Source organism: Pseudomonas sp. PAMC25584 (genome assembly GCF_058135675.1).
The window spans coordinates 747501-804627 of sequence record NZ_CM176870.1; the positions used below are offsets into that span (position 1 = coordinate 747501).

A 57127-nucleotide genomic window follows, 5' to 3' on the forward strand; every position below is an offset into this window, starting at 1 on the left:
GAGCGTTCTGTAAGCCTGTGAAGGTGAGTTGAGAAGCTTGCTGGAGGTATCAGAAGTGCGAATGCTGACATGAGTAACGATAATGGGTGTGAAAAACACCCACGCCGAAAGACCAAGGTTTCCTGCGCAACGTTAATCGACGCAGGGTTAGTCGGTCCCTAAGGCGAGGCTGAAAAGCGTAGTCGATGGAAAACAGGTTAATATTCCTGTACTTCTGGTTATTGCGATGGAGGGACGGAGAAGGCTAGGCCAGCTTGGCGTTGGTTGTCCAAGTTTAAGGTGGTAGGCTGGAATCTTAGGTAAATCCGGGATTCTAAGGCCGAGAGCTGATGACGAGTTAACTTTTAGTTAACGAAGTGGTTGATGCCATGCTTCCAAGAAAAGCTTCTAAGCTTCAGGTAACCAGGAACCGTACCCCAAACCGACACAGGTGGTTGGGTAGAGAATACCAAGGCGCTTGAGAGAACTCGGGTGAAGGAACTAGGCAAAATGGCACCGTAACTTCGGGAGAAGGTGCGCCGGTGAGGGTGAAGGACTTGCTCCGTAAGCTCATGCCGGTCGAAGATACCAGGCCGCTGCGACTGTTTATTAAAAACACAGCACTCTGCAAACACGAAAGTGGACGTATAGGGTGTGACGCCTGCCCGGTGCCGGAAGGTTAATTGATGGGGTTAGCTAACGCGAAGCTCTTGATCGAAGCCCCGGTAAACGGCGGCCGTAACTATAACGGTCCTAAGGTAGCGAAATTCCTTGTCGGGTAAGTTCCGACCTGCACGAATGGCGTAACGATGGCGGCGCTGTCTCCACCCGAGACTCAGTGAAATTGAAATCGCTGTGAAGATGCAGTGTATCCGCGGCTAGACGGAAAGACCCCGTGAACCTTTACTATAGCTTTGCACTGGACTTTGAATTTGCTTGTGTAGGATAGGTGGGAGGCTTTGAAGCGTGGACGCTAGTTCGCGTGGAGCCAACCTTGAAATACCACCCTGGCAACTTTGAGGTTCTAACTCAGGTCCGTTATCCGGATCGAGGACAGTGTATGGTGGGTAGTTTGACTGGGGCGGTCTCCTCCTAAAGAGTAACGGAGGAGTACGAAGGTGCGCTCAGACCGGTCGGAAATCGGTCGTAGAGTATAAAGGCAAAAGCGCGCTTGACTGCGAGACAGACACGTCGAGCAGGTACGAAAGTAGGTCTTAGTGATCCGGTGGTTCTGTATGGAAGGGCCATCGCTCAACGGATAAAAGGTACTCCGGGGATAACAGGCTGATACCGCCCAAGAGTTCATATCGACGGCGGTGTTTGGCACCTCGATGTCGGCTCATCACATCCTGGGGCTGAAGCCGGTCCCAAGGGTATGGCTGTTCGCCATTTAAAGTGGTACGCGAGCTGGGTTTAGAACGTCGTGAGACAGTTCGGTCCCTATCTGCCGTGGACGTTTGAGATTTGAGAGGGGCTGCTCCTAGTACGAGAGGACCGGAGTGGACGAACCTCTGGTGTTCCGGTTGTCACGCCAGTGGCATTGCCGGGTAGCTATGTTCGGAATAGATAACCGCTGAAAGCATCTAAGCGGGAAACTAGCCTCAAGATGAGATCTCACTGGGACCTTGAGTCCCCTGAAGGGCCGTCGAAGACTACGACGTTGATAGGTTGGGTGTGTAAGCGCTGTGAGGCGTTGAGCTAACCAATACTAATTGCCCGTGAGGCTTGACCATATAACACCCAAGCAATTTGACTACTCGAAAGAGCATCAGATTGCGGTGTGTGAAGACGAAACGAACCGAAAGTTCGAATCTCACAAAACACCGAAAGCTATCACATACCCAATTTGCTGAAGCGAGGCCAGCTGGCCACGACTCAGTACCCGAATTTCTTGACGACCATAGAGCATTGGAACCACCTGATCCCATCCCGAACTCAGCAGTGAAACGATGCATCGCCGATGGTAGTGTGGGGTTTCCCCATGTGAGAGTAGGTCATCGTCAAGATTAAATTCCAGAACCCCTGTTTGCTTACGCAGACAGGGGTTTTGTTTGTCCGCTCGAAAAGTGCGAAGAGTCTTGCGACGATCCAGCATCCGACAAATTTGCACAGTTATTTCTGAACTAGACCACTAGAATAGGCACCTAACCTTTTTTAGCGTCCGAGCCCTATCTATGCCCGATCCGGATGATGCCCCCAAGGTGTCGGATTTACCCCTGGACGACCTGGTGGCATGCCATGAGTGCGATTTATTGATGCGCAAACCTGTGCTCGCGCTCGGCGAAAAAGCCCAGTGCACGCGTTGTGGTTACGAGCTGTACGCGCACCGCCACAACGTCGTCGAACGAAGCCTCGCCTTAGTGCTGGCAGCACTGTTGCTGTACATCCCCGCGAACTTTTTGCCCATCATGCAGCTTAATCTACTCGGGCAGTCCTCAGAGGACACCGTATGGACCGGCGTAGTCGGCCTGTTCGACACCGGCATGCGCGGCGTCGCCGCCGTTGTGTTCCTGTGCAGCATGGGCATTCCCCTGCTCAAGCTGCTCTGCCAATTGGCGGTGTTGCTCAGCATTCGCTGGAACATCGGCCGCAGTTACGGGCTGCTGCTGTACCGCATTTACCATCACCTGAAAGATTGGGGGATGTTGGAGGTGTACCTGATGGGCGTCCTGGTGGCGATCGTAAAACTCGCCGACATGGCCTCCATTACGATTGGCCTGGGCCTGGTCTGCTTCGTCAGCCTATTAATGGTTCAGGTTCTGCTTGAGGTGGTGATGTCGCCCCACCAGATCTGGCAATCACTGTCAGGGGAGGATGATCATGCGGGCGATTGATGCAGGCATTCTGATTTGTACCGAATGCCACGAATTGAACAAGCAAGAACCGGACACCGATGAGCAAACCTGCGCTCGTTGCGGTGCGCTGGTCCATGCCCGTCGCCCCAACAGCCTCACGCGAACCTGGGCGTTGCTGATCACCGCCGCGATTCTCTATATCCCCGCCAACTTGCTGCCGATCATGACCGTCAATTCTCTCGGCCAGGGCGACCCCAGCACCATCATGTCCGGTGTGATCCAACTGGTGCAGCACGGCATGTTCCCCATCGCTGCCGTGGTGTTCATCGCCAGCATCCTGGTGCCGACGTTCAAGCTGGTGGGCATTGGTCTGCTACTGTTCTCGGTGCAGCGTCACCAACCGCTGTCCGCGCAACAACGGATTATCATGTACCGCTTTATCGAATTCATCGGCCGCTGGTCCATGTTGGATATCTTCGTGATCGCCATCCTGGTGGCGGTTGTAAACTTTGGACGGCTTGCCAGTGTCGAGGCCAATCTCGGCGCGGCGGCGTTCGCCAGTGTGGTGATCTTGACGATGCTTGCCGCAGTAACTTTTGATCCCCGACTGATTTGGGATAACACGGAGTCGGACGACGACCATGAGTGATTTGCCTAAAGCTAAAACCCGCCCGGCCTCCAACTGGTCGGCCATTTGGGTACTGCCCCTGATCGCCCTGATCATCGGCGGCTGGTTGGGCTGGCGTGCCTACTCTCAGCAAGGTATCGAGATCCAGGTACGCTTCGAAAGCGGCGAAGGCATCCAGGTCAACAAGACCGAAGTGGTCTACAAAGGCATGCCCGTGGGCAAGGTCAAGACCCTGGCCCTGGACGACGAAGGTAACAATCGCGGGGTGATTGCCACCATCGAGATGAACAAGGATGTCGAGCCGTACCTCAAGACCAATACGCGTTTCTGGCTGGTCAAACCCAGCGTCAGCCTCGCCGGCATCACCGGCCTGGAGACGCTGGTGTCGGGTAACTACATTGCCGCCAGCCCTGGCGATGGTGAGTCCACGCGCAAATTCAAGGCGCTGTCTGAAGAGCCGCCCTTGTCCGACGCCAAGCCCGGCCTGCACTTGACCATCAAGGCCGACCGCCTTGGCTCGCTCAACCGCGGCAGCCCGGTGTTCTACAAGCAGATCCAGGTCGGCCAGGTCAAAAGCTACTTGTTGTCCGAGGACCAGAGCACCGTCGAGATCAAGGTCTACATCGAACCGACCTACGCCAGCCTGGTGCGCAAACACACGCGTTTCTGGAACGCCAGCGGCATCAGCATCGACGCGAACCTCTCCGGCTTGAAGATACGCAGCGAATCACTCTCCAGTATCGTCGCCGGCGGTATCGCCTTCGCCACCCCGGAGAATCGCAAGGACAGCCCGCCGACCGATCCGAGCCTGCCCTTCCGCCTATATGAAGACTTCGACGCCGCCGCCGCCGGCATCAAGGTCAAGGTCAAACTCAGCGACTTCGAAGGCCTGCAGGCCGGGCGTACCCCGGTGATGTACAAAGGTATCCAGGTCGGCAGCCTGAAAACCCTGAAGATCGACCCGGACCTGTCCAGTGCCAACGCCGAGCTGACCCTCGACCCATTGGCTGAAGACTACCTGGTACAGGACACCCAATTCTGGGTGGTCAAACCGTCGATTTCCCTGGCCGGTATCACTGGGCTCGAGGCGTTGGTCAAAGGTAACTACATCGCGGTTCGTCCCGGTGACAAAGGCACTGCCCCCCAACGCGAGTACGTGGCTCGGGCCAAGGCACCGCCCTTGGACCTGCGTTCTCCTGGCCTGCACATGGTGCTCTTCACTGACAACCTCGGCTCCCTGGATGTTGGCAGCCCGATCCTCTACAAACAGGTCAAGGTCGGCTCGGTGCAGAGCTACCAGTTCTCACGCAAAAACAAACAGTTGGTGATCGGTGTCCACATCGAGAAGGAATACGCCAACCTGGTCAATGGCTCGACGCGTTTCTGGAATGCCAGCGGTGTAACCTTGACCGGCGGCCTCACGGGCGGTATCCAGGTAAAAAGCGAATCCTTGGCCAGCCTGATATCTGGCGGTATCGCCTTCGAAACGCCGGAACCGAACGTGCCGCTGAGAAAGCGTATCCCACGTTTCCGCCTGTTCACCGATCGTGAAGCGGCGAATCAGAGTGGCACCCTGGTGACCATCAAAGTCGACCGCGCCGACGGCCTGCGCCCCGGCACCCCGGTGCGTTTCAAAGGCCTGGACGTCGGTAAGATCGAGAGCGTCGACCTCAGCGCCGATATGCAATCGGTGCTGCTCGGTGCGCGCATCACCCAGGTCGCGGATCGCATCGCGCGCGTCGGCAGCCAGTTCTGGGTGGTCAAGCCGGAACTGGGCTTGATGAAAACCTCGAACCTGGAAACCCTGGTCACCGGCCAATACATCGAGGTGCTGCCCGCAGTGAAAAACGCCGGGACACAAAAGAGCTTTGTCGCGCTGGACCAACCGCCCGAAGCCGTCCACCAGGAGGCCGGCCTGAGCCTGACACTCAGCGCCGCACGCCGTGGTTCGCTCAAAGAAGGCGTACCCGTCACTTACCGCGAAGTCACCGTGGGCAAAGTCACCGGCTACGAGTTGGGCCAGACCGCCGACCGCGTGTTGATCCATATCCTGATCGAACCCAAGTACGCGGCATTGGTGCGCAGCGGCAGCCGCTTCTGGAACACCAGCGGCTTTGGTCTCGACTTCGGCCTGTTCAAAGGCGCGACGGTGCGCACCGAGTCCCTGGAAACCCTGGTCGCCGGCGGCATCGCCTTTGCCACACCCGATGGCGAACGCATGGGCAGCGCCGCACGGCCGCAGCAAACCTTCCCGCTGTTCGACAAGTTTGAAGATGAGTGGCTGACCTGGGCACCTAAGATTCCGCTGGGTAAGTAGACCGAGGCGCGGCTATCGCGGGCAAGCCCCCTCCCACCTTCGAGCGCATTCCTACAGGATAAACTCGGTCAAATGTGGGAGGGGGCTTGCCCGCGACGAGGCCCTCAAAAACACCGCCAAACCCCAGCCCACAAAAAAGGCCGCGATCCATAAGATCGCGGCCTTTTTGCATTTCAACGCAAAACGTCAGACCTCATCCAACTCCGGCTCATCCGCCTGCACATTTACCGTCGCCTTCACCGCATCATGGCGACGGATGTACTTCCAGTCCGCCTCATCGATGTAGATGCCATTCGGCCCGCTGCCGCCTTCTAGGTCGATCGCCACCTGGGCGGACACCTGCGGCTTCACACTCGCCAGGATCGGCACGAAGCCCAACTGCAGGCTGGTTTCCAGCAGCGCCGCCTGGTTCTTCTCGTCGATGTCGGCCGCTTCATCGAGGTAGTACGGCAAGCGCACACGCCCGGCCTGGTCGCGGTCCATCAAGTGCAGCAACAAATACATGTTGGTCAGCGCCTTGATGGTCATGGTGGTGCCGTTGGACGCCGCACCGTCGATGTCGGTGTGAATCACTGGCTGGCCATTCACCTTGGTGATCTCGAACGCCAGCTCGAACAAGTCCTTGAGACCCAACTGGTTATGGTTGGCCGCGACCAGGCGCGCCAGGTATTCCTTGGCCTCTTCGTTCTTGTTGTCCTGATCGGCGCTCTGGCTCAAGTCGAACACCGACAGGGTTTCGCCTTCTTCGTACTGACCGGCGCTGTGGATGATCTGGTCGATATGCTTGAGCGCTTCCTTGTTTGGCGCCAGCACGATGCGGAAACTCTGCAGGTTCGACACCTGGCGCTTGTTGATCTCGCGGTTGAACAAGGCCAGTTGGTGTTCCAGGCTGTCGTAGTCGCTGCGGATATTGCGCAAGGTCCGCGCGATGTCGGTGACCGCCGCGCGCCGCGCCTTGCCCAGGGTCAGGGCTTCGTCGGTGCGGTGCGCATACGCGTTGATCAGCAGATGCAGGCGACGCTCCACGTCGTCCTCGCTGTCGAACTTGGCCACGCCCTTGAGGCGTACCTGGGCGTACAGCGCTTCGATCTGGCCATCGGCGCGCAGCAAGCCCTGCCAACTGTCCTGATAGTCGTTGAGCAGTGGCAGCAGGTTGTCCATGGAATCGTCGACCGGGTCCATGAACGGCGTGCCGAACGGCAAGTCCGCCGGCAGCAACTGGCGACGGCGCAACGCGTCATCCAGGGTGCGTTGCTTGGCTTCCATATCGCCGATCTGGCGACCGACCAGTTGCAGCTTGGCCGACAGTTGCTGCACGCGTTCGGTGAACGCATCGCTGGAACGCTTCAATTCATCCTGGGCCGCTTCCATCTGCGCCAGCTGTTCCAGCTTCTCGCCTTCTTCGGCGCTCAGGGTCTGCGCGCGGCGGAAATCTTCCAGCGCCTTTTGCGCGTCCAGCACTTGCTGGTACAGCGCTTCGGTCTGGGTTTTGCTCGCGGCGCGGTCAGAGGCAACCGCCTGTTGCGTCTTGAGCTGCTTGAGTTCTTTTTCCAGACGCTCTTTCTGGTCGCGCAAGGCTGCGCGATCCGCCAGGGCCTGCAAGGCGGGTGGCTCGATGTGGGAGATGTCGATGGACAGCCCCGGCACTTCAAAGCGCTCACCCTTGAACCCATCGAGGATCAGTTCCAGGGATTTGACCCACTGGCCGTCCTCATCCAGCGTGATGCCATGCTCGCCCAACGGCAGGCTGAACAACGAACTGTTGAACAGACGCATCAGACGCTCGACATCCTGCTGTGAGAATTCCTCGCGCAGTTTGGCGTAGCTGTTGTTGTCGGCGTGGTCGAGCTGCTGCTTGACCGACTTCAAGCGTTTTTCCAGGTCGCGCAGGCGCTCGTCCAAGTCCTCGGCGCTGAACTGCCGCGACTGCGCCAGGGCGCCGGCGAGTTCATCGTGGGCATCCTTGGCCGCCAGCAGTTGCTGTTCCAGCACCTTGACGTCATCGACCAGCGCAAAGCGATGCTTGAGCACCGACAGCTCGCCCAGCCAACGCTGGATGCCGCTGATTTCGCGCTCCAGGCGCATCAGCTCCTGGGTGCCGCCACGCTGGTTGTTCTGCAGCGCGTCCTGCTCGTTGCGGTAGTGCTCGGCCTGGAGGGTCAGCTCTTCCTTGCGCGCACCGGCGTAGTCCGACCAGGTGCCCAGCAGCGAATCCAGCAGCGGCGACAGGCGATGCAGTTTGCCGCGCAGGATGTCGCGTTGTTTCACGCCATTGGCCAGGGCCTCGACCAGCGGGCCGGCGGCGACCAGCGAGTTGTAGTCCTGCTCCATGCGTCGCACGTCGCGGAAGGCTTCTTCACACGCGGCGATGTAATCGACACTGCCGGAACGCAGGCTGTGCTCGAACGCATCGAGGAACAATTGCTTGAGCTTGGCGGCAGTGATTTCGCGCATGTGCAGCAGGTTGATAAACAGCGCGCGGAAGGTCTTCAGGCTCTGTTCGCTGGTGGAACGCAGCGGGATCAACGTCAGGTCCAGCGGGATCGACGTGTGGCCGCCGACCAGCAAACGGCGTAGTTCATCGGGCTTGAGTTCGTAGGCTTTCAGGCCCTCGCGCTCAAGGTTGGTGAACAGCTCTTTCTGGCGCAGGCAGGTGTCGTTTTTCTGGTAGTGGGCCAGGTCCAGCTTGCCGGCGTAGGCAAAGAACTGGTGACCGAAACCACCGCCCGGGCCGCGTCCGACCACGCCGATCACGTGCGGGCCGTGGGGCAGGGAGACTTCGACGAGGATGTAGCTGGTGTCGGTGGCAAAGTAGAAGCGCCGCGATTGTTCCAGGGTGTACTTGCCGAAACTCATGTCCGACATGCGCGCCAGGATCGGGAACTGCAAGGCGTTGATCGACGCCGATTTACCCAGGTTGTTCGCGCCATACACCGACAGCGGCTCTTCCAGCGGGAACAAACCCAGGCTGTAGCCGGCGGTATTCAATAGGGCGAAGCGGCGGATGCCGTAGCGTTCCTTGCTCATGCATCGGTCTCCTGTTCTTCGGCAATGGCGCGGGCCAGGGCGTCTTCTTCGCTGTCTTCGGCAAAGTCGCTCAAGTCCAGCGGGTCATCGGTTTTCAGCAGTTTTTCGTCGCTGTCTTCGTTGATGATCACCGGCGCCGGCAATGGCAGCACGCTGTGGATGCTGGCCGCGAGGTCGCGGTCCTGCTGCACCGACAGGCACACATCGAGGAAGCGGTGCATCGGCGGCAGGAAGCGATAGATGCCGTTGTCCTCGCTGGCAAAACCCAGCTGGGTCATGCGGCGCATGATTTTTTCTTCGAGCTCTTCCTGGGTCTGCACTTCGGCCTGGATAAACAGGTCGCGGTATTTCTCCAACAGCGACGGCAGTTCATCGCGGCCGAGGCTGCCGCCGTCGAGCACGGCAATCGGGTCGCGGCCCTGGTCGGCCAGGTGCTCGACGATGATGAAGGTGAACAACGCCAGGCGTTGCGCGGTCTTGTTCACCTGCGCGCTGGCGATGGCGGAGTCCGGCACGAAGTAGTAGAAACCGCGCGTATCGCAGACCAGCTCAAAGCCCAGGGCCTTGAACAGCGTGCGGTACTGGTCCTGGAAGTTCGACAGTTGCGCGTACAGCTCCGGGTCGCGGCGGCTGACGTGGTAACCCTTGAACAGCTCGCGAAAGATCGGCGCCAGTTGGGACAGTTCGGATAGATCAAGATGCATAAGGGGTGCTCGCAGAATGCTCGGCCGCGTCTGTGCTGGCCGGGAGCAGGGCGAATGAGCGCAGGCTGACCTGATGCTCGTGTGTGTGGTAATCGCGGCGCTCCAGGCGCTCGCGCTTGAAGCGTTTTTCGCGGGACAGGCGCGAGAACCAGTACAGCAATTCGTCGGTGGCGCCGTCCGGTTCCTGTTCCAGCAGCCAGGTCATCAGGTCCGGCATCGGCAGCGCGTCTTCGCAGCGTTCGAGCATTTCCTTGACCGTGCGCGGTGCGCGCTGGGCTTCGCCGGTAGGGGCCTTGTGCGCCTTGGGGAACCGCGCGGGTTTCGGCTCGAAGTTCGCCAGGGCATACACATAGGCTTCGACCTGACTGGCACTGCCGAGGAAGGTGCTTTGCGGCCGGGTAAACATCGGCATCGCGGCCTGCGGCACCGCGTCCAGGCCTTTACGGCGAATGGCCGACAAGGCAAGCGCTGCGCCACGGGTCACGGCGTTGTGCCGACGCGCTTCTTCACGCAACGGCAGCAGCAGCTCGCGGGCGTGACGCAGGGTCAGTTGGGCGCTGGTCTGCATTTCGAGGATGCGCGCGTGGGTGCGCAACAGCATGTCGTCGTCGACCAGATGGCCAAGACGCTGCTGCTCGGTGAGCATGCGCAGCAGCACGTTTTCGACCTTGCGCACGCCTTGTTCGAAGGCGCCGTCGGCGTTTACCAGTTGGATCATCGGTTCGACGTATTCGTCCCAGGTCGCCAGCACTTCGGCGTAACGCTGACGCAACGGGATCTGTCGGTCGCTGGTCTTGGCGCGGTCGGCCACGGCGACGAGGGCTTGCTCGTCGTTGGCGAGCTTTTTCAGCACGTCGCGCACGCGCATGTCCAGCAGGCGCAGTTGACGGGCCAGGTCGTGGCCGTCACGGATGTCGAAGGCGTCCTGGATATAACCGGCCAGGCGCTCGAGGTGGCGCAGGTAGGCTTCGATTTCCAGGCACAGGCCAAGCCGGTGCTCCTTGCGAAGATAGGCCAGGAAGTCGTGGATCTGCGCGTTGAGCTCGAAACGGTTCGGGCTCTTGGCGACAGGCACCAGGATATCCAGGCGAATCCACACGTCCAGCAAGCTGGTGATGTCCTGGGGCGTGCTGTCCAGTTGTTGGGCGGCCAGTTGTGCGCGCAGCTCGCCGAGGCTCAGGGTGCCTTGGTCGAAGTGTTCGCACAGTGGCTCAAGTAAGGCCCAGTGTTCGGCGAGGGCGCGCAGGACGCGCTTGGGTTCGATCATGGGAATGGCCGGCTGGTTGGCGATTAAAAGTCGCGATTGTACTGCATCAGGCGCGGGATTTATCCACAGCCGGTCAGTGCGCAGTGGGCGATTGTTACCGAACAGCGGTAGAATCCCCACTCTTTACTTATCCACAAGTGGCCGAGCTGTGCTTATCGAGTCCCGACGTCGCGCTTACTTGACCGCCATGCAGGTGGTCAACTGGCTGCCCCGCACCGAACTGCCGTTTGCCGCCCCGTCGCGGCCCGAGCTGCTGCAGGTGCTCGAGCCCGAAGAGGCCTTCGAGACCTCGGGGGAAGAGGCCGCAGCGCCGGTGGCGGTGGTCAAGCCTGAGCCGCCGGTGCGCCCGGTGGTAGAACGCGCCAAGGTCGAGGTGCCACGCCCGTCGCCGATGGCCAAACCGCTGGTGGCTGAAGAAGCGGCGCCGGTGGTCAAGGCGCCTGTCGTCCCACCCCCACGATTTGCCCTGCAACTGCTGCGGGCCGGGCGTTGCCTGTTGCTGGTGGAGCTGCCGACCGGCGAGCGCTTCCAGACCCGCGACCCGGCCTACATGTTGCTCAAGGACATGCTGCGCGCCGCCGGCTTGCCCGACAGCCCGCAAATCGTCGGCGACCCGGTGCGCTGGCCGTTGCTGGTGCGCGGCACGATGGACCAGGGCCCGGACGCTGCGCGAGATTTTGTGCAAGGTTTTGTGTCGGCGCGCCTGGAAGACGAACCCTGCGTGTGCCTGTGGCTGATCGGCCTGCCCGCCGTGCGTTTTGCCGGCGAAGCCGATGCCGAAGCCTGGTACCGCGAGCTGCAGGTCGAAGGCCTGGGCTCGGTATGGGCCCTGCCGGGCCTGGAATTATTAATGGAAGAGCCACAGCGTAAGGCTGATGTCTGGCAAGCCATGCGCCGGCTGATGGCGCGCTGGAAAACAACCGATGAGTGAGGCTTTATCCTTTCGCCCGATGACCGAGGCCGACCTCGACGCCGTGCTGAAAATCGAATACGCGGCGTATAGCCACCCCTGGACCCGCGGGATTTTTCTCGACGGGCTGGGCAAGTACCAGATTTGGTTGATGTTCGAAGGTGAGCAGCAAGTGGGTCACGGGGTGGTGCAGATCATCCTCGATGAGGCGCATTTGCTGAACATCACCGTCAAACCGGAAAACCAGGGCCGCGGCCTCGGCCTGGCGCTGCTGGAGCACCTGATGTCCCGCGCGTATGCCGCCACTGCACGAGAATGTTTCCTCGAAGTGCGTGACAGCAATACCGGCGCGTTCCGACTGTACGAGCGCTATGGCTTCAATGAAATCGGGCGTCGGCGCGATTACTACCCGGCCGTCGGTGGGCGCGAAGATGCGGTCGTGATGGCCTGCACCCTGGTCGATTAAACACGCAACCCATGTGGGAGGGGGCTTGCTCCCGATTGCGGTGTGTCAGGCACTTATCGGTTACTGGCACTCCGATATCGGGAGCAAGCCCCCTCCCACATTTGGATCTACGGTGTGTCAGCGGTTGCCGTCGACAGGGTCCAGATCAGCCAATTCGGCCTCATCCAGCCCGTTGCCGCCGCCGATATCATCTTCATCCACGATGCTCAGGTCCCAATCGGCCTGTTCGCCTTCGCCTGCTTCCTGTGCATCCCGCGCGCCGTCCTCACGGATCAGGTTTTCCGGGCTCATGTCGTCATCGGTCGACGCGCCGGCCATCCCGGCCTCACCCACCCGTTCGTCGGGCATCCGGCGTTTGCGTTCGCCACGCGGCAGTTCATCGCCGATTTGCGCCGTCGGCTCTTCCTCGTCAAAGTCCAACTCGCGCATCTGGCCCATGCGATCCTCGTTGTCATCAATCGGTTCCGGCTGGGTAGCGCCGTATGGACGTCGTGATTCAGTCATGGCCAATCCTCATACTGTGGGGCTTATAGTGTGTGGACAGGCTTGGCGCCCCAAGATTCAAGTAATTGCCCGCCGACTATCTTTATTCCCGGCGTGACCCGGACGGGCGGTCGTCTGTCAAAGCTGCGCATCATTCCTGAGGCTTTCCCTGATGAACGAACTACAAGACCTGCTTGATAACAACGAACGCTGGGCAGATGCGATCACACAGGAAGATCCCGAATTCTTCGCCAAGCTGGCCCGCCAGCAAACACCGGAGTACCTGTGGATCGGCTGCTCAGACGCCCGTGTACCGGCCAACGAGATCGTCGGCATGCTGCCGGGTGATCTGTTTGTACACCGTAATGTGGCCAACGTGGTGCTGCACACCGACCTTAACTGCCTGTCGGTGATTCAGTACGCCGTCGATGTGCTTAAGGTCAAACACATCCTGGTCACCGGCCACTATGGCTGCGGCGGCGTGCGGGCCTCGATGCAGGACCGCCAGTTCGGCCTGATCGACGGCTGGCTGCGCACCATTCGCGACCTGTACTACGAAAACCGCGAGATGTTGGCGCAGTTGCCGAGCGAAGAAGAACGCGTCGACCGCATGTGCGAGCTGAATGTGATTCAGCAGGTGGCCAATGTCGGTCACACCAGCATTGTGCAAAACGCCTGGCACCGCGGGCAGAGCCTGTCGATCCACGGCTGCATCTACGGCATCAAGGATGGCCGCTGGAAGAGCTTGAACACCACCATCAGTGGTTTTGAGCAGTTGCCGCCGCAGTATCGCTTGCGCCCGCTGGGTGAAGTCTAAGGGCGCTTGCGCTCGCGCCACTCGGTCATGAACGCCTGCCCCTCGGCGTTCAACGGCTCCTGGCTGCCGGTGATCCAGCCCCGGCAGTTCAGCTCGCCGCATTGGCAAGCGAACTGCCGGAACAGCGTGTCCTCGGTGCTGGCGTAATCCAGGGTCAGCCGGGTGTCGGCGGGGATGGACTGCACGGTCCAGAGCTCCAGGTAGGTGGTGTCTAAAAATACATTCGGGTTGCAGGAGTGGTGCAGCAGGCCGCAGAACCAACAGTCGTACAAGTGGATGCGTGGCGACACCTGCAAGGTGTGCGGGCGTCGCTCGTTCACCGCGTAGCCGGAGACCTTAGCAATGCGCACGCGACTGTCAAAGGGGATGCGAGCCTTGATCCCGGCTCCGGCGCCGTCCGTGGTTTGGATGACCTGGAAGTGTTTGGACGAAGGGTAGCCCTGCTCGACGAACAGTGTCTTGAACGGGTAAAGGCAATCATTCATAGCGTTTACAGCCTTATCCATGGTTCGAGTCTTCATAACTCTCCTTGGTTGGGCTGCATCGACCTGCGGGTGGTGTCTGACTGCCAGTCTTGCAGCGGATGGGCCCGGATCAAGACTCGCTGAACATAAAGCCGATTTCTACTGTCAAGTTTGACAGTAGAAATCGGCTTTTTTGTGCGCGTTACAGCGCAGGGGTGGTGATTGCCGGGGCGGGGGCGGCGTCTTTCAGTTGCTTGAGCTGGGCTTTGATCGCGGGCGTGGCGCATTTGGCGTTCGCCTGCTCCGGGGTCAGGTTGCGCACCGAGGTGTAGAACAGTTCACAGGTCTGCTCTTTGCGCGTGACTTGCCAGGTGTTCATGCACGCCTTGAGCAGCACATTCGCATCGCTCGCCGGTTTCTGGCCCATTCCGGCTTGCCAGCAGGCGGCGCTCAAGTCCTGGCCCATCACTTTCAAACCGGCCTCGTCGGCCTTCTGCGCGTTACCGTCATAGGTGTCCGGGCTGGCCGCGTACCAGATGTAACTGGGGTGGTTGGCGCCCAGCACCGAGACGGTTTTACCGGGGGCCGGGCTGATCTGCGCCAGGCCCAGCACGCCCACGGTTTGCCCGTATTGTTGCTTGATCCAACTGCGCACCGGGGCGCCGAACGCCACCATCGGCAACGAACCTTTGGGGGGCTGGCTCAGCTGCGCGACCATGCGTGTCTGGTAGTCGGTGAAGTAGCTGTAGACGTTTTCCAGGTCCTTACCCGCGTTGGACGGCGCGGCGATCGGCGCGATGTCGATGATGGTCTGGTAGGCCGGGGTTTCGCTGGCCGGAATGCCATTGTCGACGAGCAGGGTGGCCCAGCGGTCGGTGGTGGCCGATTCCAGGTAATCCTGGGCCTGGGTCAGTGAATAATCCGGCGGGAAGTGCAGCAACTCGATGCTTTTACGGTTTTCCAGGGCCATGCCCAGCGGCAGGAACAAGTACCAGTTGTAGGCCCACTTGCCGTCGCTATTGAGCCGGCTCGCGCCCTGGTAGGCCAGGTCGGCGGTCGCGAGCAAGCTCGTCAGCGGGAGGCCATAGCTGTCGGGCACCCCGCTGAAGGTCGCCGCGACCTGGCCATCATGGATTTTGACGCTGACTTTGGCGCGGCTGTAACCGTCGCGCTGCAGGCTCTGGTTCAGGTAATGCTCGGCGGTCTGCTCCAGCGTCCAGGGCCGAAAGCAGATCACATTGCAGTTATTGGGGTAAGCGAACAACTGGGTAACCCGTTGCGTGCTGCCCAGGGGGACTTCGATGTCGGCCTGTACGACCGCACTCGCCAGCAGTGCGGCCAAGGTGAAGGACAACCTGGTCGGTTTAAACATAGATGATTCCTTGTCCGCGAAAGCCTGCCTGTGCGGGGTGAAAGCCCACCCTCACACAGTAGCGGCTGACCAGGAAAACCGCGTGCAAAATTGCCGGGCATGTCGCTATTGGATAAGCCGTCCTACACCTCGAACTGCAGCGCATTGCTCAAGTCGCCCATCGGTTTCTGGCCGCGGGCGATCATGGCGTCGTCGCGCTGCTTGAGCCCGTCGAGTGTCTCCAACTGAAAAACGCGGGTGATCAGGCGCAGGATCGACGCAGTGTCGTACACCGTATGGTCCACCGTGCCTTTGCGCGCGAACGGCGACACCACAAGCGTCGGAACCCGCGTGCCAGGGCCCCAGCGGTCGCCCTTGGGCGGTGCCACATGGTCCCACCAGCCGCCGTTTTCATCGACGGTCACCACCACCACCATGTTTTTCCACTGCGGGCTTTCCTGCAGCACCTTCAGGGCGCGGGTGATATGGCGATCACCCGAGGCGACGTCGGCATAACCGGCGTGCATATTGAGGTTGCCCTGGGGTTTGTAGAAGGTCACGGCGGGTAGTTTGCCCGCCTGCGCGTCGGCAAAGAACGTGTTGGTGCTCGACTCATCGCCCAGGCCCGCGTCGCGCAGGCGCTTGTCACGCTCCGCGCGGTTTTCCGGGCCCTGTTGCTTGAAGTAGTTGAACGGCTGGTGGTGGTACTGGAAGTTGGGGATCTTCGGAATGCCGCCCGAGTCCTTGAACTGCTCCAGCGTCGCCTGCCAGGCCCCGGCGTACCAGGCCCAGTCGATGTGCTTTTTCGACAGCTTGTCGCCGATGTGTTCGTGCGTCTGCGGCACCAGCACGTTGGGCAGGTCGGGCTTGGCGTAGTCCGGGTTTTGCGGGTCGCGAATCCAGGTCGGCCAGTAGGGCGGGGCCAGGGTGTTCACGGCGTAACCGTCCGGGGTCAATGCGCTCGGGCCGAACTGCGGCGGGCCGCTCATGGCGCTGGCCGGGGATTTGTCCAGGGGCTTGAGGCGTGGGTCGTTGGGATCATCGCTTTGCAGCGTGGCGATCTGCGCCTTGGCCACCGACTGCGCCGCGTTCGGATAAACCGGCGCGGTGGCGCTGATCAGGTATTGGTGGTTGAGGAACGAGCCGCCAAACGCGCCCTGGAAGAAGTTATCGCAGAGCACAAACGCCTTGGCCACGTCCCACAGGCGCAGGGAATAACGGCTCTGGGCGTAATGCCCCATCACCAGGCCGCCGGAATCGGCCCATGCGACGAAGCCGTCGTTCTTGCCGCCGTTGATCTGCATCTGGTTCTGGTAGAACACGTGCCACAAATCACGGGTGACCAGGCTCAAGGGCAGGTCTTCGGCGTTCGGGCCCTTGAGGGCGAACGGGGCGTTGGGCAGGTTTTCCTGGAATTGCACTTCACTGGGGTAGGTCACCCCGTCGACGCTTTGCGAGCCGACTTGCAACACGCCACCCCACACCGGGGGCAGGGTGGTCAATACGCTGGCGTCGCGGTCGCGCTGCTGATAGTCGGCAGCGGACAACGCCGACAGCGGTTTCTCCAGCCCCGGGAAGTCGGCAAACAGGTTGTTGAAACTGCGGTTTTCGGCGTAGATCACCACGACGGTTTTCACTTGGTCGTGTAACGCTTTATCCAACTCTTGCGGCGTAAGCGGCCGCGCCACCGGTTTGCCCGGCGCTTCGCTGGAGTTGCCGCAGCCACTCAAGGTCGCGCCCACCCCCAGCACCGCCGCACCCCCCAGGAAACGCCGTCGGCTGGTGTCTACCGGCGGTTGGTCGATGGAATCAGAGGCAGGGCGGTCTTCGTGCTCGTCACTCATTGCGGGGAGTCCTTGCTGGCTATTTATTGCAAGATATTTCGCCAGGACGGTAGCAGTGGAATGTGACGGAGGGAAGACAGCTCGAAGTTACACGCTTTAAGCGGCAAGCCTGGAGCTAAAAACCTCAAGCTTGTCGCTGCGTTTAAGGCATCACCGGCGGCAAATACTTCAACGTCGCCCCCAACGCCCACAGCAGGAACAACACCAACGGCGCGTGTACCAGCAACTGCACGAACGAAAACCCGATCAAATCCCGCGCCTTCAGCCCCAACACGCCCAGCAACGGCAGCATATAAAACGGGTTGATCAAATTCGGCAGCGCCTCGGCCGCGTTGTAGATCTGCACGGCCCAGCCCAGGTGGTATTGCAGGTCATTAGCCACTTGCATCACGTAGGGCGCTTCGATGATCCACTTGCCGCCGCCCGACGGGATAAAGAAGCCCAGCACCGCCGAATACACACCCATCAACAGGGCATAGGTGTCGTGGGAGGCGATGGACGTAAAGAAGGTCGAGATATGGTGGGCCAGCGTCTGGCCGTCGCCGCCCTTGACCACGGTCATCAGCGCGGCAATCGAGCCGTACAGCGGGAACTGGATCAGCACGCCAGTGGTGGTCGGCACCGCGCGGGCGACCGCATCGAGAAAGCTGCGCGGGCGCCAGTGCAGTAGCGCTCCGACCATGATGAACAGGAAGTTATAGGTGTTCAGCCCGGAGATGGCGCTGATCGCCGGCTTGGTCGAAAACTCGTGGAACAACCAACCCGCCGCCAGCAGCGCCAGCAGGATGGTCAGCACCGGGCTGTGCTCCAGCCATTCGCCTGGGCGGGTCGGTGCCTGCGGCTTGGGCAGGTTGAAGGCCGGGTCGACCCCGCAGGCCTTGGCATCACGGGCGCTGTTCGGGCCGGGTGCGGTCGCGTAGGCGATGATCAGCGAGACCACGATCAGCGCCAGCAACAGTGCGCCGGATTGCCACAGGAAGATGGTGTCGGTGAACGGGATCACCCCGGTGATCGACAGGATCGACGGCGGCAAACTGGCCGGGTTGGCCTGCAACTGCGCGGCCGACGACGACAGCCCCAACGCCCACACCGCACCGAGGCCCAGGTAGGCTGCGGCGCCGGCAGCGCGGTAGTCCATGCGCAAGTCCGTGCGCCGCGCCAATGCGCGCACCAGCAAACCGCCGAACACCAGGGACAGGCCCCAGTTGAGCAAGGAGGCAACCATGGAAATCAACGCCACCCAGGCCACGGCCGAGCGGCCGTTCTTCGGGATGCGCGCCAGGCGGTCGATCAGCCTCACCGCCGGCGGCGAACTGGCGACCACATAACCGCCGATCACCACGAAGGCCATCTGCATGGTGAACGGGATCAGGCTCCAGAACCCATCGCCGAACGCCTTGGCGGCCTCGGTCGGCGCGGCGCCCATGCCCAGGGTCGCCACGGCGACAATGATCACGGCGAGGGCGGCAAACACCCAGGAGTCAGGAAACCAGCGTTCGGCGAAATTGGAGCAGCTCAGGGCAAATCGGGCATAGCGGCTTTCTTCGAGAGCATCGGCCACGAGTCATTCCTCTTATAGTTGTTATGGTGTTGGCAGTTTTACGGCATGTTCCGCTACGGCCATTGATATGGGAATGCAGTTATCTTCATCGATCAATGAGGAAAACAAATATATCCGCCGCGATTGCCATCATCCGGCTCAGCTCATAACCTGCACGCCATTTTGTTTGTCTGCCGAGCCTCAACATGACTGCCACCTCGCTTGCACAGGCGCAGCGTTTTTCCCGCTCCGACTACAAAACCCTGGGCCTGGCCGCCCTCGGCGGTGCCCTGGAAATCTACGACTTCATCATCTTCGTGTTTTTCGCGCTGACCCTCAGCCAACTGTTTTTCCCGCCGGAAATGCCCGAGTGGCTGCGCCTGCTGCAAAGTTTCGGGATCTTCGTTACGGGCTACCTCGCGCGCCCGCTGGGCGGCATCCTGATGGCGCACTTCGCCGATCACCTGGGGCGCAAGCGCGTGTTCAGCCTGAGCATCCTGATGATGGCCTTGCCCTGCCTGCTGATTGGGATCATGCCGACCTACGCGCAGATCGGCTATTTCGCACCGCTGATCCTGCTGGTGCTGCGCGTGCTGCAAGGCGCGGCGGTGGGCGGTGAAGTGCCCAGCGCCTGGACCTTCGTCGCCGAGCATGCGCCGACTCATCACCGCGGTTACGCCTTGGGCTTCCTGCAAGCCGGACTGACCTTCGGCTACCTGCTCGGCGCACTGACCGCCACGCTGCTGGCGCAACTTTTCACCCCGGCGGAGATCCTCGACTACGCCTGGCGCTTCCCCTTCCTGCTCGGCGGTGTCTTCGGCGTGATCGGCGTGTGGCTGCGCCGCTGGCTCAACGAAACCCCGGTGTTCCTCGACATGCAGGCGCGCCGCCAAGCCGCCGCCGAAATGCCGCTGCGCACCGTGTTGCGCGAGCATCGCGGCGTATTGCTGCCTGCGATGATCCTCACCTGCGTGCTCACCTCGGCCGTGGTGGTGCTGGTGGTCATCACCCCGACCATGATGCAGAAAACCTTCGGCATGACGCCCAGCCACACCTTCGCCCTGAGCGCGCTGGGCATCGTGTTCCTGAACCTCGGGTGCGTCCTGGCCGGCCTGTTGGTGGACCGCATCGGCGCCTGGCGCGCGGTGCTGGTCTACAGCCTGTTGCTGCCGCTGGGGATCGCGGTGTTATACGCCAGCCTGATCGCCGGTGGCGTCTGGCTCGGCGCCGCGTATGCCGTGGCAGGCTTGAGCTGCGGCGTGGTCGGCGCAGTGCCGTCGGTGATGGTCGGGCTGTTCCCGGCGCCGGTGCGGGTGTCGGGCATTTCCTTCACCTACAACATCGCCTACGCGCTGTGGGCGAGCACCACGCCCTTGATCCTGATTGCACTGATGCCGACCAGCCCATGGATTTGCGTGGGCTATTGCGTGGTGATGGGCGCGGTGGGGGGGGTGAGTGTGGCGCTGTTCAGCAAGCGCCACACGTTAGCCGCCTGAGGGCGCGGTCAGGAAGTGCCGAGCCCATCCGAACCTTCCGCTATGGCGCTATGATTCATGCAACCACTCCCCACGAGGATGTTTCATGAGCGCAGGACACAACCACGCCCAGGTACGCGCCGGTCACGAACGCCCGTTATGGATCGCCCTCGGGCTGACCAGCAGCTTCATGATTGCCGAGGTGATCGGTGCCTTTATCACCGGCAGCCTGGCGCTGTTGTCCGACGCCGCGCACATGATGACCGATGCCCTGGCCATGGCGATTTCCCTGGTGGCGATCCAAATCGCCAAACGCCCCGCAGACCGCAAGCGCACGTTCGGCTACGCGCGCTTTGAAATCCTCGCGGCGGCCTTCAATGCGTTGCTGCTGTTTGCAGTGGCGTTCTACATCCTGTTTGAGGCCTATCAACGCCTGCAGGCGCCTGCGCAGATCCAGTCGACGGGCATGCTGGTGATCGCCGTGCTGGGGCTGCTCGTCAACCTGATTTCCATGCGCCTGCTCCGCGCTGGCAGCGGCGAAAGCCTGAATGTCAAAGGTGCGTACCTGGAGGTCTGGAGTGACATGCTCGGCTCTGTCGGCGTGATCATCGCAGCCGTGGTGATCATGTTGACCGGCTGGGGTTGGGTCGACTCGGTGGTGGCGGCGGCAATTGGTTTCTGGGTGTTACCGCGTACCTGGGTGTTGCTCAAGGAGAGCATGAATGTGCTGCTGCAAGGTGTGCCCGACGGCATCGATATCGACAGCGTGGAACAGGCCATCCGTGGCGTACCTGGCGTGAAGGATGTACATGACCTGCATATCTGGGCACTCACCAGTGGCAAGAACGTGCTGAGCAGCCATCTGGTGGCGGACGCGGTGCCGGGCGTCGAGCAACAGGTCCTCGCTCAAGTGACGCAATTGCTGCATGAACAATTCGATATTTCCCACGTCACGCTGCAGGTCGAGGGCGAGGGTTTTCATCGTGACGGGCCCGAAGAAGCCCATGCTTGAGCCTTACTAACGGATTTGTAATGTTCGCCCCACCGCCCTGATAAGTACCGAAAGTTACAGTGCCCCGGCTTGGATTTATCCGCCATTTCATGGGCCTGGAACTCTCGTTATGCCAACTCGTGCAAGAACATTACTGTGCTCGATCGTCGTGTTGCTGGCGACGGCGCCCAGACCCTGAGCCTCGACGCTGCCCTGCAAACCGCCTTCGCCAATAACCCCGACCTGGCCGCCGCGCAATGGGAGATCGACATCGCCAGCGGCGGTCGCCAGCAGGCGGGGTTGATCCCCAACCCGCTGGCCTCATGGGATGCCGAAGACACCCGCCGCGACACCCGCACCACCACGCTCACGTTAAGCCAGACCCTGGAACTGGGCGGCAAGCGCGGTGCGCGCATTGAGCTGGCCACGCGTGGCCAGGACGTCGCGGCGCTGACCTTGCAACAGCGCCGCAACGACGTGCGCGCCGAGGTGATCGAGCGCTATTACGGCGCCCTTCGCGCCCAGGAACGCCTCGAGCTGGCGCAACGCTCCCTGGCACTGGCCGAGCGCGGCCTGGTGGTCGCCAATGGCCGTGTCAGCTATCGCCGCCTGTCCACCGGCAACACGCCGAACGAGCCCTTGCCGCCGCTGCGGCCGGTGTCCGAATCGAGTTTCACGCCGACCATGGCAAACGCATCCAGGCCAACACCCACGGTGTCCTGGGTGAAACCGGACTCGAACTTGCCGATCAGCCTCTGCGACCAGGCTTCTGAATAGCCGTTGCCGGTCGGGCTGGATTGGCCTTTGCGATCATCGCGATTGAAGTAAAAATTACGTGCTAGCACCTTCACGCTGCTGCCTTCGATAAAGCCTTCGGGCTTGTTTTCCACGGCCAGCGCTGCCAGGGGCAGTGTGACGACCAGTGAAAGGGGAAGGGGGTCATCACGGATACGCATGTTTCGCTCCTCGGTATTGGCAGTTATCAGCTTTTTATGGAGGCGCGCGTTCTTATTGATTTGGCCCGGGCTGATAGTTGCAAACTGCGGATAACGGCTGCGTTGCGTGAGCATTACAATTGTGGAACCTCGGCGCTACCTAACAAAGAAGTAATCTTCTGGTGAACCTCGCGTCAGGGTTGCTTCGTTAGTCTCGACACTGAACTAAAAAAGAGTCACGCCGGGCATCGAACCGCTCTTCAGAAAACCCCGGCCACGCCGATGCAGGTCAGATTCGTCCTTTTCTCATGACCATCGGTGTCCCATGTTCAACACCCGTTTGAAGCAGGAGCTGTCTGCTCTTCGCGAAGAGTTGTCCAGCTTGCAGCAGGTCAAGGAAAGCCTGGAAAGCGAAATGTTGTGCCTGACACTGGACGCCGAAGGCCGGGTGGAGTGGGCGAATGCCAACTTCCTGCAGGAGCTGGCGTACTCGATGTCGCAACTGCTGGGGCGGCCCGTTGACGAGCTGGTGCCGGCCTACCTGCGTCAGGACGAATTCCAGCAGCGCTTCAAGAACGCACTGGTGCGCGGCGAACACTTTGCCGGTGCCGTGCGCCTGTTGCGCGGCAATGGCAAGGAAGCGTGGTTGCGTTCGATCGTGCAGCCGGTGCGCAGCTCCGACGGGCGCATCAAGCATATTTCGATGTTCTCCAGCGACCTCACGCGCACCATCGAGGCGTCGCGCGAGCACGAAAACCTGATCTCCGCGCTGGTGCGCTCCACGGCCGTGATCGAGTTCGACCTGGACGGGCATGTGCTCACCGCCAACGCGGGTTTTCTCAATGCGATGGGTTACAGCCTGGCGCAGATCCAGGGCAAACATCACCGTATGTTCTGCGAGCCGGCGGAATACAACAGCGCCGAGTACCAGAACTTCTGGAAACGCCTGAACGCTGGCGAGTTTGTCGCGGCACGTTTCAAACGCGTGGACAGCCATGGCCGTGCGGTATGGCTTGAGGCCACCTATAACCCGGTGCTGGATGCCAATGATCGTCTGTACAAAGTGGTCAAGTTCGCCACCGTGATCACCGAGCAGGTCAACCGTGAACAGGCGATTGCCGAGGCGGCCAACATTGCCTACAGCACCTCGCTGCACACCGACAGCAGTGCCCAGCGCGGCACCACGGTAGTGACGCAGGCGGTCGACGTGATGCGCGAGCTGGCCCACCACCTGCAGCAGGCCGGCGAGGGCATCGAGGCGCTGAATGCCCAGTCCCAAGTGATCGGCAGCATCGTCAAGACCATCAGCGGCATCGCCGAACAGACCAACCTGCTGGCGCTCAACGCGGCCATTGAAGCGGCGCGTGCCGGCGAACAGGGGCGCGGGTTTGCGGTCGTGGCCGACGAAGTGCGCCAACTGGCGTCGCGCACCAGCAGGGCCACTGAAGAGATTGTCGGGGTGGTGCGTCAGAACCAGGACATGGCCCGTGACGCCGTGAACCTGATGACCGACGGCCGCCAGCAAGCCGAGCAGGGCCTGGCCCTGGCCGCCGAAGCCGGCACGGTGATCGTGGAAATCCAGGACGGCGCGCAAAAGGTCGTCAGCGCCGTCGGACAGTTCGCTAACCAGCTGTCGAGCTGACCCGTAGGGCTTGTGCTTGAGGTATCGTAGTTTTTTTCACGATTGAAGAGCCGATCCTCCATGAGCCCTGATCACCGCCGCCCCGTTCCGCTGCCCAAGGCCTACCGCTTGCTCAACCACGGCCCGACCGTACTGGTCAGCGCCGCGCATAATGGCCAGCGCGCTATCATGGCCGCGGCCTGGGCCATGCCGTTGGATTTCGAACCGCCGAAAGTTGCCGTCGTGCTGGACAAGGCCACCTGGACCCGCCAACTGCTGGAACGCGCCGGCACCTTCGTGTTGCAGGTGCCCTGCGCGGCCCAGGCCGATCTCGTACAGACCGTGGGCACTACCAGCGGCGCCGATCTGGATAAATTCGCCGCCTATGGCTTGCACACCTTCGACGGCGAACACACTGAAGCGCCCTTGCTCGAAGGCTGCGTCGCCTGGCTGGAATGCCGCCTGCTGCCCGAGCCGCATACCCAGCAGACCTACGACCTGTTCCTCGGCGAAGTGGTTGCCGCGTATGCCGACGAGCGCGTGTTCAGCGACGGGCATTGGCATTTCGAAGGCTTTGATCAACTGCGCACCCTGCACCATGTGGCGGGCGGGCATTTCCTCACCATCGGCCAGCCGATAGACGGGCATCCGCTCACGCCCGCCGGTTGAGCCTGTTCAGCGCCCGAGCATCTTCACCCAGCGCGCTGGGGGCATGCCGTAGGTGCTGCGAAATTGCCGGGTCATATGGCTCTGGTCGCTGAAGCCGGCGAGCATCGCTGCGTCCACCAGCGGTCTGCCCTGGGCCAGCAGGCTGCGTACCAGATCCAGCCGGCGCATGGTCAGGTAGCGGTAGGGGCTGGTGCCGAACAACAAGCGAAAATCCCGCGACAAGGCCCAGCGGTCGCGGCCGGCGTGGGCGGCCATTTCATCCAGGGTGATGCTGCGGCCCAGGGCGCTGTGGATAAATTCCCGGGCGCGTTCGGCAGCCACGTAATCGAAGGTCTTGCGGGTGGTGATCGCGCCCGAGGCGTTGCTCAAGGCTTGGGCCAGGTCGAACAGGGCGTCCTGCTCCTGCAACGGGTCGATCGGGCAGTCCAGGCTTTGCAGCAACACTTCGCTGGCGCGGTGCAACCACGGGTCGGTGGACACTCCGCCGGGGATAAACGGCAACGGCTTGCCGCCGAGGATCTGTTGGATCAGCGCCGGTTCCACGTAGATCATGCGGTACTTGAAACCTTCCTCGCTGCCGGCGCGGCCGTCATGGGTCTCGTCAGGATGAATGACCATGGTGGTGCCGGGCAGGCCATGGGTCATGCCACCGCGATAATGAAAACTCTGCACGCCGAACAAGGTCCGGCCGATGGCATAGGTGTCATGGCGATGCGGGTCGAACGCAAAGCCGGCAAAGTACGCCTCGATGCGGTCCAGGCCGCTGGCGTGCGGCGCGCGGTGCAGCCAGTCGAGGGTGGGGGTGGGTTTACCCATGGTGACTTGTCACAAGAAGAGGTGGAAACACGTTAGCCGAGTCTGAGGCCCTTGTCTGCCGGGGTCTTGTACGATTGTGCAGGGGGCAGGCGAGGCCTATGATCGCGGTTCGTGCCTTGTGCTGATGGAGCGCCCCCATGGATGTCCTCAACCCTGCCTACGTGGCGCCCCTGAGCTCGCTGGCCCTGCTGTGGACGGTGGCGGTGGTCACGCCTGGCCCCAACTTCTTCAACACGGCGCAACTGGCCGCCAGTTGTTCGCGCCGCCATGGTTTGGTGGCCTCGGCGGGTGTGGCTACGGGTACGATCCTGTGGGGGTTGGCGGGTGGCCTGGGCATAAAGTCGCTGTTTAGCGCCGCACCCATGCTGTACCTGGCGTTCAAGATCATCGGTGGCTGCTACCTGATCTACCTGGGCTTGAAGCTGTTCAAGCGCTCGGCGCCGGCGATGGGGCAGAGCCTGTTGCCGGACGGGCCCCGACGCTCGTTGTTTTCCGCCTGGCGCCTAGGGTTGCTGGGCAATCTGTCCAATCCCAAGGCCGCGTTGTTCGTCGCCACCATCTTCGCGTCCACCATGCCGCCGTCGCCGTCACCGATGCTGCTGACCCTGGCGGTGATCATCATGGCCACCTTGTCGTTCAGCTGGTATTCCAGCGTGGCCCTGGTGTTTTCCAGTGAGCGCATGGCCGACCTCTACAGCCGCTCGCGCAAATGGCTCGACCGTTTTGCGGGGGGGTGCTACATGCTGTTCGGTGTACATCTGGTAGCGAATCGCTGACCGCTCATGGTAAGAAGCCTTACTTTCAACAGTGAGGTCGGGTCATGAGCAAGGTGCGCGTAGGGATTATTTTTGGTGGTCGTTCGGCCGAGCACGAAGTCTCGCTGCAGTCGGCGCGCAACATCGTCGATGCCCTCGACCGCTCGCGCTTCGAGCCGGTGCTGATCGGCATCGACAAGGCCGGCCACTGGCACCTTAACGACACCTCGAACTTCCTGATCAACCAGGAAAACCCGGCGCTGATCGCCCTCAACCAGTCCAACCGCGAACTGGCGGTGGTGCCGGGCAAGGCCAGCCAGCAAGTGGTGGAAACCACCGGCAGCGGCCTGCTGGCCCACATCGACGTGATCTTCCCCATCGTCCACGGCACCCTCGGCGAGGACGGCTGCCTGCAAGGTCTGTTGCGCATGGCCGACCTGCCTTTTGTCGGCTCCGACGTGCTCGGCTCGGCAGTGTGCATGGACAAGGACATCAGCAAACGCCTGCTGCGCGACGCCGGTATTGCCGTCACGCCGTTTATCACCCTCAACCGCAACAACGCGGCGCGCACCTCGTTTGACATGGCGGTGCGCAAGCTCGGCTTGCCGATGTTCGTCAAACCCGCCAACCAAGGCTCCTCGGTGGGCGTGAGCAAAGTGAACGACGAGGCCGAATACCAAGCCGCCGTCGAACTGGCCCTGGGCTTTGACGAGAAAGTGCTGGTGGAGTCTGCCGTCCAGGGCCGCGAGATCGAATGCGCCGTGCTGGGCAACGAAAATCCGATCGCCAGCGGTTGCGGCGAGATCGTGGTGAGCAGCGGCTTCTATTCCTACGACAGCAAATACATCGACGACCAGGCGGCCCAAGTGGTGGTGCCGGCCGATATCAGCGTTGAAGCCAGCGAGCGGATTCGCCGCCTGGCCGTCGAAGCGTTCGAGGTGTTGGGGTGCGCAGGGTTGGCGCGGGTCGATGTGTTCCTCACCGAGGACGGCGAAGTGCTGATCAACGAAATCAACTCGTTGCCGGGTTTTACCCGCATCAGCATGTACCCCAAGTTGTGGCAGGCGGCGGGGATGAGTTACAGCGAGTTGGTCAGCCGCTTGATTGAGTTGGCGTTGGAGCGGCATGCGGGGCGTAAGGGCTTGAAGATCAGCCGATAGTCATCGGCCGGCGCGTCAGTAACGCCATTAGGCGTTACTGAGGACTTCCCGGAAAACGTCCGGTCTTATGGCCGCAATGTGCAGCAGCGAGCGTGCTGCGCCGGAGGGGGAGCGACGCCCTCGTAAGCATCAATCACCCAACGCCTCGCCCTCCCGCCGAGGATCGGCACCCCCGCTCACCATCACCTTGCCCTGCGCATCCCGCGTGCGAACGATCGCCTGGATGCCACTGGTCATCTCGATCTCGCTCAGTGCATGGCCCTTGTCCTTGAGCGCCTGTTTCAACGCCGGGCTGAACATGCCGCTTTCCAGTTCGGTTGCGCCATTGCGGCTGCCGAAGTTGGGTAGGCTGATGGCGGCTTGCGGGTCGAGCTGCCAGTCGAGCATCGCCACCAGGGATTTGCTCACGTATTCGATGATCTGCGAACCGCCCGGCGACCCCAGCGTAGCCAGCAATTCACCGCTGTGGCGGTCGAACACCAGGGTCGGCGCCATGGCTGAGCGCGGGCGTTTGCCGGGTTGCACGCGGTTGGCCACCGGCTGGCCGTTTTCCTCGGGAATGAACGAGAAGTCGGTCATCTGGTTGTTGAGCAAAAAGCCCTGGACCATCACGTGGGAGCCGAACGCGGCCTCCACCGTGGTGGTCATCGACACGGCGCCGCCCTGGTCATCCACCGCCACCACTTGCGAGGTGGAGATGCGCAGCGGCGAGCGGTCCGGGGTATACGCCACTTGAATGCCCGCTGGTTGGCCCGGCTTGGCGACGCCCAGGCTGCGTTCACCGATCAAGGCGGCGCGCTGGGCCAGGTAGTCGGGGGCGACCAGGCCTGCGACCGGCACCGGCACAAAGTCCGCATCGGCCACATACAACGCGCGGTCGGCAAAGGCCAGGCGGCCGGCTTCGGCGATCAGGTGAACCGCCTCGGGCGTGGGCTCAAGGCCAGCGGGCGAGGCGCTCTTTAGCGGCGTCATGGGCGCGATGGCCAGGCGCGGGTCGCGGGCTTCCAGGGCCTGCAACGTGCCCATGATTTGCGCGATGGCAATCCCGCCCGACGACGGTGGCGGCATGCCACAGATTTTCCAGCGCTTGTAGTCGCTACACAGCGGCGCACGTTCTTTGGCCACGTAGGCTTTAAGGTCCGCCGGGGACAGGCTGCCCGCGTTGCGGTGGCCCTGCACCTTACGCGCGATTTCGTCGGCAATCGGGCCGTGGTACAGCGCGTCCGGGCCTTCCTTGGCGATGCGCTTGAACACCGCCGCCAGTGCCGGGTTTTTCAACCGCGTGCCGGTGGCTTTGGGCGTGCCATCGGCGTTCAGAAAGTAGGCCGCCATCTCCGGCGACTGTGGGATAAAACGGTCTGCGGCAATCAGGCTGTGCAAGCGCGGCGAGATGGCGAAACCCTGTTCCGACAGACGAATCGCCGGCTCGAACAACCGGGCCCATGGCAGATGCCCGCTCTTCTTGTGCGCCATCTCCAGCGCTCGCAACACCCCCGGCGTACCCACCGAGCGCCCGCCGATCTGCGCTGCGGTGAACCCCATCGGCTGACCGTCGGCCTTGAGGAACAGGCGCTCCGTCGCCCCGTCCGGTGCGGTTTCCCGGCCGTCATACGCGTGCACGGTGTGCCCGTCCCACAGCATGATGAAGGCACCGCCGCCAATCCCCGACGACTGCGGCTCCACCAGCGTCAACACCGCCTGCATGGCAATCGCCGCATCGATGGCCGAACCGCCCTGGCGCAGCATCTCGCGCCCTGCCTCGGCCGCCAGCGGGTTGGCGGCCGCCGCCATATGGCGCTCGGCGTAGCGCGGGCTGAGGTCGCTGCGATAGCCCGAGCCCAACTCCGGCGCCGGAGGCGGTTCGTTGACCGGGGTGTGGCAGGCCACAAGGGCCAGGGTTGCGGCAATGACCGTCAGTTGACGGCGGGCAATCGAAAACACGCGCTGAACTCCGTTCATGTTGAGAATGATCTGTTGTTCTAGGGGTACTGCTTTTTACAGGTAAATCGTGCCTTGCATATACAGCACGGCCTTGCCGGAAATAATCACCCGGTCGCCCTTGAGGACACAGCGCAACTGGCCTTTGCGCGCACCGCCTTGCTCGGCGCTCAGGCGTGTTTTGCCCAGGCGCTCGGCCCAGAACGGCGCCAGCGAGGTATGCGCGGAACCGGTGACCGGGTCTTCATTGACCCCCACATTCGGCCCGAACCAACGGGAAATGAAATCAAACCGCGTGCTCTTGGCTGTCACCGCAATCCCGCGTTTGGGCAGGCCCTTGAGCTGGGCGAAGTCCGGCGTGAGCGCAGCAACCTGGGCTTCATCGTCGAGCAACACAATGTAGTCATCGGTGCCGAACACCTCGGCGTGTTCAATCCCCAGCGCGCTCAACATTGCGGCAGGCGGCTCGCACGGTTGTGGCGCTTTCGCCGGGAAGTCCATCGCCAGTTCATCGCCCTCGCGTGTTACCCGCAGCTCGCCGCTGCGCGTTGCGAACCGCAACACCTCAGGCGCATCCGCCAACGCATTGATCAACACCCACGCCGCTGCGAGCGTGGCATGGCCGCACAGGTCGACTTCGACGGTCGGGGTGAACCAGCGCAGCTCATAAAAACCGTCGCGGGGGACGAAGTAGGCGGTTTCGGACAGGTTGTTTTCGGCGGCGATGTTTTGCAGTTGCGCGTCGCTCAGCCATTCGGTCAGTGGGCACACCGCTGCAGGGTTGCCGCCGAAGGGGTGTTGGCTGAAGGCGTCGACTTGGTAGATGTCCAGTTTCACCGTGGTGTACTCCATGCGTGCGGGGAGGTTGGACACTAACAGCGGGCTCTGGGGAGCGTCAAAATACAGAAGGCGTGTTTTTTTGCGCGCATGCAAGCTGCCGGGAAGGGTGCGGCGCAGCTTTTTCGGTGTCTCAGAAAAATGCCCCGACAGGCCGGGGCATTTTCAGCTCGCGGTTTACACGCTCTGGTGCTATTTCTGCGCGTGGTTTTGCTGGCTGCCACCGCCGATCTGCCACACGTAGGGCGGTTCGGTGCCATTGATCTCCCAGTCACCGAGGATCCGCTCTTTATAGATCAATGGATTATGTGAGGCGGCAGTGCGCGCATTGCGCCAGTGTCGGTCGAGTTGCAGGCTCGCGCGTGCGGCGGATGCGCCCAAGGCGTTGAACAGGTCGCTGGTGGCGCGAAGCACCAGATCGGCAATCACCACTTGCGCTTGGGCCGACTCCAGCTCTGCGGCAATATTGGCCTCGCGTTCGGCCTGCGCATCCTTGGCGAAGTGTGCCACGTAGGCGCGTTGTGAGGCCTGTGCGGCGCGCAGGGTCGCCGCTTCAGCCGTGTAGACCTGCGCCGAGGCCTTGCCGACCACCTGCTGCACCTGCGCATCGTCACGCGCCGCCGGCGCATTGCCATGGCTGAACACGCGGGCGCGAACACGGACCTGTTGGGCCACCTCTCGCACGGCCGCCTGCCCCGACCCGACCAGGACGGCCAGCAGGGTCAGTTGGTAAAACGCCGTTTGGTATTTAAAGCGCGTGGAGAAGTCGATCAGGTGGTCGTCTTCGACCACTGCGTTTTCAAACACGGAAGTGCCGCTGCCAGTGGTGCGCTGACCGAAGCCATCCCAATCGTCGCTTTGCCGCACACCCGGTTGCTGCACGCGGACCGCTGCGATCACGTCGGCACCGGTGTCGTCCCGTTGGGCGTAGAGGTCGATCCAGTCGGCGAACAGGCTGCCGGTGCTGTAGAACTTGGTGCCGTTGGCGACCCATTGCTCGCCCTGGCGGCTGATTCGGGTAATCACCTGGCCGATCTTCACGTCGCCGACTTCGGTCCAGGCATTGCCGACCAGCTCCCCGGCCACAAACCGCTCGAACCAGGCGTTCTGCGGGCTGAATGCCTGGGCGTTGAGGCGGTCTTCGACAAACGCAAAATGCCCGCGCAGGGCTTGCGTCACGTTGGAGTCGGCGGCCGCCAGTTCAATCAACAGTTGGAACAGTTGCGGCAGCGAGGCGCCGGGCCCGCCGAATTCGACCGGCACACGCACGGCGCCGAACCCGGCTTGCTTGAGCCATTTGATCGGTTCGAACGGCAGCGTGCGGCTGCGTTCGCGCTCGACCGCGCCCTCGGCAATACGCGCAAAGATCGGTCGAAAACGTGCGGCGAGCGCGTCGTAATCAGTACCGACAGACAGTGTGTTCAGCGTGGCGAAACTGGACATGGAATGGATTCCTCTTCAGCGCAGATAAACGTCAAGTCAGGTCAGAGAATGTGGACGGTTTGGTGTGATCGGTGGCGTTCGCGCCGGTTTTGAATGCACCGCGATAACGTGCCGCCGGATGGTCGTCTGCGGCATACGGCGAAGTGCCGTCGAGCAGGTTTTCACGCAGGGTGGCGCCGTCATAGGACGTGCGGACACGGCCCCGGCGTTGCAGCTCCGGAACGATGAACTCGACGAGGTCTTCGAAGGTGCCCGGGGTGATCGCATAGGCCAGGTTGAAGCCGTCGATACCACCGACGTCCACCCAGCGCTCCATTTCGTCGGCCACCGTTTTCGGGCCGCCCACCAACACCGGGCCCAGGCCGCCGATGCTGCGGTGTTTGATGATGTCGCGTGGCGTCCACTTGCGGTCGGGGTCGGCGGTGGCGAGCAGTTCCAGCACCGAGCGGATGCTGTCGTTGTCGATGGCCTCCAGGGGTTGGTCCGGGTCGTATTCGGAAAAGTCGATGCCGGTCCAACCGCCGTAAAACGACAACATGCCTTCGCCATTGGCATAGCTCAGGTAGTCGCGGTATTTGGCTTGCGCGGCTTCATCGCTTTCAGCGGTGATCACCGTCAACAGCGTGAACACCTTGACCGAATCACGGCTACGGCCCGCTTCCACGGCGCGGTTGCGGATGTCATCGGACACCTCGCGCGCCTGTTCTGCGGTGGCCGGGCTGATGAACACCCCTTCGGCGTGCTTGGCGGCAAAGGCGCGGCCACGGCTGGAGGCACCGGCCTGGAAAATAACCGGGGTGCGCTGTGGCGACGGTTCGGACAAATGGATGCCCGGCACATCGTAGTATTTGCCCTTGTGACCGATCGGGTGGACTTTGCTCGGGTCGGTAAAGATCCCGCGCTCACGGTCACGCAGCACCGCGTCTTCATCCCAGGAGCCTTCCCACAGTTTGTAGGTCACGTCCAGAAACTCATCGGCGATGTCATAGCGTTCGTCGTGCGAGATCTGTTGCTTGAGGCCCATGTTGACCGCCGCGCTGTTGAGGTACGAGGTCACCACGTTCCACGCCACGCGGCCCTTGGTCAGATGGTCGAGGGTCGAGAACTTTCGCGCCAGGGCGTAAGGCTGTTCATAGGTCAGCGCCGAGGTCACGCCAAAGCCCAAGTGCTGGGTGACGGTGGCCATGGCTGGCACTTGAAAGAAGGGATCGTTGACCGGCACCTGGTCGGCGTCGAGCAGGGAGGTTTCCACCGAGCCGCGATAGATGTCATAGACGCCGACGACGTCGGCGATAAACACCGAGTCGAAGTAGCCGCGCTCAAGCAGCTTGGCCAACTCGACCCAGTAATCGAGGTCTTTGTATTTCCATGCCTGGCTGTCTGGGTGACGCCAGGTGCCCGCAGCCTGATGACTCACGCAGGTCATTTCAAACGCATTGAGGATAATGCGGGAAGCCATAGTCGATTAACTCCAGTTGTCTTGATTCATGGGGCGCGCACGGCGGTTCAATCGTGGTTTAAGGAGGTAAGTGCATAGTTCATGCCGAGTGCTAACGGGCTGTAATACCTGGGGTTTTGCCGACTTTTGGGCTGGGTGCCTATCACTGGGGCAACACTTTGTTGTTTGGGTGAACGCTGGCGAACACCGACCCTGCCTGGCCGTGATCGCGGGCGTCAGGAATAGAAGCTCGGCGTCGGCGGTTTCTGCTTCAAGGCCCACTCGCCGAGTTCGCGGATGCGGTAGTCCACCGGGTCGTGCAAGGTTTGGGTTCGCAGGTTTCGCCAGTAGCGATCAAAGCGCCGCGAGGCGTGGGTGGCGCGGGCGCCGGTGACCTCAAACAGCCTCGAACTCAGGTCCAGGCCGACCCGGGTGGCATGGACCTTGGCGCTGCCGATGGCCAGGGCCAGGTTCGCGCGCTCCTCGGCGCGCAGCTGTTCGCCGCAGTTCCAGGCCTTGTCCAACAACGCGTTGGCCCGTTCGGCCAGGGCGCGTACCGCCTCCAGGCCGACCCAGAACTCGCCGTAGTGGGCCAGCACATAAGGGTCGTCGACCGCCCGCTCGACCTCGGACTTGAACCAGACGCGTGCTTCGTGGGTGGTGTAGTGCTGCGCCTGCTCAAAGGCGCCTTCGGCAATGCCGAGGAACAGGTTGACGAACGTCAGTTGCGCCAACAGCGGTCGCAGCCCGGAAAACACCGTGCTCAGCGGGCCCGGGTCGAGCAGCAGTTCATCCTCGGCCACCCGCACGCGTTCGAAACGGGCGCTGCCGCTGTCGGTCTGGCGTTGGCCCATATTGTTCCAGTCGTTGAGCAGGGTAATGCCGACGCGGTCGGTGGGGATGGCGGCGATCAGCAGTTTGCCTGCGCCACTGTCCTCCAGCGCCGAGGCAATCAGGCGGTCGGAGTCGCTGGCGCCGGAGCAAAAGCTCTTCATCCCGGTAAACTCGCGCCCGCCGTCGACACGCGTGGCCACGGTGCGGGTGTCCAGCGGGTTGAGGGCGTTGCCCCAGAACCAGCGCTGGCGGACGGTTTGTTCCAGCCAGGGCTGCCACTGATCGGGTCGCGAGAACAGGCGCACAGTAGCCAGCATCAAGTGTTGGAAACCAAACACATGGGCCATCGAACTGTCGACCTTGGCGAACTCGCGCACGATGTTCAGCGTGTCGCTCCAACTGGCGCCGAGGCCGCCGAATTCACAGGGAATACTCAGGGTCAGCAGGCCGCTGTCGCGCAGGGCATCACGCTCGCGTTTGGGCGTGCCGCCGCGCTCGTCACGCTCGGCAGCCGTACTGGCCCAGTCGGCCGCCAGGCGGCGGGCGACGTGCACAGGATCGTGGGGGGTGGTCACAGGGGAACTCCTTGAAGTTGAAAACAGCGCCGGGCCGCCCCTGGATGACGGCCGGTCCCGGGGTGTAGCGCGAGGTGTTCTACAGCCCAAACAGCCGGGCGGCATTGCCATAGAGGACGTTGTCGAGCACCTCGGGTTTGAAACCCAGGCGCAGGACATCCTCGATGGATTGACGAATTGGGCGGAACGGATAGGACGAGCCGAACAGCAACTGTTCTGCCAGAAAGCCGTTGGCCGCTTGCACGTAGGCGTCGCTGCCGGGCTGGAACAGGTACATGTCCGGCACCAGGTAGATGTTCGGGTAGCGAAACGCCACGCCGAGCGCTTGCTGCACGTTGGGCCAGTAGCCGTGGTAGCAGACGATCGACAGCTGCGGGAACGCCCGGGCGACCTTGGCCAGGTGTTCGGGGTTGTTGAAGGCAGGGTCCGGGGTGGTCGGCCCGCTCATCAGAAACAGCGGAATGCCGCGTGCCTGCAAATGCTCGTAGATCGGCCAGTACAGCGGGTCATCCGCCTGCCTGGCCGGTTCGCCAAACCCTGGCTCCAGGTCGATCCCGGCCAGGCCCAGCCCCGAGATGGCGCGCTCGATTTCGCCCAGCGCGCCGTCGATGCCCTGCAACGCCGGGTCGATGCTGGCGATGCCGAGCAACTCAGCGTGGTCGCGCACGATGCTGTGAATCAGGTCGTTGGGCAGATGCTGGCCGGGCGTGTGCCGACCGACCACCACCGCCCGGCTCAACCCGGCGTCGCGCACTTCATCGAGAAACCCCTGGGGTGTGCGCGAACGGGCGAAGTGCTCGTCGTCGCCACGCGTGCCCACCCGCCGGTTCAGCCAGCGGGCGGTGGCGGTCTCGGCGCTGCCTGGGGTGGCGCCGAAAAAATCGTGCAGGTACGCCGGGCGGCAGCGCATATCAATCACGTTCATGCCGTGGCCTCATCCTTGACCGATGTGTGGCCGGCCCGCACATCGAACGCGCCGCCGGTGAGTACTTGGTCGCGGACCGTGACAGGCTGTTTGCCCAACAGCGGGAACACCAGTTCGGCAAAGCGGAAAGCCTCTTCCAGGTGCGGGTAGCCGGACAGTACAAAGCGGTCTACGCCGAGGTTGGCATATTCCTGCAGGCGCTTGGCCACGGTCTGAGGGTCGCCGACCAGCGCCGTGCCGGCGCCTCCGCGCACCAGGCCGACACCGGCCCACAGGTTGGGCGAGACCTCGAGCTTGTCGCGCTGTCCACCATGCAGGGCGGCCATACGGCGCTGACCTTCGGAGTCCATCTTGGCGTAATTATTTTGCGCGTCGGCGATCACATCGTCGTCGAGGTGGCTGATCAGTTCTTCGGCCGCCGCCCAGGCCTGCTCGTTGGTTTCACGCACGATCACATGCAGGCGCACGCCGAAATGTAGCGTGCGCCCATATTTTTTCGCGCGCTCGCGCACATCGGCGATTTTCGCGGCCACGGCCGCCGGCGGTTCGCCCCAGGTCAGGTAGGCGTCGACCTGCTGGGCCGCCAGCTCATGGGCGGCCGGGGACGACCCGCCAAAATACAAGGGCGGGTGCGGTTGCTGCACGGGGTTGAAGAAGTTCTGCGCGCCTTCGACGCGCACATGCTTGCCGGTGAAATCCACCACCTCGCCACTGAGCAAGCGCCGCCAAACGCTCAGGAACTCGCCAGCGGCTTCGTAGCGTTGGTCGTGGTCGAGGAAAATACCGTCGGCGGCCAACTCGGTGGCATCACCGCCGGGCACCACGTTGAGCAGCAAGCGGCCGTTGCTGGCCTGGTCCAGTGTGGCCGCCTGACGGGCCGAAGCGGTGGGGTTGCCCAGCGAGGTGCGCAGCGCCACCAGCAACTTCAGGCGATGGGTGACCGGGACCAGGCTGGCGGCGGTAATCCACGGGTCCAGGCAACTGCTGCCGGTGGGAATCAACACCCCGTCATAGCCCAGGCTCTCGGCGGCTACCGCGATTTGCTGCATGTATTTGTTGGTGGCCGGGCGGCCGCTGTCGGATCGGCCCAGATAACGGGTGTCGCCGGACGTGGGCAGAAACCAAAAGATATCAAGACTCATCAACACGCTCCTCGCTGCAAAAATAAGAAGCCCGCTGCCTTGGGTAAGGTAAGACGGCAGCAGGTTGTGCAACGCAGGGCCGGCACGGCTCTATAGAGGCGCTTGTTGGAACAAGTCTGTGGCTGTGGCCGATAGTTCTAAGAGAGCAAGCATCGTACCAATTCATTAAGTTATTGATTTATAAGGTAATGATTGGTTTGTGTGCGGCGATGAGTGTCGCTGGAAGAGGGCAAGTGTTGAAACGCTGTTGCCTGGCAAACAGTTGTGCGCAAAGACAGAAGTGTTCGCTGGGCAACAGGCTTTACCCGCTGGATTTGCGCATGCTGTAACCGCGCCATCCATTCCCGCCACAGAGTGGAATCGCAGAAACAAGAAAGCCCGCACGAGGCGGGCTTCTTGGGGATTCATAGGCGGCTGTGAACGTCTATGGATCGGTGCCTGGAATAGGTCAGATGCGGAAACTGCCCACCAGATGCTTCAGCCGTGCCGCCTGCTGTTCCAGGTCGGCGCAGGCGCGCAGGGTCGATTGCAGGTTTTCCACGCCTTCCTGATTGAGCGTGTTGATCTCGGTAATGTCCATGTTGATCGACTCCACCACCGAGGTCTGCTCCTCGGTGGCGGTGGCGACCGACTGGTTCATGCCATCGATCTCGCCGATGCGTTGGGTCACGCTGTTCAAGCGCTCGCCGACCTGGTTGGCGATTTCCATGCTGTCTTGGCTATGGCGCTGGCTGTCGCTCATGGTGCTGACCGAATCCCGGGCGCCGACTTGCAGCTCCTCGATCATCGTTTGCACTTGTTGTGCCGACTCCTGGGTGCGATGCGCCAGGTTGCGCACTTCATCGGCCACTACCGCAAACCCGCGTCCGGCTTCCCCGGCCCGTGCGGCCTCGATGGCGGCGTTGAGCGCGAGCAGGTTGGTTTGCTGGGAGATGCTGGTGATCACCTCAAGGATCTGACCGATATTCACCGTTTTGCTGTTCAGCGATTCGATATTCGTACTCGACGCGCTGAGCATTTCCGACAGCTGATGCATTGCGCTGATGTTGCGCTCGACCACTTGCTGACCCTGCTCGGCCAGACCCCGTGCGTCGCTGGCCTGTTGCGAGGCCTGAGCGGCATTACGGGCTATTTCCTGAGCAGCGGCACCGAGTTCGTTGATGGCAGCGGCGACGCTGTTGGTACGGCTGGCCTGTTCGTCGGAGTTGAGCATCGATGAGTTGGAGGCGCTGACCACGCGCATGGCCACTTCGTTGACGTGCTCGGTCGCTGAGGAGACTTCTCGGATCGAGGTGTGGATACGTTCGACAAAATCGTTGAACGCATTGCCCAGGGTGCCGAACTCGTCTTGCGTGTGGATGACCAGGCGTTTGGTGAGGTCACCTTCGCCTTGGGCAATGTCCTCCATTGCGCGGGTCATAATGTGCAGCGGTTGCAGCAGTATGCGGATCAGTAAACTCAGCAGGACGATGATGAGGATCACCGCAACGATGGTGGCAATCACCGCCGAATAGCGGAATTGGCTCAGCGTCGCGTAAGCCTTGTCTTTATCGATTGAGAGACCGATGTACCAGTTGACGGAAGGTAGACCTTTGATCGGTGCGAAGCTCAGCAAGCGGGCTTGCCCGTTGAACTGGACCTCGGTCAGCTCGCCGGAAAGTTTCGGTGTGTGTGCAGGGTACAAATCCGAAAGCGACTTCATGACCAGCGCTTTGTCCGGATGCACCAGTATCTTGCCCTGATCGTTGACCAGGAAGGCATAGCCCATGCCGCCAAAGTTCAACGAGTTGATGAGTTCCACCAGGCCATCCAACGCCAGGTCACCGCCAACCACACCGATGCTGCTGGAAACCTTGCTGATGACACTAATGACCATCTTGTTGGTGGCCAGATCAATATAAGGCTCAGTCAGTATGGCGCCGTTGGCGTTCATACCGTCCTTGTACCAAGGGCGGGAGCGCGGGTCATAGCCATCGGGCATCTTGGTGTTCGGACGAATACTGAAACTGCCGTCGACCTTGCCTAGGTAGTCGGTGAGAAAACTTGAGGTCAGGACGCTCTCATCCATCAGCGTCTCGGCATTGGCAGGCTCCCTGGCAATGTTCTGCGCCAGATTCCTCACCAAATTAATCCGCCCCTCCAGCAGGTTACGAATATTGGTGGAGGTAGAGTCACCCATTTCAGTCAAATAGTTTTCCAGGCTGACGCGAGTTGCATTGCGCTGTAAATAGTCGTTGTACAACGTGAATAGGGTGAAGGCGAGCATCACAATCAGCGACACGGCCAACAGAATTTTGTGACTGAAACGAAGGCTTCTATTCATGGCGTATTGAGTTCGCTAGGTCTTTTGCGTGGACTGTCCAAGGGTATCGGCCGTCGCCCGGTAAACCTTGAGGTGTGAAGGGGTTGGTCGTCGCGCTGGAGGGTTGAGTTGTCCCTGGTCCCGATAACTGCCGGTGGTCGATTCCATTTGCCGTGCCAGTGCCTGCAAATGAGGCAGCACGTTATTGGTGAGGTCCACGGGGGTACGCCGTGAACGGTTGGAGGCGAAGCTGATCGCAGCCACCACTTTTCCGCTGCGTTCGCGTAGCGGCACGGCACGGCGACAGAAATGGTTCCGGGTTCCATCTCGTCTATGGTCAAGGCGTAATTGACGTTGTATATGTGGTTGTCTTATTGATTTTTAATGAGATTAAATATTTATGGCGTGATTTTTCACAATGAGTAATCAGGTTAACCGAATCGACCGACAGGTCGCGTTCGGAAAACCAAATGGTGTTCAGGGCCGCTAACGCCAGACCGGCAACAGGCCCAAGGAAAACAGCACATGTGAAGCCGCACTGATCACGCCGAAAAACAGCACCAGGGCAATCATGGGGTGGCCGCCCCACACGCGATACCGCGGGCTGCCAAAGCGTTTACGTGATGCGCTGGCCAGCAATGCAGGGGTAATCACGGCCCAGAGGGTCGCCGCCAGACCGGCGAAACCGATTGCATGGATAAACCCTTCGGGCCACAACAGCCCGCAGAGCATGGGCGGCAGGAAGGTGGTACCTGCGGTTTTCAGGCGACCTCGCGGACTGTCGTCAAACCCCAGTACGTCGGCCAGATAATCGAACAGCCCCAGAGTCACACCAAGAAAGGAGCAGGCGACGGCGAAGTTGGAAAAAAGGCTGAGGAACACGTCGATTTTCGCGCTGTTGAGCATGGCCCCTAACGCGCTGATCAGTACGTCGATATTCCCGCCACGCTGAGCGATATCTTTGAACCCGTCCCGGGGAATGTTCCCCATGCTGCACACTATCCAGACGACATAGAGACCTAGCGCGATGAGGGTGCCGCTGACCAGGCAGGCCCGGATACGCTGCGGATCTTTGCCGAAGTGTTTCATCAGGCCGGGCACGTTGCCGTGAAAGCCGAAGGACGTCAGGCAGAAGGGCAGGGTCATCAGCAGGTAAGGGAGGTAGTGGCTGTCCGTTGCGTTGCGATTGAGCAGCGTCGCCGGTTGCACATGATCGAGCAACCCGCCGAAGGTCAGGAAAAACGCGAAGATTTTTGCACCGAAAATCACCGTGGTCACCCGGCTCACCGCTGCCGTGCTCAGCCACACAATGACCGATACCGTTAGGGTGAAATACAGGCCCCCGGCCCGCGCCGATAGATTCACGCCCAATGACTGGGCGCTGTGATGAATCACTGAACCACTGGCCGAGATGTAGGCGTAGGTCAGCGTGTACAGGACAAAGACGATGCTCAAGCCGTTCAACACATTCCAGCGATGACCCAACAGGTCTTTGGTGATCGTTGAAAAACTGGCACCCGGACGATAGTTGAGGTTGGCCTCAAGAATCATCAACCCGGAATGCAAGGTGCAGAACCAGGCAAACAATAGGACCGCGACGGAGCCATAGAACCACAGGCCGGACATGACGACCGGCAGCGAAAACATGCCTGCGCCGACAATGGTGCCACCGATCATCATGGCGCCGCCGAGCACCGAGGGCGACCGTTCGAGTGCAACGGGGGGAGCGCAGCACCATGTTGTCCAGTGTCGATAATGACTCGCCGAAAAACGTGTTGAAATCGATGCCTTCCGCCTGGAGGCGGACAAACACAAAACCGCGATAATTCTCCACCGCCGCGACGGCTTGCATGCCTCTGTGGGCAGAGCACGTGCTGAGGTCGCAATCGTCGTATTCCTTCTTCACCGGAATACTCAACAGTTCGCCATCGGTCTTGAATGTCCACGCATGGTAAGGGCAGCGGATGAAACGGCCGACGTTACCGCGAGGCTCGGCCAACACTTTTACGCCTTTGTGCGGGCAGCGGTTATGCAAGACAATAATCTCGCCATTTTTTTGCCGGACCATTGCCAAGGGTTGTTGGGCAATGTCGGTGGTGAAAAAGTCACCAGGCTGCGGGATCAGACTGTCGTGCCCCACGTAGCACCAACTGGCGGCGAAGACGCTGTGTTGTTCTTGTTCAAAGATCTGTTGATGAAGGAAGAGCGATTTGTGCACTTCTCTGCCGTTGAAGTAATTGTCCAAACGGTTGTCCTCGTTAGATCGCCAGCTTCAGGCGTTGGCTTTTGGCCCGCGAGACGCAGGGATAAATCGTTGTGCTACAGGCGGCTTCTTGTTCGCTCATGATGAAATCGCGATGATCGACTTCGCCCTCGACGACCTCTATTGCGCAGACGCCGCACTCACCGCGCCGGCAGTCATAGAGCGGGTCCAGGCCGGCCGCCTCGAGCGCCTCGAGTAAGGATTGATCGGAATTAACGTTGACGCTGACCCCCGACTCGACGGCGTCAATCACAAAGGCCGACGCATCGTCTTCACGGACCACATTGAAGATTTCAAAATGGATGCGCTCGCGCGCCAGGCCATTGGCCTCGGCATGGCAAAATACTTCGTTGAGCATCGATTGCGGGCCGCAGACGTAGAGCCGGTCATGTGGTGCCAGATCGGCCAGCACCTGGCTGACAGAGCGACGGCCCTCGGGCCGATTGGAGAAGTGCAGGTGCAAGCGTTCCTGCAGCAGTGCCTGCATTGGCAAGGCATAGGCCGCGTCATCGTCGCTCCTAACGAAATAGTGTAGGTGGGCGCTTCGATTCAATGACGTCAGGTGTTGAAGGATCCCGGTCAGCGGCGTAATACCGATGCCGCCGGCAATCGCAATGTCCCTGCCGACGTCTTCAGTGAGCGGGTAGGTGAACGTATTGAACGGGCCATTGAGCTGTACGGTGTCGTTGACGGCCAGCGAACGAATGTAGCGACTGCTGACCGAGTCGGCAGTGAGCCGGATGGCAAAGACGACGCTGCCTTGCTGCGTAGTGCGGTCTGCCAGCTGTACCGCCGAGTAGTGCCGCCATTCATTCAACTCGGGGATGAACCATTTGAAATGTGCGCCCGCTGCCGGCACCGCACACCCCGTTGCTAGCGGGCTGACGGTGATTTCTTTGATAGAGGCCGAGAGCATTCGGCAATCAGTGATTGTGTAGTTCATACGAGAGTCAGCTTTCCTGGCTTAGCGGCGTTTCATGCAGGTAGATCCATTGGGCGTTGTGGTGATGCATGCCAATGATCGCCACCGAAACCCGTGAGCTTTCGCGCTGGCCGAGGCGATGGGTTTCCTTGTAGCGAATCGCCACGCTGTTGCCCTCCTGCCAGACCGTATGCAGATCGCTGATGACGATCTCCAGGCCTGGCTTGGCGCCGACTGCACCTTTAAACATCTGTTCGACTGTCGCCCGGCTGACAATGGCTGCCGAGGTGGTGACCATGGTGAACTGCTCGGCAAAGGCCGATATCAGTGGTTCAAGCGTGGCCTGCCCCTTACCGTTTGCGTCGGTGAACAGGGTGTGGATCAGCTCGTGCACGTGATGAATGCTGTGGTGCGCCTGTTCAACTATTTTGTTGTGCATGACAGTCCTTTTGAGTGTTCAACTGACTCAGTTGAAAGAGTGGGAACAGGCCCACCAGCGCGGCGATGGCAAAGGTCACGTGGTAGGCCTGGGTGGTATCGAAATGCTTCAAGAGCAGGTTGAAAACCATCAGGAAGAGGGCCGCGCCGATGCTGAATGACATCTGTCGGTTGATGTTCCAGATGACACTGGCCTTGTGGGTGTCATTGCCCTCGAAGTCCATCAGCGACGTGGTTTGTGCTGTGTTGGCACCGATGCCGCCGCCGATCCCCATCAAGCTGTAGGCGATGACGATCACCAGATAGTCTGAGGGATCGTTCACCAGTAACAGGGTGGCGATGCCGGCGCTGTGCAAGAGCATGCCGAGGGCAAACAGCCGCTTGGCGCCCATCCGGTTATAGACCCGGCCACAGATCAGCATCGCGATGAATGCGCCGATGGCGTAGAGGATCATGAACATCCCTGTCAGTCGGGCGCTGAAGTGCAGGGTGTTTTGCAGGAAGAAGATGCTCATCAAGTTGACCCCCGTGAACACCCCGGGAATTGCGTAATAGATAAAGATGGAGGTGCTGAGTTTTTTGCTTTTGAGCAGGCTCAGTTCAATGATCGGATTTTTGCAGGTGCGGTAGTGCACCCCGTACAGCACGACGAACGTAACGCCGGCCATGACGAAGAGGGCGGCCACCCATGCCGGAGCGTCGCCGCCATACAACGACATGCCCATCAATAGGCTGCCGAGTGCGGCGCTGACCAGCAGCAAGCCCTTGATGTCGGGCCTGGGCAAAGTCGTCGGTCGCGCTTCGTTGATCCAGAACCATGACAGCAATGCCGCAATCAGTGAGAACGGGATGTTGCTGTAGAACACCCAGCGCCAGGAGCTGCTGTCGACGATGCCGCCGCCGATGGTCGGTGAAATGGCGGGCGCAATCAGGGCAACGGCCATGACCAACGTGGATATTTTTGCCCGCTGCTCGCCCTTGAACAGGTTAAACGTCAGTGCCTGTCCGACAGGAATCAACAGGCCGCCGCCAATCCCCTGGACGAAGCGCCAGATCACCAGCTCGTTGAAACTGTCGGCCAGCCCACACATCCACACGGAGGCTGTAAACACGATCATCGAGGTGGTGAGGATTTCCCGACTGCCAAAACGACCGGCCAACCAGGTGCTGACCGGAATGATCAGCGTCAGCCCCAAAATATAAGCGTTAGCCACCCAGGCAACGTCTGAGGTACTAACGTGCAGCGCTGCCGATATACTCGGTAATGCGACCGCTGACATAAAGATATTAATGCAGTCTATAAAAAAGCCGATCAGAAATATCAGTGCAACTTTGTAGCGATAGGTCATGTTGTTTCCCCTTTGCCGTAAAGCATAGGGGCGGTGGACTTGAACTGTCGATACGACTATCCTTGAAACAATGTTTGACAGGATTTAACAGTGAGCCATATTTCTATGCACACTCATCTTAATCGGGTCCAGACATTCCTGGCCGTGGTCGATTTTGGTTCTTACACCAAGGCTGCCAATTACCTGAGCATCAGTAAGGCCATGGCCAGCCTGCATGTCAAGGCGCTGGAGGACGTGCTGTCAGCGACGCTGTTGATTAGAAATACCCGAAATATATCCCTCACCGAAATCGGTCATGACTTTTATGAAGAATTCAAAGGTATTGTCGCGGACATCGATAATGCCTTCGATAATGTATTAAAAGGGCATAATCGGGTGTCCGGAAAGTTGCGTTTCAGTTCCACCAGTGAATACGGCGAGGCCTATATTCTTCCGTTGATACCGCAATTTATAGAACGCTATCCGGAAATAAAAATCTGTTATAATTTCAACTCGTCACTCAATGATCTGGTGGCAGAAAAGTTAGATCTGGTAATCCGTTTAGGCAATTTGGCGGACTCGGCTTTCAAGAGCCGTAAACTGGCAGATTATGAAATTGTCCTGGTGGCTACCGAGACGTTTCTTGCACGTCACCCGGTGCAGAATCCTCAGGACCTGAATACGGTGCCGTGGATCGCCAACAGCAACCTGCAGGCACCGACCCAGTGGACGTTGAGCCATCCGCACTTGGGGACTGTCGAGATCAACGGGATTAATCAGTTTGAATCCAACTCTTCCACGGCCATTCGCTCCATGGCGTTGGCGTCGCTAGGCGTCTCGGTGCTGCCCGCCTGGGTAATCAAGGACGATATCGCCAGCGAGCGGCTAATCCGGTTGTTGCCCGACTATTCGCTGCCCTCGCAGTCGGTCAACGTGGTGTTTCCCAACAGCCCGCATTTGCCCCACAAATCGAGGGCATTCATCGATTTCCTGTTGCTGCATCTGGCGCAGTAAGCACCCAATAAAAGCCCCTGAATCGAGAGATCCAGGGGCTTTCGTTTAACCGGATACTCGTCTTGACTGAGCAAACCCAATGTCTGCTATTTGGCCGATTTCTGCTGTTTGGTCAGCGCCAGCAACCTGTTAAAACCCGTCATCGAGCGCACACCATAACCTCGCAAAACCTAACATCGGACCGAGTGCGCGGGCCTGGCGCGATGTTGACAAATGTGACGTCGGACGGGCTTGGAGCCATTAAACCGGCCGGTTTAGAAAGACCAAGCGAGCTGCCAGAGCGGCCATTACCGCAGCGAAGCCATAAGCGCCTAGGCGTTTGGGGATCAAGCCGTTGCGCAGGCGCGCATGAAGCCGTCCGGCGCAAAATCCGAGTAGGGAATGAAACACCAAGGCGATCAGCGCAAGCAGCACACCTAAGAACATCAACTGCAACGTGACGCTGCTGGTGCCGACGGTGACGAATTGCGGTAGGAATACCATGAAGAACAACAGCGCCTTTGGGTTTAACAGGCTGTTGAGCGTGGCTCGGGCCAGGATTTTCCGCAATGAAGCCTGTGTAGGTTGAGTGTCAGTATCCGAAGGGGGAGCCTTCAATGCTTGCCAAGCCAACCCCATCAGATAACAAGCGCCTGCCCACCGCAGTAAGTCGAACGCCGGTGCCCAACTCATCACCAGCGCCCCTAGACCCGCGCTAACCAGGACGGTCATCAGCAAATCGGCCAGGGTTATTCCGAGTGCTGCCGCGAGGCCAGCTCGCCAGCCGTGAGCGACTGCGTGGCTGGTGACGATTGCCATGTTAGGGCCTGGCACAATAAGCAGCAGCAAGGCGGCAACAATGAATAGGTAGAGATTAGTAGCGTCTGGCATAGCGCAATACCTCCTTGGATGAGGAGTCATGCTAACCGGCAATGTTTAGGTAGGAGCAGGTACAGCGGCGGGGGGATTTGGGCGGAACAGTCTGGTGCGGAGTGAAGCGGCTCTGAATTTGTAGGCACTTGATGTTCGCTCCTGGCCGATATCTGCCTTTCGCCAATGTCAGCTTTGGGTCGTTCTCAGCCGGTCATGCCCACGAATCGTGCTGGTCAAATCCGATGCAAATGACTGGTCCGGTCGAATGCAAATGGGTGGGCAAGTCCGCGCAATTGCCCACCTCAGCAGTGAGCGCAGTTATTTTTGAAGCATGGCCGGATAGGGGTAGACAGAGGTGAACAGCCAGAAACAAGAAAGCCCGCACGAGGCGGGCTTCTTGAGGTGATTCATAGACTGCTGTAGACGTCTATGGATCGGTACTTGGTGGTACACAGACATTTGAACTGGTAACGTAAGTTGCTGCTTTAATTCGTTATTTGGTTATTCGTATTTTTAAGGGATACACCTGGGGATACACGGCGCTGTCTGCTGGGGTGTTTTTGGCCCGTTTCACGCTGGCTGAAAAAGCCGTCTTGGTTCGTCGCTCTATCCCCGACGAACGGTAACGTCATCGTGACAAACTCGCCCAAGTGCAAAGGTGTGGTCACCACCACTCCTTTGATGGATCAGTCCATAAGTGGCCCGATTATCTCGTTCCTCACTTTTGAGGAGCCATCGCCACACTTTTGCGGCGAGGGTGCTGGCGCCGTGTGGCAGTTCGACCACACAGAGGCATTCTTGCCATTTCCCCGTGCCAGCACCACCCCGGATCAGGGTAGTGGTCATCAAGTTGCGCCAGCCTCAAGTGGTATAGGGAGGGGCTATTTCCGCTCACTGTTTCTTTAAATCGATGCTTATGGTTTTTCTAGCTGCTCAGGTATGAACCCTTGCTCCCTGAGTGACTTGATCACACCTCGAATTAGATAATTGTTAGAAAATCCGATTGTGTACAGCCTCGCGCCTGCGCTTAGCGGTAAAAGCATCCCTTGGTCTACCAGTTTTTTGATCAGGTAAGTCCGTTGATTGCTCGACTGCTGAGGGAGTACGGCAGCTACATCAGCAGATTTTACGACCTTCAATTTTATTGCGGCCGACAGCACTGCCTCTTCCGTCTCAGTGATCCATTCTCGCTCCCGTGCGAAGGCCACAGCAGGGACGAGTATGCATTTGGTCAGATATGCGTAGTCCGTGAGACGATCGACTTTCTCCAGCTCAGTACGAATGCCTTCCAGCACATATGTACACCACTCCTCTAGTCCTTCCTTCGTTCCTTTGTCGGCGGTGGCCAGCATTGCGTAATAGCGCTCACGATCATTACAGAATACGGCCGTAGGATTTAGGACGCGGCCTCCTGTGCTGACGTTGAAACCATATTTCATCAGGAGTGCGTAGGTCAGCAGCCTGACCACGCGACCATTGCCATTGCCGAATGGATGTATCCATCCAAATCTATGGTGAGCGAGTGCGACCTTCATGAGGTCATATTTCGGGGAGTCTTCGTGATTCACGAATTCGACAAGTTCCTGCATATAAGCCTGAACCTGGATGAAATCGGGTGGTAGGTGATCAGACTGGGATATTCTGACACCCCCGCTGCGATAGGCTCCTGGCGTTTTGTCGCCTTCACGAACCAGATCGTCTACGGTCATCGCGTGTAGCTCGCGAATCGTCTGCTCGGTAAGCGCAGCGCCCGGCGTCATGATCTGCTCAATGTAATCCATTGCCTTTTCAATATTGGCAACCTCGCGCAACTGATCAGTGTCCTGGGCCTTACCTTCTACCTTGCTATCTATGTAGTCCGCCAAAGTAGTGTGGTTGCCTTCTATCCGCGCAGAGCCGAGGCTTTCCAGCGCATGGAAAAGCGACTTGAGTTGGTAGAACACCTGCGGCGGCGTATCGCCTTCAAGCCTTAGACGACGCAGATGCTCCAGCTCGCTCAGTACATCGACTAGGTCCGAGTCGAAGGAGGGATTGAGAAGCTCAAGGTCGTGGTGGGTAAACGTAGGCATATAGAAAAATATCTCAAACCGGCCGAAAAATTATCTTGAAAAAACCCAGGGAGACCACCGTAATTAAAGGTATGCGCTTAGCATACGCTAAAAATTATCTGGAATTCAGCCTTAAGCTAACTCAAAAATGAGTAATGATTAAGTGAGAAACCTTGGTAGTTAGCGGGGTTTCTACGGCTAGGACGCGCTTTCAGCACGTCGGGATGATGACGCCTCTGAGCGTCGCGATCGGCGTCAGCCTTCAAGGCAGACAGCAATGGCTGACCTCCCATTCCGGTATGGCAGGTACTTGAAAAACTACCGAGGTTCCGGCAGTTCCCTTTTCCGCCTACAAGCGCATTTCCCTGATTACGCGCCTTGGCTCAGTTCCCTGCGAAAGGGCACGCCGGGCGTCCTTGGTGAGCTGGTCGAGCGCTTGCTCCTCGAATGCTGCCGCCATCGCGCTGGCCTTCCTGACGATCAGCAGCGCCAGCTCCGGCGGAAACACCACTTTGTCGGCGGGTAGATAATCACAGTCAATAACGGACACGGCTCTATCCTCGGTGCGCGGTTGATGCTGGCGCCGGAATGAAGCGGGGCCAGCAGATGACCTGCAGATGTTACCAGCGGAACGTGAGCCGCTACCTGGAATCCGGGGGTTGGCCAAGCTGGCGAGCCGACCGGTTTCCGCTCCAGGGTGAATAACTCGTTCACCACCTGCTCCGACCTGCTGTCAGGTCGCTGGACGCCTCGGAAAATACTTGACGAGCATCAAGCACCAGCACGCAACCTTTAACGCTGGCGGCGGCGTATTGCTTGGGCTGCGGACAATTTGCCCGTGGTCTGTCGGCGAAAATCCGTCTAGAGCCTGTCCAGAATCTTGGCGTGCGTCACTACTGCCCCAGGCTCCCGGCGACGGTCAGCTCAGCAATTCCCTGGCGAATGAACACCAGGTTCTCATCGAGCGTTTCGAGAGCGCCGCGCACGTTGTTGGCAATGTCCGCGCGATCCGCGCTGCTCGACCCAGTTGGAAAGCTCCTCCACCGCGGCGCCCAGGGCGAGTTGGTTTTGATTGAGGCGGTCGAACAGGCTGGCGATCAATTTGGTGTCCGTCATGGTGGCTCTCCGTGTTTCGAGGAAGCGTAGCACCGGTGCCTGGAAAACTGTCTGGGGTCTGTCAGGGGTATGAGACGGCAAAGTCCTGTTCTTTGACGGCCCCCGCATGGAGCAAGCCTCAGACGCCCACCCGGCGTGGTTTTGGCCTGATGCCTGTCTCGCGTTCCGTCAAAGTGTGGTCAAAGTAAATGCCGGCGCCAGCGTGGTGGGATCTACACGGTGAGTTGATTTCAACACTCAATGCTGGCGCGATCGTGCGTGCCGGCCAATCGACCCCGCGTCTGGGTTTGGTCTGGGCCTGGCCAGGTTGCCAGTGGAAACCACTGCAAAACGCTGGAAACCACAGTGGAAACCATCGCCTGGAAACCGCTTACATTGGTAACTTCCCGTGGTAACCGCTGGCCGGGTTCGCACCAGGTTCGCGTAAGAGGGGGCGAACCAGAAGTGCGAACCTGTTGCCGGTACGCACCCTGAATGCGTACCAACCGTGCGTAACGAACTGTGTACTTGCTGTGCGCAATTAGCGTACCTAGGTTACGGGCCTTCGTGCGCCCTCAGCTCGTGATATCACTGCGTGAACGGTTGCGTGAAGCCTTGTGACTCTCTCCATTTTTCGAGTGAAATCGGACCACGCGCAGGGCAGTGAAGACGCCGATGATCGGCGCGAGCGCGAATACTCCAAATAGCCAGGCAGCCGCGCTCGACGTGCCGGCGATACCTCCAGGATCACTTAGTCCGGCAACGTTCGCGACCATTCCGGCCAAAGCGGCGCCAAGTGCGGTGGCGAACAACTGTACGGTTGTAATAGACGCGGCAGCCAAATCTTGTTCGCCAGCCGACGCGACTTGAAACACCCGGGTCAGCAGATGTGGCCAGGCTAGCCCCACACCCAATCCGATGGCGATCAGTCCAATGCAGATTGGTGTGAGCGACATCCAACCACCATCGCTTTCCGTTCGCATCAAAACGGTAAGCGCCACCATGCCGGCCGCTCCAAGGATTGGTCCGGCGAGGATCGCGCACTTTATGCCTTTGCCGCTTACCCCAGAGCTTGCGATTGACCCCAGCGTCCATCCAGCGGCCATGAGCGCTGCGAGATAACCTGCGACGAGCGGAGACTGATGGTGGAGGACTTGAAGGAACAGCGGCACGAATATTTCTCCACTGGTCACTGCGACCGCAAGCAGCGACATGGTTGCATATAGCGCTCCCAGTGCCGTTGTGATTCTGAACGCACCGGCTGGTAGCAGCCTATGTCGGGCCCGGTTTTCCGTGGTTATCAGCAGGCCCGTCAGGATGGTGGCGGTGGCCAGGCCGATAATGTTCCAGGAGAGGGTTGGCGAGACGCTGCCGGCCGAAACGGCGAGAACCGCCGCCGTCAGCAGAATGAGCTGGGCGATTGGAAGCGAGGAGTGCTCAGTCCTGTCGGCGTTGCGTTTCGGCAGCACGGCCATTGCCAACAGGGCGAACAGCGCGGCGACTGGGATGAGCGACCAGAACGCCGCACGCCATACGCCGAGCTCAGCGAAAATGCCACCTACAGCAGGCCCGGTTAGCGTTGCTACTCCCCACATGCCGGAGACCAGCGCCATTGCGCGCGGCCATAAGGCTTCACTGAAAACCAGCCGGATCATGGCGTAGGAGAGTGCGAACAGAAAACCACCCCCTAGTCCCTGGACAACACGGCCCGTGAGCATTACAGGCATTGATGGGGCAAACGCGCAGATTAAAGTCCCGATCGCAAACACCAAGGCGGCAATGATGTACGCACCGCGTGGCCCCGCGCTGATAAGCAACCTTGCAGACAGCGCCGAACCTAGGATAGAAGCCGCGACGAACAGCGTGGTATTCCAGGCGTAATAGTCGATGCCGCCGATATCCTCGACCACCGACGGCAGAATCGTGGTGGCAATGTAGACGTTGACTGCGTGGAGGATCACGCCACCTGCTAGTGCGAGCGAGCGTAGTCCATTCGAGCCAGACAGCAGGGTGGCCCAACCCGCCTGTTGCTCGACGTGCGAATGTTGATCAGAGGGAATGTGACGCTTGTCCATGTTAGCTCCACTTCGAGATGTCTCACGCGACAGCGCATGAGGGCTTGCTAAGGCAAGACGACACTCGTTATAAAACCTCATGTATAGATGAGGTCAAGAGGGGTTAAAAATCCATGATTGATGTGCGCGTGCCTCTATCGGTAGGAGAGTTAGCCCGCCGATGCGGTGTCACAATTGCGACCGTCCACTTCTACGAGGCGAAAGGCCTTATTCAGGGGATGCGGAGCGCGGGAAATCAGCGTCGTTATGCCCGCGATACTCTCCGGCGTATTGCCATCATCAAAGTCGCAAAGCTCGCAGGCATTCCGTTGGCGACCATCAAGGCTGCGCTCGATGAGCTTCCATCCGGACGACCGCTGACGGCAAAGGACTGGACGCATCTCTCCACGATCTGGAGGGATACGCTGACTGAGAGGATTCGAAGCCTCACCCAGCTTCGCGACCAGCTTGACGGCTGTATCGGTTGCGGGTGTCTTTCTATGGACGACTGTCCGCTTCGCAATCCAGGTGATCGTTTAAGTCTGCTCGGAGACGGTGCCGTGTTGCTTGAGAAAGACACCACGCCAGAACATTGAATCGTTTTCGGTTTTGTCGACGGTGAGCGACCACTTTTGGCGGATTCTGTTGAAAAAGTCGGCTTCGGTTTTCACGGCAGAAAAGTTCGCGCCCGAGATTGAAATCTGTGTTTTGGGCAGAAGGTTCACGACTCGGATTTCACGTAGCAGCACGCAAAATCGGTGCTTTTACCCATCAGTTTCCGAGCGTTTTGGACAAACCGACTTTTTCAACAGAATCGGCGGATAGCTGTCACTTATATCTCCCTAACCCTGCGGCCTGTAAACCAATCTTAAGGTTAGTTTGGCGTGCGATCCAACGCGAGTGGTATCCGCGGCGGAGCAGCCTCAAACCTTGGATACCGGAGTGGATACTGGCAGGCTTCGACCCAAAGCTGACATGGAGATATCCCCGGGGCGATTCTTGCCGAAACGACAGAGGCATTAAAAAACACCTAGTAGCGCCCAGCCTCGTTCTTCGGGAAAGTTCCGGCCACTTAATACGAGCTAACGATGGTCGTCTGAAGGAGGGCAACGGGGTTAAGAAAAGAGATCCAAGCCTCGTATGCTTCCTGATGCTTTTTAGCTGCGTCATCCCAATCTGGCCCGGAAATTTTTTTCGAGACCACCATCATCATCATTTTGGTAGTGGCAGCATCAAGCTCAACCAGTAGCTCGTGGGATCTAAACCTAAAATCATCTATGTCGGCCATACACTCACCTTTCGACAGGTCTAGCCGGAGATACCGGGTCGCGCCCATTTCACTAATGACAGGCTCCCAAAGGCAAAGGTTCATTGAGCCTCTGAGTTTCTATTCGGTCTGATTTGAACAGACTGAATTGGCTCGGACTTCTTAGATAGTGAGTGACCGTTTTTAGCCGATTTCTGCCGTTAGGTCAGCGCCAGCGGCCTATCAAAACCCGTCATCGAGCGCGCACCAGAACGTGACAAAACCTGACATCGGATCGAGTGCGGGACCTGGCGCGATGTTGACAAATGTTGACATCGGATCGGCCTGGAGCAGATGACAACGCTCGCGACCTGTTAGCAAAAGTTAGTCCAAGAGGAAGTTGGCGGGCCCCAAAGCCTGCTGGAAAATATCGCTGCCGGAAGGGGTGTTAGGTTATGCCATTGGCAATGGGAAGCCTCACGACAAAAAGTGTCCCTTGATCTGAGTCAGAGCTGACATTGATTGAGCCGTTATGTGACGCCACGATCTCTGAGGCGATGAACAGGCCGAGCCCCAGCCCCTCCGTCGGTCCGTGATCAATTGCAGCTCTCTGAGAGAAACGCCCCAGAGGGTTAAATATAAACGGGAGTACGTCCTCTGGTATGGGCTCGCCATCGTTAAGGACGGTGAAAATAGCGCAGCCCTCAGAGGTCTCTAACTCCACCGTGATAGGGAGTTGATTATCTCCGTGCTGTACAGCGTTGCTAATTATGTTCGAGAAGACTTGCTCCACTCTGGCACCGTCAAACTGCCCTTGAACTGGAGCTTTCGCTTTGAACAAGATCATTGCCTCAGGATGAAACGCTCGGATTTCTTCGACGACTCGTTCGCAAAGGGGCGAAAGATCTATATTCGCCGGTTTGACAGGTATGCCTGGCCCCATCTGGCAACGTGTCAAATCAAGGAGATCTCCAACAATTTGGCTGGCTCGACGCACGCTTGTATATATCTGATTGGCAACTTTGGTTGCCCTGGCACCGGTCCCTTCTAAGCGCCTCAACACGTCGGCACCCAGCAAGATCGCCCCAAGGGGGGTGCGCAGATCGTGGCCCAGAATGCCTAAAAACACGTTTCGTGACGCCTCAACCGCGCGGGAGTAGCTGGCGACGGATTCTGCGAGAGCCTGATCGATGGCCTCGTGGAAGCGGGTCATGTCGTCGACATTAATCGGCGTGCCGTCCTTAACTTGCCTCATCCACTGACTGACGACGCTCGTTCTCAGTGCTCGATATTCCGACACCATTTGATCAATCGTGAACCCGGCCATTAACCGCGTCATTGCATGAATTTCAGCTGCGGTTTCTTCATCATCTAAAGGGGCTTGGCCTTGAGACTTGGCAGCTTGCTCTCGCTTCGTCTGCTTTGTTCTCAGGTCACTTACTATTGCCCGCAACATCTGTTCAGCATGATCTCGCAAAGCCTCACTATCGAGGTCTGCGCCTGGCGTCTCAATGGTTCTGGCGAAATCTTCCCAAGCCTGCAGAATCGGCTCAAGGTTCTCTAGAATGAAATCGGGCAGGCGCATGTCGGTGATCCTAATTGGAGGCGAGGCAGGTGCCAGCAGGAACGCGAGGCTGCGCAGGTACGGTGTGAGCGGTTCGGGGCAGTGTAGGAGGTTGTCTATAGCTTTTAAAGCTCGACAGGTGTTAGGCCCGCGTTGTCGATGTACATGATCAAAGCGTCACCTGCTTTGACACTAACACTGACCTCTTGAATCCATTGCTTAGAGCACCCCGCCGAAGTATGCGACGAGAGGCTGTGTGATCCAATCGTGAGCCCAAAGTGAGCCATTTCTGTAGCGAAAAAGTCAGCAGCCGGCTTTCCGTCTATCGAAAGGCGGATCGTGCAATCATTTCCTAATGAGGTCGCGCCAACGACGAGGAGAGCGTCAGACCTTTCTGTATAGCCAAAAAGTCGCGCAGGCGGGACAGGCGTGGTCTCGTCCGGAACGGCTGATCCTTTACAGCCCGCCATCAGAGCAAGTGTTACAAGGAAAGTGACGTACTTCATCCGATTCCTCCAGGCTGGGTTTTCGAAAAGCTCTTTATTGCGGGCTCTAAAGTCCTACTGTTAAAGCTCTCAGCTTTTGCTCTACAACACTGTCAAAATGGTCCGATAGCAGTTCACAGCGCTCTGTGGGCAGGCCGTTACAGCATGTTATTCCCATTATGAATCCCTGGGCTTTAGCGCCACTTTTAACCGCGAGAATCATCGAGCCTGCAAAGTTGATCTCGTGGAGAATTCTCTCAGCCTGCCGCCTTATGGGCTCGGGCAAATCGGTTGTGGTTTCTCTCATGGTCCTTCTCCGCCGGCGCTTACTACCGTTCAACGACAAAGAGGCACCAGTGCCCTCTGAGTGCATGGACCAAAGGATGCTGTAGGAGTTCGCTGGTTTTCATGCCATGCCTTTGTATAGCGCAGACAAGTATTACTATATCGCGGTGGCATTGCATTTTGTGACCTGGCCAACCCATCACCAGGTTAACAATTATCAAGGTTGGCGGGCGTCGGGTGACTCCGTGACGGAGATCACTGTGATAGATGGTAACCAGGTGGGTATCGAGTCACGAGTTGAACGGTAATACACCGTTTACACCCCAGTCATCTCGCAATGCGGGCAACAATGTCGCTGCGGATGAGACCTGCCGCGGCCAAGCTCTGAAGTTTTTTTACCAGCACTCCTCGCTCAATCTTCGACGTTACCGGGTCGACAATTTGATATTGGCGATCGCACCACAGCTCAACTTGACGAAGCCAGAAAGCCTTCACAACGGGCTCTGTGTCCAGCCGTTCCAACAGATATGCCACCTGTTGCCATCCCGGCTTTAATTGAAGTATCGCTTGGCGGCGGGCTGTCGACCGTTCATGCCAGTCCAGATCTAACTTTTCGTCTAATCCCGCGCGCACGGAATTCCATGGTTGTTTGTCTAGCGCCGTCACCGCAGCACCAAACACTTTGTCCGACGGATCATCAAGCGCCTCAAACAGTTCGGGCAATTGGTCATCCCCGAGCAGGCGCACAGCCGCATGCCGCACGGTGGAATAACTAGAACGTAGCGCTTCTGTCAGCCATCGCTCGTCGAGTTCGGCGTTAAGCTCTGCTGCCAGGCCAAGAACACCGAGCCAATCACGTTTCCCTGCGGGCACATCTTGGTTCACCCGTTCTGATAGCACCGCCAGTGTGTCGACGTTATTACGTGGTGCCTCAAAGCGTGCCAGGCTACGGATCGAGGGCGATGCATCCAGCAAGGCCTTGCGTAAAAGCGGCCTTGGATTGTCGAACAATGGGAGCAATGCGCGTAGTACGCAGACCCGCACTTTGGCTCCTGGCTGTGACAGGGCTTCAAGCAGCAATGGCGAAGCTTGCGCAGCTGGCAGCTCCTTGCATGCAGACACGGCTGCTAGCCTTACGGTCAGCTCACGATGGGCCAGGGCGCTACGGAGAAGTGCTTCTGGGGCGGTATTTTTTTCCAGCAAAAGCGCAAACAGATAGCGCGCAGCTTTTCCTTGCCGAGTAAGGAAATTTGCGTAGACCTCATCCTGGATTTCGGGTGACTGTAGTACATCGCATACGGATATTAACGTGGGGCCATGATCGGCTCTCTGCCGCGCAGCCAGCGCCATAAGAGGCTCCAGCGCAAATAGCAACGCTTTAGTCTGCGAGATCGACAGATAGTGATTCATGCCTACTAACGCCAAATCGCGAATCTGTGGAACCCAATCATTCAGCCGATCTATCAAAGCCACTAACGCTTCTGGGGAAAGGTGGCTGCACAATTCCCTGACTGCGACCTCTCGAACGAAACCGTTGTAGTGGGTACTGAGTTCTACCCAGGTTTCTTTACTCTTGGCATTTTTGAGTAGTTCCAAGGCTTCGTTGCGTCGATGTTCAGACCATGAGGAAGCTGGTACTTGTTTGTTCCTCAGTCTATCTAGCCACTTCTGTATGAAAGTCACGCTTCAATCCTTTCTATGCGCTTGTGGGGGGTGTTTTGATAGAGGGTAACCATGCGAGGTGGTTACTTTTAGTGGTTACCAGCGGCCCTGCTAGGTGACCAGCGAAACAGACGATTTGGTCTGAGGAGAAAGGTATAGGGGGATACAAGGAGAGATAGCCAGAAACAAGAAAGCCCGCACGAGGCGGGCTTCTTGAGGTGATTCATAGACTGCTGTAGACATCTATGGATCGGTACTTGGTGGCTACACAGGGACTTGAACCCCGGACCCCAGCATTATGAATGCTATGCTCTAACCAACTGAGCTATGTAGCCAAGTGGCGCGCATTATTCGCGGAGAACGACAAAGCGTCAAGCGTTTTTATTGAATTTTTATCTACGCTTTCAACTGTTTAACGAAAAGCCCTGGCTGGGCCGACGGGTGGCGGGGGATTTGCAGGTCTCCCACAGTTGATCGGCGTTGACGGTCAGGACGTGCGGGGCATGCAGTCGATGGAGCGGTCGACCACGGTTTTGGCCATTTCCAGCAGGTGCCACACGGCGTGGATTTTGGCGCGGTCGTGGGGGGGCAGGTGGTCGCCGCAGTCCAGCACGGTGGCCGAGGCGCTGTGGATCAGGTGGGCGATGTAGAGCTGGGCGTCTTCGAAGCTGAGGTGTTCGTTGACGGCGAGGCAGTCGATGGGCGGGTCGGGGAGTGCTTTGGTCATGGTATAGCTCCTGATTAAGTCAAAAGCCGGCCCCGTCGCGACTAAACGAATGGGTGGCGGCTGTACGCAGGTTAGTCGACCGGCTAATCAGGAAAACCCGGCGCACCCGAAGGTGCCCTGCGCACAGCCACCATAAAACTCATGGAGGTGCATGCGCCTGATTAAGAATCCGGGCGACTAAACCCGATCACTGATTCCAGTGACGGATCGAAGACTAGCCAGCGGTTTCCACAGGCACAAGGCGCCGGGGATTGTCTAGGAAACATCCTTCAAATTAAAGCGATCCACCCTGCTGGCCTTTTACAAAGCATGACCGCAACGTCGTTAGCTCCCTAACGGGATAGCCTTGCCGCGTGTAAAAGTGGCACATTGTCGCACCTGCACCTGTGCATTCCCCCGCTGTACGGAACCCTCTTATGGCTCTTGGCAATTCCCCCGCCGCCGGGCAAACCAGCCCGCTGGTCATGCGGATCATCGGCGCGGTGGCGCTGGCGCATTTGATCAATGACTTGATCCAGTCAGTGCTGCCCTCGATCTATCCGATGCTCAAGGCAAGTTATGGCCTGACGTTCACCCAGGTCGGGCTGATTACCCTGACGTTCCAGCTCACCGCCTCGCTGTTGCAGCCGTGGGTGGGTTATTACACCGATCGTCATCCCCAGCCGTTTCTGTTGCCGTGCGGGATGGTCTGCACCC

At 59.6% G+C, this 57127-nt stretch carries 45 protein-coding genes, 1 tRNA gene, 2 rRNA genes and 7 pseudogenes (2 of these 55 only partly in view); 19 read left to right on the forward strand and 36 right to left on the reverse strand.

Translation table 11 applies throughout. The features are described 5' to 3' along the window. The 5 genes from ACS5Q8_RS03275 to ACS5Q8_RS03295 all read left to right on the forward strand — a co-directional run. A 23S ribosomal RNA gene (locus tag ACS5Q8_RS03275) occupies positions 1-1712 on the forward strand; it begins 1179 nt to the left of the window's first position. A 157-nt stretch (positions 1713-1869) separates the two neighbouring features. Next, a 5S ribosomal RNA gene (gene rrf, locus ACS5Q8_RS03280) occupies positions 1870-1985 on the forward strand. A gap of 168 nt (positions 1986-2153) precedes the next feature. Continuing rightward, positions 2154-2813 (forward strand): paraquat-inducible protein A, encoded by a 660-nt coding sequence (locus ACS5Q8_RS03285; protein WP_276196355.1) that lies wholly within the window; start codon positions 2154-2156, stop codon positions 2811-2813. Then, entirely contained in the window at positions 2800-3423 is a 624-nt protein-coding gene (locus ACS5Q8_RS03290) for a paraquat-inducible protein A (RefSeq protein ID WP_276196356.1), read from the forward strand. The genes ACS5Q8_RS03285 and ACS5Q8_RS03290 overlap by 14 nt, the downstream gene beginning before the upstream one ends. Beyond that, entirely contained in the window at positions 3416-5719 is a 2304-nt protein-coding gene (locus ACS5Q8_RS03295; protein WP_276196357.1) for a PqiB family protein, read from the forward strand. The genes ACS5Q8_RS03290 and ACS5Q8_RS03295 overlap by 8 nt, the downstream gene beginning before the upstream one ends. A 186-nt stretch (positions 5720-5905) precedes the next feature. Here the strand turns inward: ACS5Q8_RS03295 and mksF are convergent, their stop codons facing one another. From mksF to mksB, 3 genes are read right to left on the reverse strand one after another with little or no spacing between them, the layout of a single operon-like run. Then, entirely contained in the window at positions 5906-8746 is a 2841-nt protein-coding gene (gene mksF, locus ACS5Q8_RS03300) for an Mks condensin complex protein MksF (RefSeq protein ID WP_276196358.1), read from the reverse strand. Next, positions 8743-9450: an Mks condensin complex protein MksE gene (gene mksE / locus ACS5Q8_RS03305; RefSeq protein ID WP_443695411.1), complete on the reverse strand. Its 708-nt coding sequence runs from the start codon at positions 9448-9450 to the stop codon at positions 8743-8745. Before mksE ends, mksF begins: the two co-directional genes overlap by 4 nt. Next, positions 9440-10717 (reverse strand): Mks condensin complex protein MksB, encoded by a 1278-nt coding sequence (gene mksB, locus ACS5Q8_RS03310; protein WP_247404130.1) that lies wholly within the window; start codon positions 10715-10717, stop codon positions 9440-9442. The genes mksE and mksB overlap by 11 nt, the downstream gene beginning before the upstream one ends. 187 nt (positions 10718-10904) lie before the next feature. Between mksB and ACS5Q8_RS03315 the strand changes: the two genes are divergently transcribed. Continuing rightward, positions 10905-11648 carry an energy transducer TonB gene (locus ACS5Q8_RS03315; protein WP_426100833.1) on the forward strand — a complete coding sequence of 248 codons (744 nt, stop codon included), beginning with the start codon at positions 10905-10907 and terminating at the stop codon, positions 11646-11648. Continuing rightward, on the forward strand, positions 11641-12093 hold the full coding sequence (gene rimI / locus ACS5Q8_RS03320; protein WP_247405947.1) for a ribosomal protein S18-alanine N-acetyltransferase: 453 nt from the start codon (positions 11641-11643) through the stop codon (positions 12091-12093). Before ACS5Q8_RS03315 ends, rimI begins: the two co-directional genes overlap by 8 nt. 117 nt (positions 12094-12210) lie before the next feature. On the opposite strand, the gene ACS5Q8_RS03325 is transcribed toward rimI, so the two are convergent. Next, positions 12211-12597 carry a serine kinase/phosphatase gene (locus ACS5Q8_RS03325; RefSeq protein WP_276196360.1) on the reverse strand — a complete coding sequence of 129 codons (387 nt, stop codon included), beginning with the start codon at positions 12595-12597 and terminating at the stop codon, positions 12211-12213. 151 nt (positions 12598-12748) lie between these two features. Between ACS5Q8_RS03325 and can the strand changes: the two genes are divergently transcribed. Next, entirely contained in the window at positions 12749-13393 is a 645-nt protein-coding gene (gene can, locus ACS5Q8_RS03330) for a carbonate dehydratase (protein ID WP_276196361.1), read from the forward strand. On the opposite strand, the gene ACS5Q8_RS03335 is transcribed toward can, so the two are convergent. The 4 genes from ACS5Q8_RS03335 to ACS5Q8_RS03350 form a co-directional block, all read right to left on the reverse strand. Continuing rightward, a complete protein-coding gene (locus ACS5Q8_RS03335) occupies positions 13390-13914 on the reverse strand; it encodes an SET domain-containing protein-lysine N-methyltransferase (protein WP_276196362.1) in 525 nt (174 codons plus the stop codon). The two genes, can and ACS5Q8_RS03335, sit on opposite strands and share 4 nt — an antisense overlap. Before the next feature lie 145 nt (positions 13915-14059). Beyond that, positions 14060-15229, reverse strand: a complete 1170-nt coding sequence (locus tag ACS5Q8_RS03340) for a hypothetical protein (protein WP_276196363.1) — start codon at positions 15227-15229, stop codon at positions 14060-14062. Positions 15230-15351: 122 nt separating this feature from the next. Beyond that, on the reverse strand, positions 15352-17052 hold the full coding sequence (locus ACS5Q8_RS03345) for an acid phosphatase (RefSeq protein ID WP_276196364.1): 1701 nt from the start codon (positions 17050-17052) through the stop codon (positions 15352-15354). Between the two features lie 142 nt (positions 17053-17194). Then, positions 17195-18613, reverse strand: a complete 1419-nt coding sequence (locus tag ACS5Q8_RS03350; protein WP_465159826.1) for a short-chain fatty acid transporter — start codon at positions 18611-18613, stop codon at positions 17195-17197. Positions 18614-18798: 185 nt separating this feature from the next. Between ACS5Q8_RS03350 and ACS5Q8_RS03355 the strand changes: the two genes are divergently transcribed. The 3 genes and pseudogenes from ACS5Q8_RS03355 to ACS5Q8_RS03365 all read left to right on the forward strand — a co-directional run. Then, entirely contained in the window at positions 18799-20088 is a 1290-nt protein-coding gene (locus ACS5Q8_RS03355; RefSeq protein WP_465159827.1) for an MFS transporter, read from the forward strand. Between the two features lie 85 nt (positions 20089-20173). After that, a complete protein-coding gene (locus tag ACS5Q8_RS03360; RefSeq protein WP_276196367.1) occupies positions 20174-21079 on the forward strand; it encodes a cation diffusion facilitator family transporter in 906 nt (301 codons plus the stop codon). 129 nt (positions 21080-21208) lie between these two features. Further along, positions 21209-21673 (forward strand): annotated as a pseudogene (locus tag ACS5Q8_RS03365) (TolC family protein); the annotation flags it as partial. Here ACS5Q8_RS03365 and ACS5Q8_RS03370 read toward each other — a convergent pair. Continuing rightward, positions 21670-22014 (reverse strand): annotated as a pseudogene (locus tag ACS5Q8_RS03370) (OprD family outer membrane porin); the annotation flags it as partial. The pseudogenes ACS5Q8_RS03365 and ACS5Q8_RS03370 overlap by 4 nt on opposite strands. Positions 22015-22408: 394 nt before the next feature. Here ACS5Q8_RS03370 and ACS5Q8_RS03375 point away from each other — a divergent pair. From ACS5Q8_RS03375 to ACS5Q8_RS03385, 3 genes and pseudogenes are all read left to right on the forward strand, one after another. After that, positions 22409-23095, forward strand: a pseudogene (locus ACS5Q8_RS03375) (PAS domain-containing protein); the annotation flags it as partial. Between the two features lie 111 nt (positions 23096-23206). Further along, positions 23207-23635, forward strand: a pseudogene (locus ACS5Q8_RS03380) (methyl-accepting chemotaxis protein); the annotation flags it as partial. Positions 23636-23695: 60 nt separating this feature from the next. Then, positions 23696-24283 carry a flavin reductase family protein gene (locus ACS5Q8_RS03385; RefSeq protein ID WP_426100811.1) on the forward strand — a complete coding sequence of 196 codons (588 nt, stop codon included), beginning with the start codon at positions 23696-23698 and terminating at the stop codon, positions 24281-24283. A gap of 6 nt (positions 24284-24289) precedes the next feature. On the opposite strand, the gene ACS5Q8_RS03390 is transcribed toward ACS5Q8_RS03385, so the two are convergent. Continuing rightward, a complete protein-coding gene (locus tag ACS5Q8_RS03390; RefSeq protein ID WP_276196370.1) occupies positions 24290-25099 on the reverse strand; it encodes an AraC family transcriptional regulator in 810 nt (269 codons plus the stop codon). A gap of 137 nt (positions 25100-25236) precedes the next feature. Here ACS5Q8_RS03390 and ACS5Q8_RS03395 point away from each other — a divergent pair, with 137 nt between their 5' ends. Beyond that, a complete protein-coding gene (locus ACS5Q8_RS03395; protein ID WP_465159828.1) occupies positions 25237-25875 on the forward strand; it encodes a LysE family transporter in 639 nt (212 codons plus the stop codon). Between the two features lie 44 nt (positions 25876-25919). Further along, positions 25920-27014, forward strand: coding sequence for a D-alanine--D-alanine ligase (ddlA, locus tag ACS5Q8_RS03400; RefSeq protein WP_276196372.1), 1095 nt, complete (start codon positions 25920-25922; stop codon positions 27012-27014). 27 nt (positions 27015-27041) lie between these two features. On the opposite strand, the pseudogene ACS5Q8_RS03405 reads toward ddlA, so the two are convergent. The 15 genes and pseudogenes from ACS5Q8_RS03405 to ACS5Q8_RS03475 all read right to left on the reverse strand — a co-directional run. Next, positions 27042-27137: pseudogene (locus tag ACS5Q8_RS03405) on the reverse strand (helix-turn-helix domain-containing protein); the annotation flags it as partial. 6 nt (positions 27138-27143) lie between these two features. Continuing rightward, positions 27144-28973 (reverse strand): gamma-glutamyltransferase, encoded by a 1830-nt coding sequence (gene ggt, locus ACS5Q8_RS03410; protein WP_465159829.1) that lies wholly within the window; start codon positions 28971-28973, stop codon positions 27144-27146. A 36-nt stretch (positions 28974-29009) separates the two neighbouring features. Then, on the reverse strand, positions 29010-29789 hold the full coding sequence (locus tag ACS5Q8_RS03415) for a PhzF family phenazine biosynthesis protein (RefSeq protein WP_465160348.1): 780 nt from the start codon (positions 29787-29789) through the stop codon (positions 29010-29012). 192 nt (positions 29790-29981) lie between these two features. Next, on the reverse strand, positions 29982-31232 hold the full coding sequence (locus tag ACS5Q8_RS03420) for an acyl-CoA dehydrogenase family protein (RefSeq protein WP_426100805.1): 1251 nt from the start codon (positions 31230-31232) through the stop codon (positions 29982-29984). A 31-nt stretch (positions 31233-31263) separates the two neighbouring features. Next, positions 31264-32691 carry an LLM class flavin-dependent oxidoreductase gene (locus tag ACS5Q8_RS03425; RefSeq protein ID WP_465159830.1) on the reverse strand — a complete coding sequence of 476 codons (1428 nt, stop codon included), beginning with the start codon at positions 32689-32691 and terminating at the stop codon, positions 31264-31266. Between the two features lie 215 nt (positions 32692-32906). Further along, on the reverse strand, positions 32907-34079 hold the full coding sequence (locus ACS5Q8_RS03430; RefSeq protein WP_465159831.1) for an acyl-CoA dehydrogenase family protein: 1173 nt from the start codon (positions 34077-34079) through the stop codon (positions 32907-32909). A gap of 79 nt (positions 34080-34158) precedes the next feature. Continuing rightward, positions 34159-35004 (reverse strand): amidohydrolase family protein, encoded by an 846-nt coding sequence (locus tag ACS5Q8_RS03435; RefSeq protein ID WP_426100801.1) that lies wholly within the window; start codon positions 35002-35004, stop codon positions 34159-34161. Beyond that, entirely contained in the window at positions 35001-36146 is a 1146-nt protein-coding gene (gene ssuD, locus ACS5Q8_RS03440) for an FMNH2-dependent alkanesulfonate monooxygenase (protein WP_443695402.1), read from the reverse strand. The genes ACS5Q8_RS03435 and ssuD overlap by 4 nt, the downstream gene beginning before the upstream one ends. Positions 36147-36594: 448 nt before the next feature. Continuing rightward, positions 36595-37389, reverse strand: coding sequence for a methyl-accepting chemotaxis protein (locus ACS5Q8_RS03445; protein ID WP_426244295.1), 795 nt, complete (start codon positions 37387-37389; stop codon positions 36595-36597). Between the two features lie 63 nt (positions 37390-37452). Then, a pseudogene (locus ACS5Q8_RS03450) lies at positions 37453-38469 on the reverse strand (cache domain-containing protein); the annotation flags it as partial. A 465-nt stretch (positions 38470-38934) separates the two neighbouring features. Next, the gene (gene mtr / locus ACS5Q8_RS03455; protein ID WP_465159832.1) at positions 38935-40128 is read right to left on the reverse strand and encodes a tryptophan permease; all 1194 of its coding nucleotides are present in this window, start codon (positions 40126-40128) and stop codon (positions 38935-38937) included. A 226-nt stretch (positions 40129-40354) separates the two neighbouring features. Continuing rightward, positions 40355-40666 (reverse strand): annotated as a pseudogene (locus tag ACS5Q8_RS03460) (Rieske 2Fe-2S domain-containing protein); the annotation flags it as partial. A 40-nt stretch (positions 40667-40706) separates the two neighbouring features. Beyond that, the gene (locus ACS5Q8_RS03465; protein WP_276196385.1) at positions 40707-41654 is read right to left on the reverse strand and encodes a flavin reductase family protein; all 948 of its coding nucleotides are present in this window, start codon (positions 41652-41654) and stop codon (positions 40707-40709) included. Between the two features lie 7 nt (positions 41655-41661). Next, entirely contained in the window at positions 41662-42072 is a 411-nt protein-coding gene (locus ACS5Q8_RS03470) for a DUF4440 domain-containing protein (protein ID WP_247404272.1), read from the reverse strand. Further along, positions 42053-43420, reverse strand: a complete 1368-nt coding sequence (locus ACS5Q8_RS03475; RefSeq protein WP_276196386.1) for an MFS transporter — start codon at positions 43418-43420, stop codon at positions 42053-42055. Before ACS5Q8_RS03475 ends, ACS5Q8_RS03470 begins: the two co-directional genes overlap by 20 nt. Before the next feature lie 105 nt (positions 43421-43525). Here ACS5Q8_RS03475 and ACS5Q8_RS03480 point away from each other — a divergent pair, with 105 nt between their 5' ends. Continuing rightward, a complete protein-coding gene (locus tag ACS5Q8_RS03480) occupies positions 43526-44413 on the forward strand; it encodes a LysR family transcriptional regulator (protein WP_276197895.1) in 888 nt (295 codons plus the stop codon). A 240-nt stretch (positions 44414-44653) separates the two neighbouring features. On the opposite strand, the gene ACS5Q8_RS03485 is transcribed toward ACS5Q8_RS03480, so the two are convergent. The 5 genes from ACS5Q8_RS03485 to ACS5Q8_RS03505 all read right to left on the reverse strand — a co-directional run bounded on the left by ACS5Q8_RS03485 (position 44654) and on the right by ACS5Q8_RS03505 (position 50483). Next, entirely contained in the window at positions 44654-45283 is a 630-nt protein-coding gene (locus ACS5Q8_RS03485) for a LysE family translocator (RefSeq protein ID WP_276196387.1), read from the reverse strand. Positions 45284-46179: 896 nt separating this feature from the next. Continuing rightward, positions 46180-47334, reverse strand: coding sequence for a Fic family protein (locus ACS5Q8_RS03490; protein WP_426100797.1), 1155 nt, complete (start codon positions 47332-47334; stop codon positions 46180-46182). Between the two features lie 328 nt (positions 47335-47662). Next, on the reverse strand, positions 47663-47863 hold the full coding sequence (locus ACS5Q8_RS03495) for a hypothetical protein (RefSeq protein ID WP_308934754.1): 201 nt from the start codon (positions 47861-47863) through the stop codon (positions 47663-47665). A 407-nt stretch (positions 47864-48270) separates the two neighbouring features. Continuing rightward, positions 48271-48429 carry a hypothetical protein gene (locus tag ACS5Q8_RS03500; RefSeq protein WP_426100795.1) on the reverse strand — a complete coding sequence of 53 codons (159 nt, stop codon included), beginning with the start codon at positions 48427-48429 and terminating at the stop codon, positions 48271-48273. Between the two features lie 554 nt (positions 48430-48983). Beyond that, the gene (locus tag ACS5Q8_RS03505; RefSeq protein WP_426100793.1) at positions 48984-50483 is read right to left on the reverse strand and encodes an MFS transporter; all 1500 of its coding nucleotides are present in this window, start codon (positions 50481-50483) and stop codon (positions 48984-48986) included. A 113-nt stretch (positions 50484-50596) separates the two neighbouring features. Between ACS5Q8_RS03505 and soxR the strand changes: the two genes are divergently transcribed. Further along, positions 50597-51058, forward strand: a complete 462-nt coding sequence (gene soxR / locus ACS5Q8_RS03510) for a redox-sensitive transcriptional activator SoxR (RefSeq protein ID WP_426100791.1) — start codon at positions 50597-50599, stop codon at positions 51056-51058. 476 nt (positions 51059-51534) lie between these two features. On the opposite strand, the gene ACS5Q8_RS03515 is transcribed toward soxR, so the two are convergent. From ACS5Q8_RS03515 to ACS5Q8_RS03540, 6 genes are all read right to left on the reverse strand, one after another. Further along, a complete protein-coding gene (locus tag ACS5Q8_RS03515; RefSeq protein WP_426100789.1) occupies positions 51535-51750 on the reverse strand; it encodes a hypothetical protein in 216 nt (71 codons plus the stop codon). A 406-nt stretch (positions 51751-52156) separates the two neighbouring features. Then, complete coding sequence (locus ACS5Q8_RS03520) at positions 52157-53293, reverse strand: ATP-binding protein (protein WP_443694239.1); 1137 nt, start codon at positions 53291-53293, stop codon at positions 52157-52159. Positions 53294-53397: 104 nt separating this feature from the next. Then, positions 53398-53778, reverse strand: coding sequence for a hypothetical protein (locus ACS5Q8_RS03525; protein WP_465159833.1), 381 nt, complete (start codon positions 53776-53778; stop codon positions 53398-53400). Positions 53779-54369: 591 nt separating this feature from the next. Then, on the reverse strand, positions 54370-55725 hold the full coding sequence (locus ACS5Q8_RS03530; RefSeq protein WP_465159834.1) for a PBS lyase: 1356 nt from the start codon (positions 55723-55725) through the stop codon (positions 54370-54372). Between the two features lie 237 nt (positions 55726-55962). Continuing rightward, positions 55963-56039, reverse strand: a tRNA-Met gene (locus tag ACS5Q8_RS03535). Between the two features lie 152 nt (positions 56040-56191). Next, positions 56192-56431 (reverse strand): hypothetical protein, encoded by a 240-nt coding sequence (locus ACS5Q8_RS03540; RefSeq protein ID WP_247405696.1) that lies wholly within the window; start codon positions 56429-56431, stop codon positions 56192-56194. A 416-nt stretch (positions 56432-56847) separates the two neighbouring features. Between ACS5Q8_RS03540 and ACS5Q8_RS03545 the strand changes: the two genes are divergently transcribed. Beyond that, on the forward strand, positions 56848-57127 hold the 5' end (the start) of the coding sequence (locus ACS5Q8_RS03545) for an MFS transporter (protein ID WP_465159835.1). It continues 917 nt past the right edge of the window; only the first 280 of its 1197 coding nucleotides appear in the window; the start codon lies at positions 56848-56850; its stop codon lies off the right edge, out of view.

What these genes read in the sequence shown, in the direction of transcription:
- ggt (WP_465159829.1), bottom strand. Translation starts at nt 28,973, where the DNA reads ATGAACGGAGTTCAGCGCGTGTTTTCGATTGCCCGCCGTCAACTGACG.
- ACS5Q8_RS03355 (WP_465159827.1), top strand. Translation starts at nt 18,799, where the DNA reads ATGACTGCCACCTCGCTTGCACAGGCGCAGCGTTTTTCCCGCTCCGAC.
- mksE (WP_443695411.1), bottom strand. Translation starts at nt 9,450, where the DNA reads ATGCATCTTGATCTATCCGAACTGTCCCAACTGGCGCCGATCTTTCGC.
- ACS5Q8_RS03285 (WP_276196355.1), top strand. Translation starts at nt 2,154, where the DNA reads ATGCCCGATCCGGATGATGCCCCCAAGGTGTCGGATTTACCCCTGGAC.
- ddlA (WP_276196372.1), top strand. Translation starts at nt 25,920, where the DNA reads ATGAGCAAGGTGCGCGTAGGGATTATTTTTGGTGGTCGTTCGGCCGAG.
- ACS5Q8_RS03385 (WP_426100811.1), top strand. Translation starts at nt 23,696, where the DNA reads ATGAGCCCTGATCACCGCCGCCCCGTTCCGCTGCCCAAGGCCTACCGC.
- ACS5Q8_RS03335 (WP_276196362.1), bottom strand. Translation starts at nt 13,914, where the DNA reads ATGAAGACTCGAACCATGGATAAGGCTGTAAACGCTATGAATGATTGC.
- ACS5Q8_RS03470 (WP_247404272.1), bottom strand. Translation starts at nt 42,072, where the DNA reads ATGCACAACAAAATAGTTGAACAGGCGCACCACAGCATTCATCACGTG.
- ACS5Q8_RS03345 (WP_276196364.1), bottom strand. Translation starts at nt 17,052, where the DNA reads ATGAGTGACGAGCACGAAGACCGCCCTGCCTCTGATTCCATCGACCAA.
- ACS5Q8_RS03425 (WP_465159830.1), bottom strand. Translation starts at nt 32,691, where the DNA reads ATGGCTTCCCGCATTATCCTCAATGCGTTTGAAATGACCTGCGTGAGT.
- ACS5Q8_RS03500 (WP_426100795.1), bottom strand. Translation starts at nt 48,429, where the DNA reads ATGACGGACACCAAATTGATCGCCAGCCTGTTCGACCGCCTCAATCAA.
- ACS5Q8_RS03445 (WP_426244295.1), bottom strand. Translation starts at nt 37,389, where the DNA reads ATGCGCGTGGTCAGCGCCTCCAACTCATCGATGCTCAACTCCGACGAA.
- ACS5Q8_RS03475 (WP_276196386.1), bottom strand. Translation starts at nt 43,420, where the DNA reads ATGACCTATCGCTACAAAGTTGCACTGATATTTCTGATCGGCTTTTTT.
- ACS5Q8_RS03435 (WP_426100801.1), bottom strand. Translation starts at nt 35,004, where the DNA reads ATGAACGTGATTGATATGCGCTGCCGCCCGGCGTACCTGCACGATTTT.
- ACS5Q8_RS03525 (WP_465159833.1), bottom strand. Translation starts at nt 53,778, where the DNA reads ATGAAGTACGTCACTTTCCTTGTAACACTTGCTCTGATGGCGGGCTGT.
- ACS5Q8_RS03390 (WP_276196370.1), bottom strand. Translation starts at nt 25,099, where the DNA reads ATGGGTAAACCCACCCCCACCCTCGACTGGCTGCACCGCGCGCCGCAC.
- ACS5Q8_RS03540 (WP_247405696.1), bottom strand. Translation starts at nt 56,431, where the DNA reads ATGACCAAAGCACTCCCCGACCCGCCCATCGACTGCCTCGCCGTCAAC.
- can (WP_276196361.1), top strand. Translation starts at nt 12,749, where the DNA reads ATGAACGAACTACAAGACCTGCTTGATAACAACGAACGCTGGGCAGAT.
- ACS5Q8_RS03480 (WP_276197895.1), top strand. Translation starts at nt 43,526, where the DNA reads ATGCACACTCATCTTAATCGGGTCCAGACATTCCTGGCCGTGGTCGAT.
- mtr (WP_465159832.1), bottom strand. Translation starts at nt 40,128, where the DNA reads ATGATGATCGGTGGCACCATTGTCGGCGCAGGCATGTTTTCGCTGCCG.
- ACS5Q8_RS03515 (WP_426100789.1), bottom strand. Translation starts at nt 51,750, where the DNA reads ATGGCCGACATAGATGATTTTAGGTTTAGATCCCACGAGCTACTGGTT.
- ssuD (WP_443695402.1), bottom strand. Translation starts at nt 36,146, where the DNA reads ATGAGTCTTGATATCTTTTGGTTTCTGCCCACGTCCGGCGACACCCGT.
- ACS5Q8_RS03420 (WP_426100805.1), bottom strand. Translation starts at nt 31,232, where the DNA reads ATGTCCAGTTTCGCCACGCTGAACACACTGTCTGTCGGTACTGATTAC.
- soxR (WP_426100791.1), top strand. Translation starts at nt 50,597, where the DNA reads ATGATTGATGTGCGCGTGCCTCTATCGGTAGGAGAGTTAGCCCGCCGA.
- ACS5Q8_RS03290 (WP_276196356.1), top strand. Translation starts at nt 2,800, where the DNA reads ATGCGGGCGATTGATGCAGGCATTCTGATTTGTACCGAATGCCACGAA.
- ACS5Q8_RS03325 (WP_276196360.1), bottom strand. Translation starts at nt 12,597, where the DNA reads ATGACTGAATCACGACGTCCATACGGCGCTACCCAGCCGGAACCGATT.
- ACS5Q8_RS03360 (WP_276196367.1), top strand. Translation starts at nt 20,174, where the DNA reads ATGAGCGCAGGACACAACCACGCCCAGGTACGCGCCGGTCACGAACGC.
- ACS5Q8_RS03485 (WP_276196387.1), bottom strand. Translation starts at nt 45,283, where the DNA reads ATGCCAGACGCTACTAATCTCTACCTATTCATTGTTGCCGCCTTGCTG.
- ACS5Q8_RS03395 (WP_465159828.1), top strand. Translation starts at nt 25,237, where the DNA reads ATGGATGTCCTCAACCCTGCCTACGTGGCGCCCCTGAGCTCGCTGGCC.
- ACS5Q8_RS03465 (WP_276196385.1), bottom strand. Translation starts at nt 41,654, where the DNA reads ATGAACTACACAATCACTGATTGCCGAATGCTCTCGGCCTCTATCAAA.
- ACS5Q8_RS03520 (WP_443694239.1), bottom strand. Translation starts at nt 53,293, where the DNA reads ATGCGCCTGCCCGATTTCATTCTAGAGAACCTTGAGCCGATTCTGCAG.
- ACS5Q8_RS03340 (WP_276196363.1), bottom strand. Translation starts at nt 15,229, where the DNA reads ATGTTTAAACCGACCAGGTTGTCCTTCACCTTGGCCGCACTGCTGGCG.
- rimI (WP_247405947.1), top strand. Translation starts at nt 11,641, where the DNA reads ATGAGTGAGGCTTTATCCTTTCGCCCGATGACCGAGGCCGACCTCGAC.
- ACS5Q8_RS03295 (WP_276196357.1), top strand. Translation starts at nt 3,416, where the DNA reads ATGAGTGATTTGCCTAAAGCTAAAACCCGCCCGGCCTCCAACTGGTCG.
- ACS5Q8_RS03490 (WP_426100797.1), bottom strand. Translation starts at nt 47,334, where the DNA reads ATGCCTACGTTTACCCACCACGACCTTGAGCTTCTCAATCCCTCCTTC.
- ACS5Q8_RS03505 (WP_426100793.1), bottom strand. Translation starts at nt 50,483, where the DNA reads ATGGACAAGCGTCACATTCCCTCTGATCAACATTCGCACGTCGAGCAA.
- mksF (WP_276196358.1), bottom strand. Translation starts at nt 8,746, where the DNA reads ATGAGCAAGGAACGCTACGGCATCCGCCGCTTCGCCCTATTGAATACC.
- ACS5Q8_RS03315 (WP_426100833.1), top strand. Translation starts at nt 10,905, where the DNA reads ATGCAGGTGGTCAACTGGCTGCCCCGCACCGAACTGCCGTTTGCCGCC.
- mksB (WP_247404130.1), bottom strand. Translation starts at nt 10,717, where the DNA reads ATGATCGAACCCAAGCGCGTCCTGCGCGCCCTCGCCGAACACTGGGCC.